A 56,511-nucleotide genomic window follows, 5' to 3' on the forward strand; every position below is an offset into this window, starting at 1 on the left:
AACGTCGCACCACAGTTGTGTAGATACCTATGCCCTGCGCGGGCAAGCGGAGCGCCGCCCGGCCCGCTCCCACAAGGTGGATGGTGCAGAAACAACAAAGCCGCCCGAAGGCGGCTTTGTCAGGTGCAGCTTCGAAGCTTAGTGCTTCTCGCCCGCCAGCTTGTGCTCGAGGTAGTGAATGTTCACGCCCCCTTTGCAGAAGCCTTCATCGCGGACCAGGTCGCGGTGCAGCGGGATGTTGGTCTTGATCCCGTCAACCACGATTTCGTCCAGCGCATTGCGCATGCGCGCCATGGCTTCGTCACGGGTTGCCCCGTAAGTGATCAGCTTGCCAATCAGCGAGTCGTAGTTCGGCGGAACGGCATAACCACTGTACAGGTGCGAATCGACGCGAACGCCGTTGCCGCCTGGCGCGTGGAAATGCTTGACCGTGCCCGGGCTCGGCATGAAGGTTTTCGGGTCTTCGGCGTTGATCCGGCACTCCAGCGCGTGACCGCGGATGACCACGTCATCCTGGGTGAACGACAGCTTGTTGCCAGCGGCGATGCTCAGCATCTCCTTGACGATGTCGATACCGGTGACCATTTCCGAAACCGGGTGCTCAACCTGAACGCGGGTGTTCATTTCGATGAAATAGAACGCGCCATTCTCGTACAGGAACTCGAAGGTGCCGGCGCCACGGTAGCCGATGTCGATGCACGCCTTGACGCAGCGGGCGAAGACTTCCTGGCGAGCCTTCTCGTCGATGCCCGGTGCCGGCGCTTCTTCGAGAACTTTCTGGTGGCGACGTTGCAGCGAGCAATCGCGGTCACCCAGGTGGATGGCGTGGCCCTGGCCATCGGAAAGCACCTGGACTTCCACGTGACGTGGGTTGGTCAGGAATTTTTCCAGATAGACCATCGGGTTGCCGAACGCCGCGCCTGCTTCGGAGCGGGTCAGTTGTGCCGAGGAGATCAGGTCTTCTTCTTTATGCACCACGCGCATGCCGCGACCACCGCCGCCGCCAGCGGCCTTGATGATCACCGGGTAGCCCACTTCGCGACCGATGCGCAGAGCGGTTTCTTCGTCTTCGGGCAGCGGGCCGTCGGAGCCTGGAACGGTGGGTACGCCGGCAGCGATCATGGCGTGCTTGGCCGAAACCTTGTCGCCCATCAGGCGGATGGTTTCAGCTTTCGGGCCGATGAAGGCAAAACCGGAGTTCTCCACCTGTTCGGCGAAGTCGGCGTTTTCCGCGAGGAACCCGTAGCCTGGGTGAATGGCGGTAGCGCCGGTCACTTCGGCTGCGGCGATGATTGCCGGGATGTGCAGGTAAGAGTGCGCGGCCGATGCCGGACCGATGCAAACGGATTCGTCTGCCAGGCCCAGGTGCATCAGCTCCTTGTCGGCCTTGGAGTAAACGGCGACGGTCTTGATACCCATCTCTTTGCAGGCGCGCAGGATCCGCAGGGCAATTTCACCGCGGTTGGCGATCAGGACTTTTTCCAACTTCGCAGTCATCAAAGGCACTCCGCGGTTCAAACGATGGTGAACAGCGGTTGGTCGTACTCAACCGGCTGGCCGTCTTCAACGAGGATGGATTCGATCACACCGCTGGTTTCAGCTTCGATGTGGTTCATCATCTTCATGGCTTCGACGATGCACAGGGTGTCGCCTTTCTTCACGCTTTGGCCTACTTCAACGAAGGACGGCGAAGTCGGCGAAGACTTGCGATAGAAGGTACCTACCATTGGCGAGCGGGCCACGGTGCCGTTGAGCACGGGTGCGGCCGGAGCGGCAGGTGCAGCGGCAGCAGCAGGCGCTGCAGCAACCGGGGCGGCAACAGGTGCAGCCATTGGCGCCGGAGCGTAGTACTGCTGGGCTGGAGTCTTGCTGTGGCGGCTGATACGTACGGACTCTTCGCCTTCCTTGATCTCGAGCTCGTCGATGCCGGACTCTTCCAGCAGTTCGATCAGTTTCTTAACTTTACGGATATCCATGAATCATCAACTCCCAAGGGTCGGTCAGGGGCGTTTAACGCTTGTTGTTCAAGCCGTTGCCGGTCTTTCAAGCTGTTCCAGGGCGGCCTCCAGGGCCAGTCGATAACCGCTGGCGCCAAGGCCGCAGATCACTCCCACCGCTACGTCGGAGAAGTAAGAGTGATGGCGGAAAGGTTCGCGTTTGTGCACGTTAGACAAATGCACTTCGATGAATGGGATGCTCACCGCCAGCAGCGCGTCACGTAATGCGACACTTGTATGCGTAAAAGCTGCTGGATTGATCAGGATGAAGTCCACGCCCTCGACACGAGCTGCGTGAATACGATCGATCAATTCATACTCGGCGTTGCTTTGCAGGTAGAGCAAATGATGGCCGGCGTTACGTGCCCGCTGTTCCAGGTCCTGATTGATCTGGGCCAGGGTCACAGCCCCGTAGACGCCCGGTTCACGGGTGCCGAGCAGGTTCAGGTTGGGGCCGTGCAGCACCAGTAGGGTCGCCATCTGCTGTTCCTTGTGATCTATGCGTAGTTATCAGAACCCGGCGACTATGCCGCAAAGCAAATATGACTGTCCAGTTCTCTGCAATAGCCAGCACGATTACCGATGATTGCGCGAAGTATATGACCAACTGATTAAATCTGGTCATTCAAGTTGGCTGCACGTTCGGCGAAGTCCCGGCGACAGGCGAAGCGCCTGCAACAGGTCGCTCAAACACGAAAGGCCTGCACTGCCGTATGCAGTTGCCCACCCAGCACCAACAGGTTCTCGCCCTGGCTGCGCCCTTGGCCAATGCGCAGCAGATTGTCCCCGCCCAGTTGATGAATGCGTTCGCTGTGATCACGGATTTCGCTGACCGCGCCACTTTGCTGGGCCGTGACATCGGCGATGCGCACGGCGGTATCGGCGATGGTCTGGATCGCATCGACGATTTTATCCAGGGCGCCGTCAGCCGCCTGCGCCTGGCTGGCGGTGGCCTCGGCGTGCTCGACCTGGGCGCGCATGCCGTCCACCGACAAGCGCGCCGCCTGTTGCAAGCCGGCAATCAGGGTCTGGATTTCGGCGGTGGCGCCGGCGGTGCGTTGGGCCAGGGAGCGAACTTCCTCGGCGACCACTGCAAAACCACGGCCCATTTCCCCGGCGCGGGCGGCTTCGATGGCGGCGTTCAGGGCCAGCAGGTTGGTCTGGTCGGCAATCGAGCGAATCACTGTCAGCACGCCGCCGATGGTCGCTGACTCCTCGGCCAGGTGCTCGATCATCTGGGCATTGCCCTGGACCTCGTCGACCAACGCGTGCAGCCCGGTCAGGCTCATGCCGATCACCTGCTGCCCGTGGGCGACTGCCAGGCCCGCATGGCGACTGGCGTCGGCCGCCTGGCTGGCATCGCCGGCCACTTGCACGATAGTGGCTTCCAGCTCGCCCAGGGAGTCGCGGATCAGCGCGGTGTCGCCAGCCTGATGCTCGGCACCGCTGTGCAGTTCGTTGCTCAGTTCGGCCAGCACACGGCTGCTGCCGGCGACTTGTTCGGCGTTGCGCCGGATGGTGCCCACCAGATCCACCAGGTAGGCGCGCAGGCGATTGAGCGATGCCTCGATGTCGTGCAGTTCACGGTTGGTCGCCCCCAAGTGGATGTCGGCGCTGAAATCCCCTTCGGCCCAGGTCGACAAGGCCGGTGCCAGGTTGCTCAGGACTCGTGCCAGGCGTCTTTGCAGAGTGTCGATCAGCAGGGCGATCAACAGAATCAGGCCGATCATCGCGCCCTGGAGCAAGCGCACTTCGCCTTGAATCTGCCCATGCTGAGCGCGCACCACGGGCTCCAGCCCGGCGATGGCCTGCTGCACGGCGTCGATTTTCAGGTGGGTGGCGGCGCTCAGTTCGCTGCGTTGGCGGATCTGTTCGCGGGTTCGGGCCAGTTCAGCCGGGTAGCGGGCGAGCAGGCTGGCCAATTCGCGCTTGTAGCCGGTGCCGGCATCTTCGGCGACCGTTTGTTCGTTGCCTTGCAGGCCCATCATCGCGGCGAAGTCGTCGCTGTTCGACGCCTGGCTGCTCGCCACGCCGAGCAATGGCAAGGCGTCGATCAGCTCGGCCTGGCTGCGGATGTTGGTCACTTCACGCTCGACATCGACCGCCAACTCACTGCGGCCACTGCTCACCAATTTGTCCCGGGCCAGGGACAGCTTGCTCAGGTGTTGGGCCGCCGCCAGCAACGCCGGCAAGTAAGCGGCGGATTCCGGGCCGGGGCTGGCGGTGGCGTACTGGCCGAGTTGCTCCAGGCTGGCCCCCAGTTCGCGTTCCGCTTGCAGCAGCAGCGCTTGTGGATCGCCAGCCAGCTTGCCCGCCGCCAGCAGCTCGGTGTTGCTGAACACCTCGAGGCTGGCCAGGCTTGGGCGCAGGCTTTGCGCCAGCTCGGGGGGCATTTCATCCAGGCCTTGTTGCAGCGCGGCAATCGCCTGGGTGGCGCTGCTCAGGCGCAAGGCGTCGCCGCTTTGCAGGTAGTCTTCGATCTTGCGTGCCACTTGGTTCTGGAACTGCTGGGAGAGTCCCAGGTAACGCTCCATCAACAGATAAGGACGTTCCAGGGCTTTTTGCGACCACCACAAAGTGGTGCCGAGTGCGAGGCACACCGCCACTAACAGCAGGGTATTGAGATTGGTCAGCCACTTCAGGCGCATCAGGTTTCTACCGACGACAGAATGGTAAGCGCCCGAAGTTATTGCGTTCGTATTACAGCGTTATGACCAAATCGGTGGTTTCCGTGGAAAAAGTGGCACTTTGCCTTGATTGCTGCGCAGCCTGCACCCGATTGCGACCTGCCGCCTTGGCGCGATACAGGGCTTCGTCCGCCTGGCTGGCCATCATCAGGCTGTCGCTGTCTTCACTTAGGTCGACCACGCCGGCGCTAAAGGTGCACCACAGGTCTTGCGGTTGGGCTGGGTAGTGAATCTCGGCAAAGCGTCGACGGATCTGCTCGAGTACTTTGTAGGCCGATTCGATATCGGTGTCGGGCATGACGATGGCGAACTCTTCGCCGCCATAACGACCAATGAAGTCGGTCTTGCGCAGGCGTTGCTTGAGAAACAGCGCCAGGCTCTTGATCACCCGGTCGCCCATGGGGTGGCCGTGGCTGTCGTTGACCCGCTTGAAGTGGTCGATGTCGAGCATGGCAAAACTCAAGGGCTTGTTCTCGCGGCGGGCGCGGAAGCTGCAGTCTTCGAGCAGTTGCAGGATATGGGTGTGGTTATACAGGCCAGTCAGGCTGTCGCGGACCATGCGCGCCTTGAGGTTGCGGGCCCGGGCCGCGCGATTGCGCACGGTGGTGATCAGGTGGCGCGGCTTGATCGGCTTGGTCAGGAAGTCGTCGCCCCCTTCGCTCATGGCGTCCAGTTGCTTGTCCAGGTCATCCTCGGCCGACAGGTAGATGATCGGCACGCTGACATAACGGTCGTTGTGTCGGATCACCTTGGCCAGTTCGGTACCGGTGCAGGCCGGCATGTACATGTCGAGAATGATCAGGTCGGGCTGGAAGTCCGCCAACTCGGCCATGGCCTGGATCGGCTCGATCAAGGTGCGGGTAATGATCCCGGCACTGTTGAGCAGGCGCTCGGTGTACATGGCCTGGGCGCGGGAGTCGTCGATGATCAGCACTTTGTAGGGTTCGTACTGGGCGATGCAGGTCAGCACTTCGATCTTTTCCAGCAGGCTCGAGGCCTCGAGGGTGCCGGTGAGGAACTCCTGGCCGCCGGCCCGGACCGCGGCCAGGCGCGTCGGCGTGTCGGTTTCCAGCAGGCTGAAAAACAGCAGCGGCAGCTTGTGCTCCAGGCCTTCCTGGGCTTGGGCCGCCAGTTGCAGGCCCAAGCCCGGGCCCTCGAAATCGACGTCCATGACAATCGCACTCGGCAGGCGCTCGACCATCGCCGCGCGAAACGCCGCCACGCTGTCCAGGGACTGGGCACTCAGGCCAAAAAACTCCAGCTGCTTGGCCAGGCGTTCGGCACGGTCGTGATCCTGCAGCAATACGTACACCGGCTTGCGCAAGGGTGGCAGATAGGTTTGCTCGAGCTGGTCGCCCTGGCGCAGGCCGGTGCGCGACAAGCGTTGCATCAAGCGGTTGAGGTCGCTGATCAGGCCACTGCTCAAGCGTCCACGATTGGCGTCGACGGCCTGCAGGGACTGGTTGATACCGTGCGCCAACTGGGTATGTTCGGGCTGTTCGAAGCGCTCGGCGAAACGTAGCAGGCGCAGGTTGGCTTCGCTGAGCTCCGCCAGGTCGGTTGTCGACCACTCACTGCCTTGCAGGCGCTGCCAAATCTCAAGAATCTGACGTGCCTGATGAATTACCCGCTGGGCAAAGTGCTGCTTGAGGCGCTCACGGCTGGGGTCTTCTGGCTCGGTCATATCCTGACTACTAGTGAGGGTGCATGCTGAGGTCGAGTGGTGGCTCTATGCTAGCACCACTTTCCAGTTGCATGAGTGTCGCCAGTCAATATTGTGCAAAGCGACTCCATTCAGTTTATGACCGACTAGTCTCGTAGGCTCGTGGCTCTGCTTCATCTATAGTGCTCGCTCGACCGCCAGACATGCGGCGCCGTGCCAGGGCAGGATTAATCCGCTGCTGGCGAGGCACGATGGAGTAGGGTTGTGGTCGAACCGATGAACTCAAGTGATTGAAAGGATATCGCCATGCTGGACTGGAAGAACCGTGCAGGCAGCGCGCCCGAGCGCGCCGCCGAACCCAAGTCGGACACCCGCAGCTATTTGGGTGGCCTGCTGTTCAGCCGTGCGCTGGCTACGCTGATCGGTCTGTATCTGCTGGTGACCATCGGCCTGGGCTGGTACTGGAGCGAGGAGCCTGCGCTGTTCCCGGTCCAGCAGAACGCCCAGATCGCCGCTGAGAAAGACGGCAAGCAGATGGTCGTCGGCTACACCACGGTGGAAACCCTGAAGTCGGTGGCCGGTACCTTGCTGAACAAGCCAGGCGGCTACATTTCCAACGACCGGTTCCCGCCGGGCCTGTGGATGGACAACATGCCGAGCTGGGAATACGGAGTGCTGGTACAGGTCCGCGACCTGACCCGGGCCCTGCGCAAAGACTTTGCCCGCTCGCAATCGCAGTCGGCTGAAGACGCCGACCTGGCCAAGGCCGAGCCGCGCTTCAACTTCGACAACAAGAGCTGGGTGCTGCCTTCCAGTGAGTCGGAATACCAGGAAGGCATCAACTCCCTGACCCGCTATCAGGCGCGCCTGTCGGACCCTTCGCAAAAGAACGCGCTGTTCTATGCCCGCGCCGACAACCTGAACAACTGGCTGGGCGATGTCGGCACCCGCCTGGGTTCGCTGTCGCAACGCCTGTCGGCCAGTGTCGGCCGGGTCAAGCTGAACACCTCGCTGAAAACCGAAGTCGTGGCCCCAGGCCAGGTGCTGCAGGTCGACGAGGAAGTGGTGGAAACCCCGTGGATGCAGATCGACAACGTGTTCTATGAGGCGCGCGGCCAGGCGTGGGCCCTGTCGCACTTGCTGCGGGCGATCGAAGTCGACTTTGCCGATGTCCTGGCCAAGAAGAACGCCACCGTCAGCGTGCGCCAGATCATTCGTGAGCTGGAAGCCTCGCAGGAGCCAGTCTGGAGCCCGATGATCCTCAATGGCAGCGGTTTTGGTCCATTGGCCAACCACTCGCTGGTCATGGCCAACTACATTTCGCGGGCCAACGCAGCGGTGATCGACCTGCGTCAGCTGCTCAACCAGGGCTGAGTCATGGTTGATCAAGCCCGGGAGGCCGCGCACCGTGCGGCCTCGGATGCCGAGCAGATCGCCTGGGTTGACGAGCAGGACCACCTGCTCGGCTCACTGGTGCGCTCAGAGTTGCGCGAGCGCGGGCTGATCGGGCGCGGCACCTACATCATGCTGTTCAACTCCAGCGGTGAGTTGTGCGTGCATCAGCGCACCTTCAGCAAGGCGCTCTATCCCGGATTCTGGGATGTGGCGGCCGGCGGCATGGTCGGTGCCGATGAAAGCTACGCCGAGTCGGCGGCCCGGGAGCTTGCGGAGGAATTGGGGGTGAGCGGGGTGGAACTGACCGCCCACGACCATTTTTTCTTCGAGGACACCGACAGCCGCCTGTGGTGTGCGGCGTTTTCGGCGGTCTGGGACGGGCCCTTGATACTGCAGCCGGAAGAGGTGCTGCAGGCGCGTTTTATCCCCCTTGCCCAGGTCATGCAGGAAATCAGCGAAAAGCCTTACTGCCCGGACTCTTTGGCGGCCTTGAAACGCTATCTGCGGGCGCGCGGCATCGACGTCGCAAAAGATGCATAAATTGGCGCCGATTGGCTCTTAGCAAGTGAGCTTTTTGTCGTTACACTGCGCGACCTTTTGTAGGAGCGAGTGCCCGCTCCTACAGTGAAATGCTTGTTGTACCGTTCCAGTAGCGCTGCCCCTGCCTGAGTGGGGCTTCGCGGTCGATAGCCCGTGCCAACGTGGCTGCGACCAGTCTTTGTCCTCCTAAGAGGATTGCCGGTGGCCAAAAAAGCCGCATCCTTCGCCGCCCTTGGTGGCCTGGTATTTTCCACCGACGCAGGTCGACATTGCCCGGACTGTAGCCAGCCCGTGGCAGCCTGTATCTGCCAACAAACCGTTATCCCGGCCGGTGATGGCATCGCGCGCGTGCGCCGCGAAAGCAAGGGCCGTGGCGGCAAGACGGTGACCACCATCAGCGGCGTACCGCTGGCCGAAGACGCGCTCAAGGACCTGGCCACGACGTTGAAGAAACGCTGTGGCACCGGCGGTGCGTTGAAGGACGGGGTCATCGAAATCCAGGGTGATCATGTCGAGCTACTCTTGGCAGAGCTGATCAAACACGGTTTCAAAGCGAAGAAATCCGGCGGCTAGCAGCCTCTGTGAAGACCACCCGACTTGACGCAGGCCTGATCCCGATCAGCGTCGGCGGCGTCTCCATGGTTTTCACAGAGCCTGTTCTGACCGGTTTCTAAACTCAGGGCTGCATTCGAGGTCTATCCCCTCGTTGCAGGCTAATCGTCATTTTCATTCTTTAAGCTGCGCCAGCCCTCAACCCGGGTGGCGCTCTTTGACTTCATTTATAGGGGACTTCGATGTCCGTACGACGCACACGCAAAGACGATGGCAGCCAATGGACAGTTGCGGACAGCCGCAGTGTTTACGGGATTCGCCATTGGGGGGCCGGGTATTTCGCGATCAATGACGCCGGTCGCGTCGAAGTTCGTCCGAACGGTCCGAGCAGCTCGCCTATCGACCTGTTCGAGCAAGTCGACCAGTTGCGCAAAAGTGGCCTGTCCTTGCCGTTGCTGGTCCGTTTCCCGGACATTCTGCAAGACCGCGTGCGTCAGTTGACTGGCGCCTTCGATGCGAACATCGAGCGCCTGGAATACCAGAGCAAATACACCGCCCTGTACCCGATCAAGGTTAACCAGCAAGAAGCGGTGATCGAGAACATCATCGCTACCCAGGATGTGTCCATCGGCCTTGAAGCCGGTTCCAAGCCTGAGCTGCTGGCCGTGCTGGCCCTGGCGCCGAAGGGCGGCACCATCGTCTGCAACGGTTACAAGGACCGTGAGTTCATCCGCCTGGCGCTGATGGGCCAGAAGCTCGGTCACAACGTATTCATCGTGATCGAGAAAGAATCCGAAGTCGGCCTGGTGATCGAAGAAGCCGCCTCGCTCAAGGTCAAGCCACAGGTCGGCCTGCGGGTACGCCTGTCGTCCCTGGCTTCGTCCAAGTGGGCGGACACCGGTGGTGAGAAATCCAAGTTCGGCCTGTCGGCGGCGCAACTGCTGTCGGTGGTCGAGCGCTTCCGCGCCGCTGGCCTGGACCAGGGCATCCGCCTGCTGCACTTCCACATGGGTTCGCAGATCGCCAACCTGGCGGACTACCAGCACGGTTTCAAGGAAGCAATCCGTTACTACGGCGAGTTGCGCAACCTCGGCCTGCCGGTCGACCACATCGACGTCGGCGGCGGCCTGGGTGTGGACTACGACGGTACGCACTCGCGTAACGCCAGTTCGATCAACTACGACATGGACGATTACGCCGGTGTCGTGGTCGGGATGCTCAAGGAATTCTGCGACGCGCAGAGCCTGCCACACCCGAACATCTTCTCCGAAAGCGGCCGCTCCCTGACCGCCCACCACGCCATGCTGGTGGTGCAGGTGACCGACGTCGAGAAACACAACGACGACGTACCGCAGATCGAGAACAAGGAAGCGCTGCCGGAAACCGTGCAATGGCTGGTGGACCTGCTGGGTCCGACCGACATCGAGATGGTCACCGAAACCTACTGGCGCGCCACTCACTACATGAGCGACGTGGCGGCCCAGTACGCCGATGGCAAGCTGACCCTGGCCGAGAAAGCCCTGGCCGAGCAATGCTACTTCGCCGTCTGCCGTCGCCTGCACAACTCGTTGAAGGCCCGTCAGCGCTCGCACCGCCAGGTGCTCGACGAACTCAACGACAAGCTGGCCGACAAGTACATCTGCAACTTCTCGGTATTCCAGAGCCTGCCGGACACCTGGGCCATCGGCCAGGTCCTGCCGATCCTGCCGCTGCACCGTCTCGACGAAGAGCCGCTGCGCCGCGCCGTGCTGCAAGACCTGACCTGCGACTCCGACGGCAAGATCAAGCAGTACGTCGACGAGCAGAGCATCGAGACCAGCCTGCCGGTGCATGCCCTCAAGGACGGTGAAGACTACCTGCTGGGGATCTTCCTGGTGGGCGCCTACCAGGAAATCCTCGGCGATATGCACAACCTGTTTGGTGACACCGACTCGGTGAACATCTACCAGAATGCCGACGGCAGTGTTTATCACGCTGGGATCGAGACCCACGACACCATCGAGGACATGCTGCGCTACGTGCACTTGTCGCCGGAAGAGCTGATGACTCACTACCGCGACAAAGTCGCCAGCGCGCGGATCACCGCTGCCGAGCGTACCCAGTTCCTCGACGCACTGCGCCTGGGCCTGACTCGTTCTTCGTACCTGTCTTCCTGAGGTAACGAACCGCTGAAACCAGGCTGTCTGAAAATGTTCCGCGTCTTGCGGAAAATTCGGATGGTCTGGTAAGGCGATTCCTAGTTTTTTCAGCGATTTTTAATGGTGTAGCACTATCAACGATGGTGCTTCCTCATTTCATGTAGTCCATTTCCCAAGTTGTATTTCGGCACTCTACTCGGCCATGTCTCTCAGCGAGAATCCCCGGCCGCCCCTCCTGTAGAGAAAAGCCGATGTTCGATCCCCTTTACGAGCCGTCATTTCGTCTGGAGATAGCGGGTCAACCCCAGCCCCTGGTCGTGGTCGCGTTAAGCGGCAGCGAAGCCATCAGCCAACCCTTTGAGTTCCTGCTGGACTTGCACCTGGACGAGCGCCAGTTGGACCTGTCCAGCCTGATGTTTCGCGCGGCCTATCTGTGCTTCGGCACGGCGGTCAGCGGCATTCATGGACAGATCCAGGGCCTGGTGCCGCTTCACGATGAAGCACAACCTGGCCTCTGGCGTGTGACCCTGGGCCCGCGACTGGCCTGTCTGGCACGTCGCTTCACCCAGCGTGTATTCAGCGGATTGTCGGTGCCGCAGATCCTCGCCCAGGTATTGAGTGAGCACGGCATTGACGGGCAGGCTTGCCGATTCGAATTGCGCGGTGAGTATCCGGCACTGGAGTTCTGCACTCAGTACCGTGAATCCGACCTGGCGTTTGTCCAGCGCCTGTGTGGCCAGCAGTCGATTGACTACCACTTCCGGCACCGCCGAGCAGGTCATTGCCTGGTGTTTAGCGATTGCGGGCAGCACCACTGCGTGGCCGAGACGCTTAGCTTCGGGGTTGAAGGTGCCGCCGGTGTCAGGCGATTTGCAGTGCATGCGCAAGCGGACGGCATCCATGTGCAGGCAGCAACCGAGCGGCCCACAGTGCGCGCGGGGCGGCTTTTATCCTGCTCCGGACACCCCAGCACCGAGGGCACTGGCCAGTGGTTGATCACCCGGGTCGAACATTGCGCGAGCCAGCACGACGTGCCGCACTATCACAATCGACTGCGGGCCATTCCGTGGGGCGTGCCGTGCGTGCCAGCCGAATCGCCGGCGAAACCGCGCATGAGCAGCCTGCAACTCGGCTGGGTGGTGAGCGTGGACGGCCAACACCGTGATGCGCAGCAGCGGATCGCGGTGCAACTGGAGTGGCTGTACCAGGGCGAGGGCGGTCGTCCCAGTCATTGCTGGTTGCCGGTGTCTGCGCATTTATCTGTCCAGGCGATAAACGCTCTCAGGGCAGGTGTGGAGGTGTACGTCAGCTATACCGAGGGTGATCCGGATCAGCCCTTGATCTGTGGCGTGCTCGTCACGCCACTGCAGACCGGGGATAACCTGGCTGCTACCGGCTCGCCTGCGGCACGCTTGCAACTGCAGATCAGTGCGGCAGCATTCATGGGGAGCGAGCAACAGTTGCAAGTGTCGCCCGGGCCGGCACAGGCCGTTGGCCCCAGCGTTGAACGGCAATTCAAGGTCGGTTGCAGCGAAGTGAGTTTCGACGGTGAAACCTTGCGCCTGTCCAGCCCGAACATTCATCTCAAGGCCATGCAACCGCCCACGGTCGAGACCCCGAGTGCAACCATGGAGGAAGTGCCCGCGATCGCGGCCCAGGACTTGCTGACCCTGCTGCGCACCAGTCAGCCGCTGGTGTTGCTGTGCCTGCTGCCCGGTGGTGGCAGCTACAGCCATTGCCGCCAGTTCATCTGCGTGTGTCGCACGGCGACAGGTGATGGCCTGAGTGGTGCAGCATGAGCCTGACCCGCACAGCGCAATGGCTGTTGCTCGACATACCCGCCGCACCGCAGGCCTGCAGCCGGTTGCAGCACGGCTTTGCCGGCGCGGTGCGGCACGCGTTGTTTGCCAACACCGACCTGCATGGGTTGCGCGAGCAGGGGCCGCAGGTGATCGAATTGGCGAGCCACGCGAGGCTGGCCGATTGCGTCCATGATCAGCCGGAAGACTGGCCTGGGCTCCTGTTGCAGACCTCGGTGTCGGCAGGTCCGTTGCTCGAGCACTTGCGGCGCATGCTCACGGTGACCTTCGGCCTGCATCACAAGGGCCTGTTGAGCTATTACAACCCCTGGACCGCCAGCTACTTCTTCGATGCCCGCGACGCCAGTGAGTTAAGCCGCTGGTTGGGGCCGATCGACCGGTTGTACTGGTACGGCGGCACCTGGGCGGATCGGGCCATGGGCAGCCTGGGGTGGCAGCAGATGGTCAATCCGCGCCGGGCTGTAAGTGAGCTGGCGATCGAAGACAACCTCAGCCAGCACCAGCAGGATAAGTTGCAGACGTGTTTGCTGGAGCGCCATGCCTGGTCGTGGTGCCGGGCCACTGGGCATGATTATGGGGTGATCTGGTGCTGCCTCGAGGAAGGCTTGGAACAGGGCTTCACCGAGCACGCGGTGCTGGACGGCTGGTTGCGCCTGCGCCTGCAATACCCATCCGCCACGTTGCAGGTGGTTCTGCCGGGAGGCACTCAGCAGGAGCGCCTGGACAGCCTGCGTCAGCACTGGCGCAACGATCCGACTTGAAGCCGGCGTCTGCGCCAGGACGGTGGTTCACTGCGTGTGGCCGGTGAACCATTGGTCCTTGTTGCGCAGGTGCCAGGCGAATACACCCAGGGTCAGGCTGCGCAGCAACATGAACAGCAGGAATGTCAGCCACAGGCCATGGTTGCCCAGGCCTTGCAGGGCCCAGGCGAACGGCAGGACGATGACCACGGTCAACAGCATGCCGTTGCGCATTTCCCGCGCGCGGGTGGCGCCGATGAACAGGCCGTCGAGCAGGTAGCTCCAGACCGCAATCAGGGGCAGGGCGGCCAGGTAAGGCAAGTAGCAGAAAGCGGTGTCGCGCACGCTCTGGATATCCGTCTGCATTTCAATGAACAGGTGCCCGGCACACAGAAACAACAGGGCGAAGCCGGTGCTGGCGATCAACGACCAACCGCAAGCCACCACCAGCGAGCGGCGCAGGGCCTGGCGATCACGGGCGCCGATGGCGTGGCCGCACAGCGCCTCCACGGCATGCGCCAGGCCATCGAGGGCGTGGGCCGTCAACAGCAGGCCGTTGAGCAACAGGGCATTGGCTGCCACCGTCGCATCACCGAGTCGGGCGCCCTGCACCGTGATCATGAAAAATACCGACTGCAGCGCCAGGCTGCGGATGAAGATATCCCGGTTGACCGCCAGCAGCGGCCGCCAGCTCTGCCAGATCGCCAGGGCCGCCCAGGCCATATGCCCGGGAAAAGCGCGCAGGGCGCTGCGGGTCATGGCCAGGCCGAGCAGGGCGCCAGTCCATTCGGCGATCACCGACGCCCGGGCCGAGCCGACCACGCCCCACTCCAGGCCAATGACGAACCACAGGTTGAGGGCAATGTTCACCAGGTTGGTGGTCAGCAGGATCGCCAGTGGCGCGCGGGCGTTCTGGGTGCCGAGGAACCAGCCGACCAGCGCATAGCTGGCCAGGGCCGCAGGCAAGCCAAACAGCCGGGTGTGGAAAAACTCCCGAGTCAGGTGTTCGAGCTCCGCCGACGGCTGCATGAAGTGCAGCGCCACGCCACTCAGTGGCACGCCCAGGCTGCCCAGCAGCACGGCCAGCCCCAGCGCCAGCAGCAGGCCCTGCAGCAAGATCTGGCGCAAGGCCGCGCCGTCCCCGCGTCCGGCGGCCTGGGCCGCGAACCCGGTGGAGCCCATGCGCAGGAAACCCATGGCCCAGGCCAGGAAGGTGTACAGGCTGGCACCGACCGCCACGGCGCCCAGTTGGTGGGCGTGGGGCAGGTGGCCGATCACGGTACTGTCGACCAGCGCCACCAGCGGCACCGAGAGGTTGGAGAGAATCATCGGCGCGGCGAGCGCCCAGACACGGCGGTGGGTCGGGCGGTCGCGCCAGTCGTTGATCAGGGTGGACATGCAGGCTCCTTGGGCGAGCGGCATTGTAGCGGCAGATCCGCAGGGGCGGTGGTTCGGGATCAGCGGCGATCTGCTCCCGGGCGCAGAACCAAACACCCAACCGTCGGTCAATCACTCCAGCCCGGCAAGCGCTTGGGCTATAGTTCAACCCTTCGATACTCCTGCCCACGAGTGCCCCATGCTTAACAAAGGATTGTTTCTGGCCGCTGCGCTGACCTTGCTCAGTGCCTGCGATTCATCGACGCCCGGCCAACCCCCGGCCAGCTCCGCACCGGCGGCCACGGTCAGCGCCGCCAAGACGCACGCCGGGCAAGACCTGGCGGCGCTGAAGCAGCGCTACGCCGGCCGTGAGTTGAGCGTGGTGGATGTCTCGGAAATCCAGCTCGACGGTGCCAGCACCCTGTCGGTGAGCTTTTCGGTGCCGCTGGACCCCCAGCAGAAATTCGCCGACAAGCTGCACCTGGTCGACAGCAAAAGCGGCAAGGTCGATGGTGCCTGGGAGCTTTCCGACAACCTGATGGAGCTGCGCCTGCGTCACCTTGAGCCGCAGCGCAAGCTGGTGCTGACGGTGGATGCCGGATTGCTGGCGGTCAACGACGCCAAGCTGACCGGCGAATATGTCAGCCGCCTGGAAACCCGCGACCTGCAACCGACCGTAGGGTTTGCCAGCCGTGGCAGTCTGCTGCCGACGCGCCTGGCCGAAGGCCTGCCGGTGATTGCCCTGAATGTCGACAAGGTCGACGTCGAATTTTTCCGGATCAAATCCGAGTCGCTGCCAGCGTTCCTCGCCCAATGGGGTCGCAACAACAGCCTGCAAAGCTATGAGTCCCGTGAACTGCTGCCCATGGCCGAGTTGGTGTATGGCGGCCGCTTTGACCTGAACCCGGCGCGCAACACCCGTGAAACCCTGCTGTTGCCGATCGCCGGCCTCAAGCCGCTGCAGCAACCGGGCGTCTACCTGGCGGTCATGCGCGCCTCGGGCACGTACAACTATTCGCAACCGGCGACCCTGTTTACCCTCAGTGACATTGGGCTTTCGGTGCACCGCTACCAGAACCGCCTGGACGTGTTCACCCAAGCCCTGGAGGGCGGCAAGGCGCTGGACGATGTCAGCCTGGAACTGCTCGACAGCGACGGTCGCGTGGTCGGCCAGGGCAAGACCGGGCAGGGCGGCCACGCTCAGTTGCCGCTGCCGAAAAAAGCCGAAGTACTCCTCGCCCACCAGGGCCAGCAGACCAGCCTGCTGCGACTCAACAGTGCAGCGTTGGACCTGGCCGAATTCAACATCGGCGGCCCCCAGTCCCATCCATTGCAGTTCTTCGTGTTCGGCCCGCGTGACCTCTACCGCCCCGGCGAAACCGTGCTGCTCAACGCCCTGCTGCGCGATACCGACGGCAACGCGGTCAAGCCGCAGCCGGTGAGTGTCGAAGTGCGGCGCCCGGACGAGCAGGTCAGTCGCAAGTTCGTCTGGGACGCCGATGCCTCCGGCCTGTATCAGTATCAGTTGCAGTTGGCCGGCGAAGCGCCGACCGGGCGTTGGCAGTTGGTGTTCGACCTGGGCGACGGCAAGCCACAACTCTACGAGTTTCTCGTCGAAGACTTCCTGCCCGAACGCCTGGCCCTCGAACTCAAGGGCAGCGAGCAACCGATCAAACCGGGCGACACCGCGCAAATCAGCGTCAATGGTCGTTATCTCTACGGCGCGCCGGCCGCCGGCAATCGCTTGAGTGGCCAGGTGTACGTGCGACCGCTGCGTGAGGCGGTCAAGAGCCTGCCGGGTTATCAATTCGGCTCGGTGACCGAAGAGGAGCTGAGCCAGGACCTGGAGCTGGAGGAAACCGCGCTGGACGAAGACGGCGAAGTGCTGATCTCCCTGGACAGCAAATGGGCCGAAGCCAAGTCACCGCTGCAACTGATCGTCCAGGCCAGCCTGCAGGAGTCCGGTGGCCGGCCGATTACCCGGCGCGTGGTGCAACCGGTGTGGCCGGCCGAGCGCATGCCGGGGCTGCGCGCCTTGTTCGATGGCGAGGAAACCGACGGCGATGGTCCGGTCGAGTTCGAACTGTTGATGGCCAACAACCAGGGCCAGAAGCTGGCCGCCGACAACCTCAAGGTGCGCTTGATTCGCGAGCGCCGCGACTACTACTGGAACTACTCGGACAACGATGGCTGGAGCTATCACTTCAACGAGAAGTTCCTCAACCTTGCCGAAGAGACCCTGAGCATCAAGGCCGGTGACACGGCCAAGGTCAGCTTCCCGGTGGAGTGGGGCCCTTATCGGGTGGAAGTCGAAGACCCACAGACCGGGGTGACCAGCAGCCTGCGCTTCTGGGCCGGCTACCGCGCCCAGGACAACGCCGAAGGCGGAGCAGTGCGTCCGGACCAAGTGAAACTGGCGCTGGATAAACCGGCCTATGCCGATGGCGACACGGCCACGGTCACGGTAACGCCACCGGCGGCCGGAAAAGGCTACCTGCTGGTGGAGTCGGCCGATGGCCCGCTGTGGTGGCAGGAAATCGAAGTGCCGGCCGAGGGCAAGAGCTTTGCCGTGAAGCTCGATCCGAAATGGTCGCGGCACGATCTGTATGTCAGCGCGCTGGTGATTCGTCCCGGTGAGCGCAAGGCCAACGTCACCCCCAAGCGTGCGGTCGGCGTGCTGCACCTGCCGCTGGATCGGACCCAGCGCAAGCTTGGCCTGAGCCTGAGTGCACCGGAAAAAATGCGCCCCAAACAGCCGCTGAGCGTGAAGATCCAGGTCAGGAATGCCGACGGCAGCGTGCCAAAACAGGTGCACGTGCTGTTGGCTGCGGTCGATGTCGGCATCCTCAATATCACCGAGTACCCGACCCCGGATCCCTACTCCAGCCTGTTTGGACGCAAGGCCTACGGCGCTGACCAATTGGACGTCTACGGGCAATTGATCGAAGCCGGCCAAGGCCGTCTGGCCAGCCTGGCCTTTGGTGGTGATGCGGCGCTGGCCAAGGGCGGCAAACGCCCGGACACCAGCGTGACCATCGTCGCCCTGCAGAGTGCGCCGGTTACCCTCAACGAGCAGGGTGAAGGTCAGGTCAGTGTCGATATTCCGGACTTCAACGGTGAACTGCGCTTGATGGCCCAGGCCTGGACCGACGATCGCTACGGTATGGCCGAAGCCAAGACGGTGATCGCCGCGCCCTTGATCGCCGAACTCTCGGCGCCACGCTTCCTCGCTGGCGGCGACCAGACCAGCCTGGCGCTGGACCTGTCGAACCTCTCGGGCAAGGCGCAGACGCTGCAGGTGCAACTGAGCACCGAGGGCCAACTGGCCCTAGTGGACACGGCGGCCCACAGTGTGGCGTTGACCCCGGGCCAGCGCACCACCTTGCGCATTCCCCTGCGCGCCCTCGGTGGTTTTGGCCAGGGCAAGGTCAAGGTGCTGGTCAACGGCCTCGACTTACCGGGCGAGAGCCTGCCGCCGTTTACCCGGGAGTGGACCCTGGGCGTGCGGCCGGCCTATCCGGCGCTGCTCAAGCACTATCGCGCGGTACTCAAGGAGCAACCCTGGAGCCTGCCTGACAGTGAACTGGCACTGTTCGAACCGGCCGGGCGCGAAGCCTTGCTCAGCCTGTCGAGCCGGCCACCGCTGAACCTGGGCGAGCAGATCCGTGCACTCAAGGCCTACCCCTATGGTTGTTCCGAACAAACCACCAGCGGCCTGTACCCGTCGCTGTATGCCGACGCGGCGAGCCTGAAACGCCTGGGCCTGGAAGGCGAGCCGGAAGCTGCGCGCAAGCGCAAGATCGAACTGGGCATCGAACGTTTGCTGGGCATGCAGCGCTACAACGGCAGCTTCGGCCTGTGGGGCGCCGACGGGGAGGAGGAGTACTGGCTGACAGCCTACGTCACCGACTTCCTGCTGCGCGCCCGCGACCAGGGTTTCGGCGTGCCGGCCGATGCCCTGAAAAAAGCCAACGAGCGCCTGCTGCGTTACCTGCAGGAGCGCAACCTGATCGAAGTCGACTACAGCGAAAACGCCGAGCACACGCGGTTTGCGGTGCAGGCCTATGCCGGCCTGGTATTGGCCCGCAGCCAACAGGCACCTTTGGGCGCGCTGCGCAGTCTGTTCGAGCGGCGCAGCGATGCCCGTTCCGGGTTGCCACTGGTGCAATTGTCGGTGGCCCTGCAGCTCATGGGCGATCAACCACGCGCCGCGCAGGCGCTGGTCGCGGGGCTTGCGGCGACACGCAAGGCCAACGACTGGCTGGCCGACTACGGCAGCCCGCTGCGGGACCAGGCGCTGATTCTGGCGTTGCTGCAGGAATACGACCTGGACAAGGGCAAGCGCGAAGAGCGCTTGTTCGAGCTGTCCGACCAGTTGGCTGCCAGCCCGTACCTGTCGACCCAGGAGCGCAACTCGCTGTTCCTCGCCGGCCGTAGTTTGCTGGGCAAGCCTGAAGCCAACTGGACTGCGCAGTTGAGCAGTGGCACGCAAACCCGTGAGCTGAACAACGCCCAGCCCGGGCTCAAGCTGCAAGGGCCGTTGCTGGCCTCGCCGCTGACGCTGAGCAATGCCGGCAGCGAGCCGGTCTATCAACAGCTGACCATCTCCGGTTATCCACTGCAGGCGCCAGCGCCGGGTGGCGAGAACCTGAACATCCGCCGTGAGTACCTGGGCATGAACGGCCAGCCGCTGGACCTCAAGGCGTTGGCCAGCGGCGACCTGGTACTGGTGCATATCGCCGTCAGCGCCAAGCAGCGCGTGCCGGATGCCCTGGTGGTGGACTTGTTGCCGGCCGGCCTGGAACTGGAAAACCAGAACCTGGCCCAAAGCGCTGCGAGCCTGGAAAACGCCAGCAGCAAGGTCAAGGAGTGGCGTGAGTCGATGCAGAACGCCAGCCTCAAGCACCAGGAGTTCCGTGACGATCGTTACGTCGCAGCGTTGAACCTCGACGGCTATGGCACCACGCACCTGCTGTATCTGGCGCGGGCGGTCACGCCCGGCACCTATCGTGTACCGCCGCCGCAAGTGGAGTCGATGTACCGGCCGAACTGGCAGGCGGTGGGTGAGACGGTGCCAGAGATGGTAATCAAGGGCCGTTGAATGCTGCGGCTTTATCTACGAGGGGTTGGGTGGTTCAGTGAATCACCCAACTCAACACCCATAACCCCAATACCAGCCAGATGATCCCGCCGATGATCGAGGCGCGCATGAAGGCGCGGATGGCCGAGTACAGCAGCAACAGGCCGACCACCAGCGCAAGGATGCTGACGATCGACGTGTCCATGCCCAGCGCCTGTGACAGCCCTTCGACAAAGTTGCCGCCAGCGTGGCTCAAGGTGTTGAACAACCCGCTGAGTATGTCGACGATGAAGCGGATGACCGACCCCAGCGCCTGGCCGAGCCATTCGAAAAAGCTTTCTACCTGCATGTGTGCATCCTGATGAAAGAGTGGGCGTGGGTGCCAGAACTGAGTCTTTGGCTGTTGAATCTGTGGGTGAGTTCCCTTGAAGCATAGAGGTTTGCGGGTTTGATTTTTCCAATACTAACGCGGCGCCTGGGTTCGTGGTGCAAGCGGGCGTGGCGTTGGCTGCTGGGCAGCGTGGTGCTGCTGGTGGTCCTGGTGTGGCTGGCCGACCGGCTCTGGCCGTTGCCCCTGCCCAAGGACGATCTGGCGCGGGTGGTGCTGGCCGAAGACGGCACGCCGCTGTGGCGCTTCGCCGATGCCAACGGCGTGTGGCGCTACCCGGTGCAGACGAGCGAAGTCTCGCCCTATTACCTCCAGGCACTGCTGACTTACGAAGACCGTTGGTTTTACCAGCATCCCGGGGTCAACCCGCTGGCGCTGGGCCGGGCGGCGTGGCAGAACCTGAGCGGCGGTCGGGTGTTGTCCGGCGGTAGCACGCTGTCGATGCAGGTGGCGCGTCTGCTCGATCCCCATCCGCGGACGCTGTTGGGCAAGTCGCGGCAACTGTGGCGCACGGCCCAGCTGGAATGGCATTTGTCCAAGGAGCAGATTCTCAACCTGTACCTCAATCGCGCGCCGTTCGGCGGCACCTTGCAAGGCGTGGCCGCCGCCAGTTGGGCGTATCTGGGCAAGTCTCCGCAGCACCTGACCCACGCCGAAGCGGCGTTGCTTGCGGTGTTGCCACAAGCGCCCAGTCGCTTGCGCCCTGACCGCCATCCGGCCCGCGCACAAGTAGCGCGGGACAAGGTGCTGCGCCGGCTCGGTGAATTTGCCGTGTGGCCGCAGTCGGCGGTCGACGAGGCCCTGGAGGAACCCTTGCTGCTGGCGCCCCGCCTGGAGCCCAGCCTGGCGCCCTTGTTGGCGCGCCGCTTGAACCGCCCGCACAGCCCGCCGCTGATTCGCACCACCCTCGACGCCAATTTGCAGCGGCGTCTCGAGGACCTGTTGCTGGGCTGGCGCGCGCGCTTGCCTGAGCACACCTCGGCGGCGATTCTGGTGGTCGAGGCACAAAGCATGGCAGTGCGTGCCTACCTGGGCTCGGTGGACATCAACGACCCCCGGCGCTTCGGCCATGTCGACATGATCAGCGCCCTGCGCTCGCCGGGGTCGACGCTCAAGCCGTTCCTCTATGGCATGGCCATGGACGCCGGGCTGATCCATTCCGAGTCGCTGCTGCAGGACGTGCCCCGGCGTTATGGCGATTACCGCCCGGGCAACTTCTCCATGGGCTTCAGCGGCCCGGTGCCGGCCAGCAGTGCGCTGTCGACTTCCCTGAACCTGCCGGCGGTGCAGTTGCTCGAAGCCTACGGTCCGAAACGCTTTGCCGCCGAAATGCGCATCGGCGGCATGCCATTGGCCTTGCCGCCCCTGGCCGAGCCCAACCTGTCGCTGATCCTCGGCGGTGCCGGGAGCCGGCTGGAGGACTTGGTCAGCGGCTACAGCGCCTTTGCCCGTGGCGGCAAGAGCGCCACTATCCGCTTGCAGCCCGACGACGAACTGTGCGAACGGCCGCTGCTGTCGCCGGGTTCGGCGTGGATCGTGCGGCGCATTCTCAGTGGGCAGGCGCGCCCCGACCGTGACCCGCGAGCCGAGTTGGTGCAGCGCCCGGTGCTGGCCTGGAAAACCGGCACCAGCTATGGTTTTCGTGATGCCTGGGCGATTGGCGTCGGCCCGCGTTACCTGATCGGCATCTGGATCGGCCGCCCGGACGGCACCCCGGTGCCCGGGCAGTTTGGCCTGGCCTCGGCGGCACCGCTGATGCTGCAGGTACACGATGTGCTGATCAACCGTGACAGTCAGCGTGGCATCAGCGCCCCGGTGCAGCCGGTGCCCTTGAACGTCGGGGTGGCTGCGATCTGCTGGCCCCTGGGACAGCCCATGAGCCGTACCGACCCCAACTGCCGCCGCCAGCGCTTCGCCTGGACCCTGGACGGCACCACGCCGCCGACCTTGCAAGCCATGGACCAGCCCCTGGGCGTGGGCCTGGTGGAAAAAATCTGGGTTAACGAGCGTGGGCTGCGAGTCGACGCCAAGTGTCCGGGGGCGGTGGCCCGGGATATCGCCTTGTGGCCGGCACCGCTGGAGCCTTGGTTGCCGCGGGTCGAACGGCGCGAAGCGCGCTTGCCGGCCAACGATCCGGATTGCCCGGGTCCGCTGCTGGCGGCATCCTCACCGTTGTCGATCGTCGGCGTGCGCGAGGGTGATCAACTACGACGCCCGGCCGCCAGCCAGGAGTTGCTGCGCCTGAAGTTGTCGGCATTGGGGGGCAGCGGTCGGCGCTGGTGGTTCGTCAATGGCGGACCGCTGGGTGACAGCGCTAACCAGGACAGCATCAACGCGACTTTCGAACAGCTTGGCCGGGTTGAATTGAGCGTGCTGGATGAGGGCGGGCAGACGGCGCGGGTCGAGTTCAATGTCGTCGATTAGAGCGCCAGCGTGAGCAGACGGAGCTGTGCTGAATACGGTGGAGCCTGTGGGAGCGGGCTTGCCCGCGATCTGTCGCTTAGCGACAGCTTGCTTCCTGCGGTCATCCGCCCGAAGCTATACGCCTTCAGGAGAGCCCGATGAACCTTGTTGAACTGACCGAACGCCTGCACAGCATCCGCGACCGCAATGACTGGCGGCAATTTCACAGCCCGAAAAACCTCGCCATGGCCGCCAGTGTGGAAATGGCCGAGCTGGTGGAAATATTCCAGTGGCTGAGCGAAGACCAGTCGCGCCAGTTGCCGCCCGACACCCTGGCCCACGCCGGGCAGGAAGTGGGGGACATCGTGCTTTATCTGCTGCTGCTGTGCAGCGAGCTGGGGTTGGATATGGAGCAGGTGGTGCGCAGCAAGCTGGCCGACAGCGAACGGCGGTTCAGCTGATGAGCGACCGTCATTTCGATCAATTGGCGACCCGTTTCGCGGAAAAAATCTACGGCGGTGCCAAAGGCGCGATCCGCCTCGCGGTGTTGCAGGCGGACCTGGCGGAAACCTTGCCGGACCGCCCGCTGCGGGTGCTGGACATCGGCGCGGGCCTGGGCCACATGTCGCTGTGGCTGGCCGAGCGCGGCCACCAGGTGACCCTGGCCGAGCCGGCCGCACCGATGCTCGAAGGGGCGCGCCAGCGTTTCGCCGAGGCCGGACAAACTGCGACCTTCATCCAGGCGCCCTGGCAGGAACTGCTCGGCCAACTCACCGAGCCCTATGACCTGGTGCTGTGCCATGCGGTGCTGGAGTGGCTGGCCGAACCCCATGCGATTCTGCCGGTGCTGCATCAACTGACCGCGCAGGGCGGTTGGTTGTCGCTGGCGTTCTACAACCGCGACGCACTGATTTACCGCAATCTGCTCAAGGGTCACTTCCGCAAAATGCGCAAGAACGACATGGCGGGCGAGAAGCAGAGCCTGACCCCACAGATGCCTCTGGATCCGCGTGAACTGGCGACGCAACTGCAGGGCCTGTGGACGGTCGAAACCCAGAGTGGAGTGCGGGTTTTCCATGACTACATGCCCGTGGAATTCCAGGCCCGTGCCGAACTGCTCGACTTGCTGGAGATGGAACTGGCGCACCGTCGGCACCCGACATTTGCCGGGCTGGGACGTTACCTGCACTGGATCTGCCGCCCGGCCTGACCCCAATACCCGTGGAGGGCATCATGAACCGCCGCCTTGGATTGATCGCCTTGTGCCTGGGGCTTGGCGCCTGCCAGGGCAGCAACCCGTATGTCGCCAGCTCCAGGCCCTTGCCACCGGCGCCGCCGCAAGCGGCCCAGACGTTTGATCGCAGCGCCTACCCTGCGGCTCCGCGAGACTTCAGTCGCTACCGCAGTTGGGCCTGGCTCGACGGCCAGATGCCCAATGGCTCGGCCTGGGCGGACTCGGCTCAGATCGCCGAAACCGTGAGCAACGCCCTCGACCAGCGAGGCCTGCGCCCCTTGCATGACCAGCGCACGGCAGACCTGCTGGTGAGTGCCGACCTGCACCAGGAAACCCGCTTGCAGCAAGTGCAGGACGATTATGGCTATGGCGCCTACGGTGGTTACAACCGTTATGGCAACGGCTATGGCAGTGGCGTCGGCATGTACAACACGGTGCCCGTTGTGCGCACCTACCAGATCCAGGTGCTGGTGGTGCGGGTCGATCTGTACGACGCGGGCACCGGCCAACCGGTGTGGAGTGCCAGTGCTGAAACCAGCGTCGATGGAACGCAACGCGAACGCGGTGACGCATTAAGAGAAGCTGTTCAAAAGGCCGTAGCGGCGTATCCTCCTTCTTAATGACTCGCATTCGTGTGCGGGCCTGCACCGGAGAAAAACCATGTTCCGCCGTCTCGCATTTGTGGCATGTGCTGTGTTGCTCAGTGCTTGCCAGTCCAACCAGATCAATCACGACTTTGACGCCAGCCGCGACTTCGCCGCCTACCACAGTTGGACCTGGAAGGAGCCCGCCCTGCAATATCGCCCGGATGATCCACGGATCCAGAGCGACCTCACCGAGCAACGTATTCGCCAGTCGGTGGCCGATCAGCTCGACCAGCGCGGCTTGCGCCCGGCAGCCGGGAGCAGCAAGGGTGACCTTAATGTGCAGACCTACCTGATCATCGAAGAGCGCCAGCAACAGGTCACCACCAACTACGGCGGCGCCTGGGGCAACCCCTGGAACGGTTACTGGGGCGCACCGATGTACAACGAAACCCGCAATGTCAGCTACAAGGTCGCGACCATCCAGATCGACCTGCTGGACGGCAAGGACGGCAAGTTGGTATGGCGCGGCAGTGACGAACAGATGCTCAGCAGCTCCCCCAATCCCAGCGATCGCAGCAATGCGATTCGTGAGACCGTGACGCGGATCCTGAGTAACTATCCGCCAAGATAAGCACGCCTGACGGACTATCTGGCAGCGGCACTGGCAACTTGCCAGCGCTGCGCGCGTGCGTTGACTACACTGCGAGCACTACTGGAGGTAGCAAGGAGTGCTCGATGTCTCCTCGTTCATGCTTTCGCGGTCGAAGTCGCCAGCGTGGGGCCATCGGCTTGGTTGCGGCGATGACCCTGGGCCTGGCGCTATTGTTTGCGCTGTTGGTGGTCGACAGCGGTCGGCTGTATCTGGAACAGCGCAAGTTGCAGCGGGTGGCGGACAGCGCTGCGCTGGAAGCTGTCAGCCGCCGCGGAAATTGTCTGCCCGGCCTCACAGCAGCTACGTTTGCTGGACAAAACGCGGTTCGTAATGCCTTTGTTGTCGGTCCCTCCAGCACGCTGACCACCACCTGCGGGGTGCTGGTCACAGCCGCCAGTAACCTGCGTACATTTGCCGTTGATGCCAGCCAGTCCGCGGCCATCCGCGTGGTTGCCACTCAGGTCGTACCGACCTCTGCGGTGAGCGCGCTACAAGGGTTGTTTGGCGGGACTGCGGTGAGCATCAACACCCCCCTGACGGCGACTGCCGTGGCGGCGAGCCCCAAGCCGACACTGGCGCAGTTAAGCATTCGCAGTACGCTGCTTAGCGTCGATACGGCCAGGTCGAACATTCTCAATCCGTTGTTTTCCTCGCTGTTGGGCGGCAACGTGAACCTGACGGCGGTGGGCTGGGATGGCCTGGTCAAGACGGACATCAATCTGCTGAAATTCATGGATCAGTTGGCGATCGAACTGGGCGTCACGGCGGGCGACTATACGGCGTTGCTCCAACAGCAAGGCTCGGTCACCCAATTCATCCAGGCGGCGGTCAAGGTAGCACCTATCAATGGCGCCACGGCCGATGTCAAAGCGGCACTGGCCAGTCTGCAGGTCGGGGCAATCAATGCGCCACCGATCAAGCTGGGTGACATTCTGCAATTGCAAACCGGAACTACCGCCGCCGGGCTGGATGCGACGGTGCAATTGTTCCAGTTGGTGCAAGCCTTCGTGCAGTTGGCTAACAAAAATTCGGCGGTGACTGCCGTTTTGCCGGTCAATGTGCTGGGCCTGCTGGGCATGACCACCAGGGTCAAAGTGATCCAGCCGCCGCAGTTTTCGGCCGTGGGCGATCCTGAGCTGGCCAAGGTCTCGCCCGAGTTCGGGGTGAACCGGATCTATGTCAAAACCGCGCAAGTGCGGGCACTGGTCGCGGTGGATCTGTCGCTGATCAACGCGGTGCTGCAGCTCGTCAACTCGCTGTTGAGCGCGGTGGTGGTCACGATCAACACGTTGCTGGCCCCCGGCTGTTTGCTGGGCGGAAGTTGTACGCAGACGGACCTGCAAATATTGCCGGCAGGTCTCAATCTGGATGTCGGGCTGGAGGCTGGCGTGGGCTCCAGTTATGTCACTGACTACGCCTGTAACCTGCCCACCCGCAAAAGCCTGACCGCGACCACGGAAGTCACCGCGCTCAAGCTCAAGGTCGGTCGTATCGACCCGGCAACCTGGTTTTCCTCCTTGTCGTCACCGGCACCGACTCCGATCACCCTCTACGACATTGGCAGTTTGGCCTGCCAGGGACACTTGCTGGCCCCCATGACCTGTGGTGCGCGCACCCCCTTTGCTGGTGGCGGCGCTGAAATCATGATCGATTCATCGGTGGTGGGCAGCAAAGAGTCCAACTATGTCTATGACAATCCCAAGGACGTCAACGTAGCGCCCATACCGCTGCACTCGGTTGCCGTTTCCGATGTCGTGGGTAGCTTGAGCGGGACGCTGGGTGGGGTGAAGCTCAAATCCTATCCGGTGACGCTCAGCTCCGGTCTGCTTGGCCTGGTGCTGGGTACGCTGCTCTCGACGCTGACCCAGGTCTTCGATTTGCTGACCGTTGCGATCAATGGCCTGCTGGCGCCCTTGGTCGACCCGCTGCTGAACAGCCTGTTGTTCAATCTGGGGATTGATGTCAACAAGGTCGATGTGGGATTCAACCTGACCTGTGGGCAAAAAGGCAAAGCCTATCTGGTGATCTAGGCCGGCGGCACAATCGGCAACTCAATGCAGAAACAAGCACCCAGCTCGGCATTGAGCACGCTCAACTGGCCGCCCATGTTCTGCACGATGCCATAGCTCACCGACAACCCCAGGCCGGTGCCGACACCCACCGGCTTGGTGGTGAAGAACGGTTCGAAGATGCGCTCCAGCAGGCGCGGGTCGATGCCGCCGCCGTTGTCTTCGACCCACAGGCGCACCACGCGCGCATCGGCTTCGGCGCGCAGGCTGATCCAGGGTTCGAATTCGCGCTGCACTTCACGCTTGCTCAACAGGGCATCGCGGGCATTGACCAGCAGGTTGATCAACACTTGCTCGAGTTGATCGACATGGCCGCGGACCTGTACCTCGAAGTCGAGGGAGGGGATGCGCAACTCCACGCCTTTGCCGCGCATGCCTTCGGCCAGCAGGGCCAAGGTGCCTTCCACTGCCTGGGCCGGATTGAACGGCTGCTGCTCGATCTCCGAACGCCGGCCAAACACCCGCATGTGATCGACCACCCGCGCCGCGCGCTGGACCTGGGTGTCGATCCGGCTGAGCTTGTCTTGCAGGTAGTCGACCGGTACCTCGCCGTTGCTCAAGCGCTTGAGCACATTGACGATGGCCATGCGCATGACGTTGAGTGGCTGGTTGATTTCATGAGCCAGGCCCGTGGCCATTTCCCCAAGGGTGGCCATCTTGGCGCTTTGCATCAGCTGTTGCTGGGAGCGCCGCACTTCAGTGTTGTCGCGGCCCACCGCCTGGACTTCCAGCAGTTGCCCCTGTTCATCGAACACGCCGCGGTCCGACCACACCCACCAGGCGTGTTCGCGACCCGGCAGTTGCAGGCTGATTTCTGCGGTGCTGACCGGGAACTCCGGCGTCAGTTGCTGGATGCGCAGCAGGAAGGCAACGCGCTGCTCGGCTGACAACCAACTGCCCAGGTCGACCCCCGGCAATTGCTCCGGCGGGCATTCCAGGTACTTGGCCAGCGGACGGTTGGCGAAGGTCAGCGTCAAGTCGGGACGATAACGGCAGATCATCGCCGGCGAATCCTCCACCAGGATCCGGTAGCGCTCCTCGCTCTGGCGGACCTGCTCGGTGGCCAGGGTGGCTTCGGTATCGTCCAGCCACAGGCCGACCGCCTCGACTGGCAAACCCAGGTCATTGCGCAGCAACCGGGCCTCATCCAACAGCCAGTGGTAATCGCCGGCCCGGTCACGCATGCGGTAGCGTGCACGCACATTGCCTTCGCGCAACAGCTGGCGCGTGCGGGCGAAATACAGGTCGCGATCGTCAGGGTGAATCCGCTCGATCAGGCTGGTTTCCGTCAGTTCGCTCAGTTGCCAGCCGAGCAGCGGCAGCAGGCTGTCACTGAAAAAGCATGGTTGCAGGGCACCTTCCTCATACCGCTGTACGTAGATCACCGCGGGCGAACTGGCGATCAGATTGTCCAGCCGGGCATGGGCGGCGGCGGCCTGTTGCTGCTGGTTCTTGATGTCGCTGATGTCGAGCATGACCCCCACTGGCCGACGTTGCTCGCCCAACTGCAACAGCTGGCCTTGCAGGCGATACCAGATCGGCGCCTGGAACTCGTCGCGAGCTTGCAGGCGCACACTGAGTAGCAGCGGTCGGTCGCCCTGCAGCAGGTCCTGCAGGCGGCTCTGCAGCTCGGCACGGTCGACCGGATGGAACACCGCCAGCCATTCGCCGAGGGACAATCGCGCGTGTTCCAGGTGCAGGTTGCGGGCCAGTTGCGGGGCCAGTTGCACCCCCTCGTGCAGTTCCCACCAGCCGCTGCCGAGCAGCCCTTGCAGGGCATCGAGGCGTTGCAGTTGCTGCTGTTGTTGCTGCTCACGCAAGCGCCCCAGTAGCGGCGCGGCCAGGGCGGCGAGCAGCAGCAACCAGTCACGCTCACCGAGGGCTGGCGCAGGCTGCACTGCCGGATAAAAACCACAGAGCAGCCAGGCACCGATCCCGTGGGCGTCGCGATACGGCACCAGTAAGCCTTCGGCATCGGCAAAAATGTCCCGCAGACGCGGCGCAAGACTGACACCTGCAGCATCATGCAACGCGTGGGGACGACTGCCGTCCAGGCTGTCCAGGGCGCTGCCCAGCGACTGATCGGTGTGCCAGAGCCGGGGAGCATCGTGGGCGTGGTAATGGCTGTGGATCCGCCAGTCCTGTTGCGCCTCATCGAGCAGGACAATCGCCACACAGGGGATTCGCCACTGCTGGGCCAGGTCCTGCAATTGCTCACGCAGAACCTGTGGCAAGCGCGACAGGCTGCACAGGCGCAGGTGTTCACTGCAGCGTGCGGCCAGCGCCTGGCAGGTGTCCCGGGCCTGGGCCTGTTGCCGCTCTTGCAGCAAATCATCGATATCGAGCAATTGCAGGAGCCAGCCATCCTCAGCCGGTTGTGCCCAGCCGCGCAGGTGCAGGGTGGTTGCACCAAGACCTGTGAAGTCCAGGTCCAGGCTGTGTCCGTGCCATTCGCTGGGCGGGCCTTCGACGGCCAGCCGGCTGCCGGGCAGGAGGTAGTCGCTCAGGTGCAGGGCGGTGCTGCCCGATAATCGATGGGCGAGCAAATCGCGCATGGGGCCGCTGATCTGTAGCACCCGGCCTTGCGAGTCCAGGTGCAATTGCAGCCCCACGCTGGGCACCACCGGGCGCGCAAGGGTGTCGAGTGGCAGGGTAGGGGAACGCTGCAACAGTCGCCCGAACAGCTTGCCGGCAGGACTCAAAATTGAATGCTCGACTGCGCACTCAGGCTGGTTGGCAGGCTGGGAACCGTGCCCAATCCCGGCAACACCAAAAACGGAATCACCTGGTTGAGCTTGCTGGTGGGGTAGCTCACGCTAGCGGTCAACTGACCGGCGCTGTAGACCGCCTTGGCATCGCCGCCAGTGCCGTAGGTGAGGTTGAAGGCCTTGGGCACCCAGGACAGTTGTTGCTGCAGGACGGAGTTGGCGAGATTGACCACCGCGGTTGGGTAGTCGCTGGTATTGGGGTCCATGGCGACGCTGCGCCGCACCGCCTCGGCCGTGGCTTCATTGAAGGACTGCATCAGCAACAGCGGCACGCTGTAACTGACGATGGCGTAGAACACCGCAAAAAAAATCACGAACACCAAGGCGAACTCAATGGCGACAGCGCCTTTTTGTGTGTGTGGCAGGTCTGTTTTCATGAGTGCGTCTACCCTGACTACTACGACGTGCCTTGAGCATAGAATCATTCCGCCAACATGGACGATTATTCCCTGATGCACAGTCTTGTCCTGATGATCTGGCTGGCGCTGTGCGCGGTCCAGGATGTCCAGCAACGCCACATTGGCAATCGCCTGACCTTGGGAGCGGGGGCTGCGGCATTGGCCTATCTGCTCTGGAGCGGCACTACCTGGCTGGGCGCACCGGCCGAGCAGGGTGGCTGGGCTTTCCTTCTGGCAGTGGCGTTCACTTTGCCGGGTTATGCGCTGGGACGGATGGGCGCCGGCGACGTGAAGATGATGGCGACGATCGGCTTGGCCACCGAGCCGGTCCATTTGCTGGGCAGTTTTATCGGTGCCGGGGTCCTGAGTGCCCTCTGGCTGTTATTGGCGCCAACGGTCTGGCCACTTATGGCTCAAGGACTTAGGAAGCGTGTTGTGTTTCTTGCACCTGAGCTGTCAAAAAACCCACCTTTTGCCCCGTTCGTTTTCCTCGGCATGTTTCTGACGATGGCCTGGATTCAATAGGCTCCGTGCAGCTATATCGCTATGTACATAGTCAGGAAGTACGTCTATTTTCAGATCACAAGTTGTACAGTTCCCGGCTGTAGGTACAGCAATCATCAACCTTCGGCCTGAGCATGGAGTGGCGCGTGAACAAGTCCCCATCGGCAGTAAAAGTATTAGTGGTCGACGATGAACCGTTGATTGTTGAAGAGCTCTGCGAACTCCTCGAAAACAGCGGTTACTCCTGCATTCCCTGTGAGTCCGGCCAACAGGCCATCGAGCTCTTTTGCCAGGACACCGATATCGGCCTGGTGCTCTGTGACTTGCGCATGCCAGACCTCGATGGCATCGAGTTGGTGCATGCGCTACAGCGTGTGGCGGGCAAGCACCGAGCGTTCGAAGCGATCATGCTCACTGGGCGAGCCGACAAGCAGGATGTGATCAAGGCGCTGCGGGCCGGGATTGCGGACTACTACCAGAAACCGATCAACCTCAATGAACTGCTGGAGGGTCTGCAGCGCCAGGAGGCAGCCCTGCAGGAGCGGCAGAAGGAGTTGCAGCTGGGGCATTTGAACCAGAAGCTGCAGCACCTTTCCGAAACCATCAACGACCTCTACCAGGACATCGACAAAGCCCGCCGGGCACCGTCGGCCGACGCCTCGCATACCCTCGCAGCCGACGCCGCAAGTGCCGCAGGGCAAGCTCAGATCCCGGCCCTGTTCAACCAGCTTTCACCCCGTCAGCTGGACGTCGCGCGCCTGGTCGGCAAGGGCCAGACCAACTATCAGATCGCCTGCGAGCTGGGCATCACCGAGAACACGGTGAAGCTGTATGTGTCCCAGGTCCTGCGCTTGACCCACATGCATAACCGCACGCAGTTGGCGTTGGCGTTGTCGCCGAGCAATTCGGGAATGCGCCGGCAAGTGACCGCGCATTAAGCGCTGGGCACTCGCCTGCGGCGCTAGTCGCTGCTCTGCAAGTGGCCTTCCTTGCCCTGCTCGAACAGGTCTGGAATATCGTAGGTGAATTTTTTCAGCCAGCGTTGCATCGCCAGCTCACGCTCCATCGCGGTGGCTGTCTGCGGGATGGGCGAGGCAACCTGGTTGCTGCTTTGCAGCGTCAGCCAGCCCTCGGTCTCCTGTTGTTGCACCGAGGAGGGGCCCGGGTCGATGGCCATGGCGCTCAGAGGCAGGCACAACACAAGCAGGCCGCCAGCAATGTTCAGTGTGGACATGAGCCTTCTCCGGTAAATCACTTGAGGCTAGCAGGTTGGGTGTCGGTTATCGCCGCGACTTGCGCGCCGGCCACTGGCCTGGCCTTCGCGGGGGCCTTGAGGCGTTCGGCGTGGGCCTGGGCGGCGGTGAACTGCTGCGGGCTCAAGCCTGATTTACTGACCACTTCGGCGGCCTGTTGCCAATTGTCCTGGTAGATCAGCAGGGTCACCAGATTGACCGAGGCCAGTTGATCGCTTTGCTTGAGCTCAATGGCCGTCAGGAACTCGAAGCGCGCCTCTTCCAGGCGCAACTGGTTGAGGTACACCACTCCCAGGTCATTGCGGATTTTTTCGTTGGTCGGCGCCAGGCGGGCAGCCCGCTGCAGGTGCGCCTGGGCCTGGTCGTTATCACCGCGGGCGGCATACAGCTGGCCCAAGCCGTGCTCGGCTTCGGCTGACACACAGCTACCGATCAGGCTGCGATACAACGGTTCGGCCTCGCTGCGCCCCAGCAGGCGATAGACCCTGGCCTTGCGCAAACGCACCTCGTTGAGGTTGTCCGGCAGCTTTTCCAGATTGGCCAGGCTGGCGTGCAGCTTGCCGTCGCTGCCCATGTCGTCGGCCAGGTTCATCGCCAGTTCCTGGTCCGAGGTCAACTTGGCGCAACTGCCAGCGCCGGTCATGGCGGTCCAGGGTGTTGCGCCGTTACTGGCGCAGCCGCTGAGCAGTAGCGCGCCCAATACAGCAATCGTTGCTTTCATCAGATTCCCTCTAGGAAGCGAACGCCCGGGCGATGGCGGTGAAGCCAGGGCCGGCCAGGACAATCAGTAATGCCGGAAACAGAAACAGCATCATCACTACCGACATCTTCGCGGACATTTTCGAAATGTATTCCTGCAGGCGTGTCAGGCGCCGGTCGTCGAGCAATTGCTTGAGCGCCAGCAGCGACTTCATCGCGCCGCCGCCTTGCACCAGCAGTTGCTGGAGAATCACGCAGGTATCGGTGAATTCATCTACCGCCAGCAAGCCGGCGGACTTGTTCAGTTCCTGGCCCAGGTCCAGGCCCGAGTCGACTCGGCTTAGAATCAGGCGTAACTCGCTTGTCAGTTCCGGCAGCAGTTTTTGCCCATCGCTGCCGAGCACTCGTAGCGACTGCTCCACGGCCATGCCCGACTCGAACAGAATCCGCAGCAAGGGAATGAATGTCGAGATTTCGTGTGCGATCTGCTGTTGTCGGCGTTTGACGGCATACGCCAGCACGCGCTTGGGCAGCAGGTATCCCATGCCCAGGCCCAGCAGCGGCGCGAGCCAGAGGTTTTGCGCGTCGGGGTAAAACACTTCCTCCAGGAACAGCACCAGGCCCAGCAGCAGGATCGGGGTGCCCACCTGGCAGGCGGCGAACAGCGAGCGTTCACTGGTGGTGCGCCAGCCCAGGCGGGCCAGCAGGGTCTGGGTTTCGCCATCGATGCTGACCGAGCGCTGGCCGAACTTGCTGTCTCCGAGTAAACGCAGCCAACCACCGAGCTTGTTGTCGCGCAGCATCTGGCCTTGCAGGCGCTGGGTAATCTGGCGCTGGCGGCGCTGCTGTTCCAGCAGGTTGAGCAGCACCAGCAACAGGGCCCCGAAAAGCAGCAACAGACTGGCCAGGATCGCCATCTCAGATACTCCGCAACATGCGCGACAGCGCCAGGCAGCCGAAGACTTCCAGGCCTACTGCGGCGAACAGCATGTGTTGCCCGGACGAGTCGTTCCACATGCCCAGCAAGTAGCCGGGATTGGTCAGCATGAAGTATCCGGCGATCAGCACCGGCAGGGCCGCCAGCACCCAGGATGTCATCCGGGTTTCACCCGTCATGGCCCGCAGTTGCCGGGCGCCTTGCTCGCGCTCGCGGATCAGCTTGATCAGGTTTTCCAGCAGTTCGCTGGCATTGCCGCCGTAGCGGTGATTGACCTTCAGCCCCAGGGCCAGCATGCGCAGTTCATCCTGGTCATACAGTTCGGCAAAGTCATGCACCGCATCCGGCAGGCTGACACCCAGTTGCACGTTGCGCTGGACCCGCCCCATGGCGCTTTTCAAAGGCTCGGCGCTGGTGTCGATGGCGCCCATGACGGCATCGGCCAGGGTGCGTCCGGACTTGAGGCTGCGGATGGTGTGATCGAGCATGGGCGGCAACTGTTCGATCATTCGTTTGAGGCGCAATCGATAGCGCAAGGAGATGTACATCCGCAACACCAGGGGTGGTAGCAGCAATACGATGAGCATTCCTGGCCAGTCGGCGAGCAGCAGGCCCAGGAGCGTGGCGCCGGCCCACAACAGCAGCCACAAGCTCAGGCGTTCGGTGGGGCGGCCCAGGCCGGCGCGCAGGAATGCACGCTCAAGGCCGGCCCACACCGGCTTTTCGACGATCAGTTGCGGTTGGCCGTAAGCCAGGCGATTGAGCACCCGCTCGGTATTGGTTTTACGCAGGCCCTGGAAAAACAAGCGGATCGACAACCCCAGTAACAGCAGGCAGATCAGGCTCAATACTAGCGGTCCGATCATCAGGTGCGCCTCGCCAGATCAGTGAGTGGGGAGCAGGCCGCTGAGGCGGCGCAGCTTGTCGCCGGCGGGATTGAGCGCCTCGCGCAGGAAGCCGAAGCCGGTGCGGCGGTCGAGGCGAAACAGGGTGTTGGTGACGTAGATGTCGTCGCGAATGCCCACCACTTCCACCACCTCGCTGACACAGCGTCGACCGTCGGGCATGCGCGTCAACTGGATCACCACATCGAGCGCGGCGCAGATCATCTGGCGCAGCGTGCGCTCGGCGATCTGGCGACCGGTCAGCCCCACCAGGGTCTCCAGGCGTAACAAAGCGTCCTGGGCGTTGTTGGCGTGCACGGTGCTCATCGAACCGTCGTGGCCGGTGTTCATCGCGGTCAGCACGTCGAGCACTTCGACGCCGCGAATCTCCCCGAGGATGATGCGGTCCGGGCGCATCCGCAGGGCGTTGCGGATCAGGTCGCTGGCCTTGACCTCACCATGGCCCTCGGCATTCGGCGGGCGGGTTTCCAGGCGCACCACATGGGGATGGCCCAGTTGCAGTTCGGCGATGTCTTCAATGGTGACCAGGCGTTCGTGGGGGTTGATCAACTGGCTGAGAATGTTCAGCAAGGTAGTCTTGCCGGTGCCGGTACCACCACTGATGAGGATGTTGCAGCGGCGGCCGACGGCTTCCTGGATGAATTCGAAGATAGCCTGGTCGATGGTTTGCATGGCCATCAGGTCGCTGCTCTTGAGCATGTCCTTGCGGAATTTGCGAATCGACAGGCAGGGGCCGTCCAGGGCAATCGGCGGGATGATCGCATTGACCCGGCTGCCGTCGGGCATGCGCGCATCGACCATCGGCGAGGACTCGTCCAGGCGCCGGCCGAGGGGCGCGAGGATGCGTTGCATGACCCGTTCGACATGGTGTGCGTCGATGAAACGCAGGTCGCTCTGGTGCAGCACCCCGTCGCGCTCGATGAACACCCGGTGCGGGCCGTTGACCAGGATCTCGGTCACGGCGGGGTCGCGCAGTAGCACTTCGAGGGGGCCGAAACCGGTCAGCTCATCGACGATTTCCTCGGCCAGGCGCTCCATTTCATAGCGGGAAACGGCCAGGTGCAGGCGGGCGATGTAGTCGGCGACCTTGTCGATGACAAACTGCGCCAGCAGTTGGCGCGAGCCTTCCAGGAGGTTTTTCCCGGACTCCTCGATGGCGTCGATGATGTAGCGGTGCAGGGCCAGTTTCAGGCCTTCGTGGTCACTGTTGCCGACCGTTGGCCGGGCCGTGGCGCCAAACAGTTTTTCGCCGCTCATTTGCTGCCTCGCAGACGGTTCAGCCAACTGGCCTTGGGTTTGTCCGGGTGTTCGGAGCGCCGGGCGAGCCGTTCTCCCAGGCTGCGCAGGGCTTGAGTCAGGCCTTCGCGGGGGGCCAGTTCGAACAGGGTTACCCCCTGGTTTTTCGCATTGAGGCGTACCTCTGGGCTGTAGGCCAGCGTGGCCATGACTTCCAGGCCAAAGCTTTTACCCAGGGTTTGCGAGTCGGGGGCAACGTTGCGCAGGTAGCGATCCACCAGCAGTTGGGCATGTTCGAGCTTCATGCCTTTTTCACGCCACAGGTTGAGCACGGCCAGGTTGCGTCGACAGTCGAGCACGCTTTGGTCGGTGTACCACAGCAACTTGTCGCAGTGGCTGACGAAGGTGCGCACCGCTTCGCTGTCGGGCTGGCCGGTGAGGTTCACCACGATGTGCTGGAAGTGTTGGCGCAAGGCGCTGAGCAACATGTACAGCTCGGCGGCGCTGGTGTGCTCCAGCGGTTCGTCGTTGCTGGCGTAGGCGAGGATGCGCATGCCGCTGGGTGTGCAGGTAAAGGCGCTGTCGATCAAGGTTGCATCGATACGCCGCAGGTGGCGTAGCGCGTCACCGAAGTGGAACGAGCTTTCCAGACCGAGCAAGGCCAGGCTGTCGCCGCGGGGTAAGCCCAGGTCCAGCAGCAGGGTCTGCTGGCCACTCTTTTGCACGACCAGCGCCAGGTGACTGGATAACAGCGCACCGTCGGCGTCGCTTTGGGTGCCGAACAACACGCTCAACCCTCCCAGTTGGGTGTTTGGCACCACCGGCGGCAGTCGCTTGCTCAAGCGCCGAACCAGCCCGGCGACTTCGCTGGAGCGTGAGCCGTAGGCGACAAAATCCCGTGCTCCGGCGCGCATCGCGTTGAGCACCAGTTGATTGTCCATGCCGTCGCCCAGGGCGACGATCGCCAGCATCGGCTTGGCCTCCAGGGCGCCTTCGATCAGGGCGCTCTGGGCCACCACGTGTTCGCGATCCAGGCCGATGAACACCAGGCTGGCGAAGGTCACGTCGACCAGTGCCAGCAACTCGTCAAGGCTGCCGACGCCAGCGCTGACTACCTGGCCCAGGGGCGCCAGTGCTCCTTGCAGCCACTCAAGGTCGGTGCTGTTGCGCGTGATGGCGACAAAGGTCTGGCTCAGGCTCTGGCTCATTGCGATAACCCGCTGCGGTTGTCGAAGTTGCCGTTTTCCAGGAAGAACATGCGGTAGAAATTCGGGTCGTAGTTGCGCAGCTTTTCACCCGGCAGGGACGGCAACTGGGCATCGGCCGCCAGCGGCTGAACCAGGTGCGGGGTGACGATCATCAGCAGTTCGCGTTCCTCGCGGTTGATGTTGGTCTCGCGAAAGAACGCGCCGAGGATCGGGATGTCCCCCAGCCCCGGAAACTTGTTGACCTGGGAGCTGTTGCGGGTGCTGATCAGGCCGCTGATGACGAAGCTCTCACCATCGGCCAGGGAGATGCTGGTGTCGGTACGCCGGATGGTCAGCGCCGGAACGGTGGTGCCGGCGATTTCCACGGCATTGCTGAAATCCAGTTCGCTGACTTCCGGCGCCACCTTGAGGGAAATCCGGTTGCGCCCGACGATGGTCGGGGTCAGGGTCAGGCGGATCCCGAACTCCTTGTACTCGATGGACACGTTGTCACTACCGGAGCTGGGAACCGGAATCGGTACTTCGCCGCCGGCCAGGAAACTCGCGCTCTGGCCACTGAGTGCCACCAGGCTGGGGCGGGCCAGGGTGTAGGCAAACCCGCTGCCTTCCAGGGCATTGATCATCACCATGGTCTTGCCGCCGATCCAGGAGAAGTTGAACTGGTCGTTGTTCACCGGCAAGCGTCCCTGGACCACGCCGTCGATGGTGGGCAGGGTTCTGGGTGAGCCGAACAGAAAGTTGCCACGGGTGCCGAAGATCGAGGCCGACGCTTCCTTGAGCTTGGTGCGGCTGACTTCCACAAAACGAATGTCGGTCTGTACCTGGCTGGGCAGCAGCGGGTCTTCGGTGGGCAGTTCGGCAGCGCTGGTCATGGCCGCCGTGGCCTTGCCCTGGACGAACACCATGCTTTGGCGCGGAGCGCTCGAACAGGCGGTCCAGACCATCAGGCTGGTAGCCCCCGGTGCCATCCCGGTGAGCAGAAATGCGTTGCTGCCATTGGGGTGGACATCGGCGATCTTCGGGTCGCCGATGGCCAGACGAGTAATCGCCACTGGCGACTGCAGGACCTGTTGCAATCCTTCCCCCACTTCCAGTACCGCAGGCATTTGCCCCAGCGCGCTGCAATTGCCAGTCGTTGCCAGGGCGACATCGACCGGCATGCCCGCCAGGAGCAAGGCACAGATCACGCGGTTGTAACGCAGCATGGAACGACTATGCATAGATATGCATCCTTGCTCGATCAGGGAGTTTGTTGGGCGGTCTGGTTACCGCGAATGACCTCAATGCCGCGTCGTGGCGTCGGCGCTGGTTGGGCGCTGAATGCAGTTGGATTTTTTCCAGGGTTGCTGAAGGCCAGTTGATTGAACTGCAGCAACTGGTTGCTGACTGCATCCAGCCGGGCAGGGGACTGGCTTTCGCCGGCCCAGTACTTGGCCAGGCGCTGTTCGTCGCTGCTGCGCACGGCCAGGCGCAAGGTCCCGGCTTGAGCGGCCAACATCAAGCGACTCAGCAGTTGTTCCGGGACTGCCAGCACGACCGTGCGAGCGGCAACGCGGCGTTGCTCCTGCTTGAGTTTTTCTTCGGGGCTCACGGCCGGGTTGGCCGGTCTGCCGTCATTGGTCAGGCCGAGTTGCTCGCCCACGCCCAGCACGCGCATTGCCGGTATGACGATCTGTGCCGACTGCTGCGGGTTGCTGCTGTCCTGGCGCAGAAAGAGCAGGATGTCGACGTAATCGCCAGGCATCAGTTGTCCACCGGCACTGACGACTTCGTCCACGGCTACCGCCAGTGCTCGTTCATCGCTGCGGATCATGCGGGCCAGCGGGCCGCCAGCATTGAAGCTCTCATCGCTCAGCCAGGTGCCCGCGCTCAGGGGGCGCCAAGGCGTGCGGCCAATGGCCTGGTCCAAGTTGTTGAGGCTACCGGCAGGTGCGTTGCGCAGTTTTTCCAGCGTCACGTCAGCAGCGGTCAGGGGGGTATAGGGCGGGACGTCATGGACCAGCACCACCACGGCTTGACGGGTTTGGTCCTCGGCGCGGGTTACGGTTTTTTCCACCGACGCCATGACCGGTGTCGCCACCGGCGCAACGACCGGTTCCGCCAAGGGTTGGGGTTGGCGACTTAGCACCAGGCCCCAATACCCGAACAGCAAGGCTGCCACTAACATCAGCCCAGCCAGGCCCATAGTGATACGACTGTTCATGACGGCTCTCCCTTTCCTGCTGCATTACTGGCTCATAAATACTAATGAGCACATTTCGCAATCAGGCAGCTATGAACATGCAACTCTTTCGCTATTTGCAAGGTAGCGCAGCTAAGCCAAAACGCCATTACTGCGCAGAGAAATAACTCGGGAAATTCAGGTAAGCACTTATTTTTATCCGCTTTTTGCTCATCCGGTGGGGGCTTAATACTTTCTGATTAACTCGTTCTTACAGTTGTTGGAGTGGGGTTTGTTGACAATGCTCCGATGGCACAGAGCAATCATGTTGTCGCCCCGCTACAACTGCGTCCCTGACGCAAAGGAGAAGTCGTATGTTCCTTAACTTCGTGCGCTACCTATACGTTCGTTACCAACTGTTCATGACAAGGACCGAGGGCGCTTCAGCCATTGAATACGCGTTGATCATTGCAATGGTGGCATTGGTAGTCATTACGTTTGTCGGCCCCCTGGGCAACTCGGTCAAGGGCACTTTCAATAAAGTCATCACGGCACTGGGCGGGACCGTTGTGACGTAAGAAAAGGGAATGAGAACCCTTGGATCAGTCAGTGACGGGAGTTGTCCATGAAGCCTTCTTCAGCCCAGCGCCAACCACTGCTTCTGGTGGACGATGAAGAGGATGCCTTGCTGGAACTTGCCGAGTTGCTGGAGGGCGAAGGTTTTACCTGCTTTACGGCAACCTCGGTCAAGCTCGCCCTGCAGCACCTGACCCGTCACCCCGACATTGCGCTGGTCATCACCGACCTGCGCATGCCGGAAGAAAGTGGTTTGTCGTTGATTCGGCGCTTGCGCGAACACACTTCCCGCCAGCACTTGCCGGTGATCGTGATCTCCGGTCACGCGGACATGAACGACGTCAGCGACCTGCTGCGCATGCAGGTCCTGGACCTGTTTCGCAAACCTATCTATCACGTGCGCCTGCTGGAAACCCTGAACAACCTGTTCCCTCAACCGAAGATATCTGAAGTCGCCCCCTAGAGCTTTTTTTGCAGGCTCTGCACTTGGCAGGAGAAGTCGTATGTTGGTTCATTTTGCGCGCTACCTATCCATCCGTATCCGGCTGTTCATGCAGCGAAGCGAAGGTGCATCGGCTATTGAATATGCCCTGATCATTGCCATGGTCGGCCTGGTCGTCATTGCCTTCGTCACCCCGTTGGGCGGCTCGGTCAAAGACACCTTCAACAAGGTGGTCGGCGCACTGGGGGGAACCCAAGTGTGATGACCCACCGCTGACGTGACGTGGAGCGAGTGCGCTCGCTCCTGTCTAAGATGGGGCGTGCAGCCACATCCCAGATGCTATCAATCCCTTCAATACAAGGCCTCTCCAGTTCGAGACTTAAGTTTGGGGCGCTATACTGCGCACCTATTCGAGTCCTTGGAGATCTACATGCCGGCCCCCGTCTGGTGGTTACTTTGTCTGCCGTTAGTGGCAGGCGCCTTCCTGCCGCTGCAAGCCGGGATCAACGGCCAGTTGGCCAAGCAGGTTTCCAGTGTGCTGTCTGCCGCGTTGATTTCGTTTTTTGTCGGCACCATGGCGCTGTTGATGCTGGTGCTGATCCAGCGTGAAACCCCGACCCTGGCAGCGCTCAAGAGCCTGACCTGGTGGCATTGGAGCGGTGGTTTGCTGGGTGCGTTCTTCATTACTACTGCCGCGTTTGCCGGGCCGCGCATCGGCGCGATGCTGTTCATGGCGCTGGTCCTGGCCGGGCAACTGGGCATGGCGCTGGCGCTGGATCATTTTGGTTGGGCAGGATTTCGCGAAGCCCCCATCAGCGCCGGCAAGATTGCCGGGCTGGTGTTGATTTTGGCGGGGGTGTTCCTGATTCGGCGCGGTTGAGCGCTCAGGCCAGCGGCTGCCAATGGCCGTGCATATGCTGCAGCGCGCCATGGCCGTTCAGTTGCAAGGCGCCACTTGAGCCCGCCGCGCTGGCCAGCAGGATCACCTCGCTGGGCAGGCGCACTGGTTTGTTGAACTGCACCGCGATCTCCAGGTTCGAGCTGGGCAGATGCCCACTGAGTGCCGCCAAGGTACGAGCCTTGATCCACAGCCCGTGGGCGATCGCCTGGGGGAAGCCGAAGAGCCGGGCACTCAGTGCGCTCAGGTGAATCGGGTTGTAGTCACCCGAGACCTTGGCGTACTGCCGGCCAATTTCGGCCGGCGCCCACCAGCGGCTGACCTCGTCGATATCCTGGGTGTCCTGCGCGATGGGTTCCGGCAACTCGCCCGCAAGCTTCACGCCTTTGCACAGCATCCGGCTTTCGGCTTCCCACAGCGGCCCCAGGGCATCGTCCAGGCGGGTGATCAGGTCGAACGTCGCGCCCTTGGCGTGGGGTTGCAGGTTCTGCACGTGGACGCTGGCCCGGACTCGACTGAGCCCGCCCAGGGGTCGCAGCAGGCGAATGCGGTTGGCCAGGTGGACCAGTCCCAATAGCGGGAAGGGGAAGGCCTGGGCGGTGAGCAACTGCAATTGCAGACCGAACGCCAGCACATGGGGATAGGTCGGCGGCAGCAAGCCGTTCTCGGTAAATCCACAGACCTTGCGGTAGGCCGCCACTGCCTGGGGGTCGACGTTGAGCCAGGCGCGCAGACCGTCATCGGGCAGGACGCTGCCGGTGATCTTGCGTCGCGTCGCGGCCCGCCAATACAGCTCGGGCAACTTCGGTGCGCCCGCTACAACCCGCCAGTTCGTCGTCATGCTCAGGCTCCCAGGACACTTTGGCCACAAACCCGCAGCGCTTGCCCGCTGACCGCGCCACTGCCGGGCTGGGCCAGCCAGGCCACGGCTTCAGCGACGTCCTGGGGCAGGCCACCCTGGCCCAGGGAACTCATGCGCCGCCCGGCTTCGCGCAGGGCGAAGGGGATGTGTGCGGTCATCTGGGTTTCGATGAACCCCGGCGCTACGGCGTTGATGCTGATCCCGCGCTCGCCGAGCAGCGGCGCCCAGGCCTGCGCCAGGCCGATCAGCCCGGCTTTGCTGGCGGCGTAGTTGGTTTGGCCACGGTTACCGGCGATGCCACTGATCGAGGCCAGCAGGATCACCCGGCCGTGGTCCTGCAGGGTGCCGCTGTCGAGCAGGGCCTGGGTCAGCACTTGCGGGGCATTGAGGTTGACAGCCAGCACCGCATCCCAGAATTCCGGGGTCATGTTGGCCAGGGTCTTGTCACGGGTGATGCCTGCGTTGTGCACCACGATGTCGATGCCCTGGGGCAACTGTTCGATCAGGCGTGCGGCGGCATCTTCGGCACAGATGTCCAGGGTGATGCTGTTGCCTCCCAGGCGGGCGGCGAGGGCTTCGAGATCGCTCTTGGCTGGGGGCACGTCGAGCAGCACGACTTCGGCGCCATCGCGGGCCAGGGTTTCGGCAATCGCCGCGCCGATGCCGCGCGCGGCACCGGTGACCAGGGCCTGGCGTCCCGCCAGTGGCCGGGTCCAGTCCTGGACTTGGCTGGCGCAGGCGTTGAGCCGCACTACCTGGCCGCTGACGTAGGCACTTTTCGGCGAGAGGAAAAACCGCAGCGCGCCTTCGAGTTGTTCTTCGGCACCGCTGTCGACATAGAGCAATTGCAAGGTGCCGCCGCTGCGCAACTCCTTGGCCAGTGAGCGGCTGAAACCTTCCAGGGCCCGTTGCGCACTGGCGGCGAAGGGGTCGCTGAGGCTTTCCGGCGCACGCCCGAGGATCACCAGGTGGGCGCTGTGGTCGAGGTTTTTCAGCAGTGGCTGGAAGAACTCGCGCAACTGCTTGAGCTGGCCGGTTTGCAGCAGGTCGCTGGCATCGAACAGCACGGCCTTGAGCTTGGGCCCATGCCCGGGAATCCATGCCTGGGCCACCAGCGGTTCGGCGCCGTAGCTGTAGATCTGCTCGGTCAGTTTGTTGGCGAAGGCCTGGACCTTACTGGCCAGCGGGCCGCCGCCGATCAGCAGTGCGCCGTCCACCGGCCGCAGCCGACCGGCTTCCCAGCGTTCCAGGCGGACCGGCGACGGCAGGCCAAGGGCGCCGACCACGCGGTGGCCGAGGGACGAGTTGGCGAAGTCGATATAGCGGTCTGACATGGAACGCGCTCCAGCGGTTGGGGTTCAAAGTGTGGACCACGAATCGTCATCAGTCGTTCGATCCGCGAGATAAGGCCTACGCTTGTGGGTCATGGCTTTCACAGAATAGGAGCTTTTCATGACTCAGCTGCGCCGCGTCGCGATCATCGGTGGCAATCGCATCCCCTTCGCCCGCTCCAATGGCCCCTATGCCACCGCCAGCAACCAGGCGATGCTGACGGCCGCGCTCGAGGGTCTGATCGAGCGCTACAACCTGCACGGCCTGCGCCTGGGCGAAGTGGCGGCGGGGGCGGTGCTCAAGCATTCCCGGGACTTCAACCTGACCCGCGAGTGCGTACTCGGCTCACGGCTGTCGCCGACCACCCCGGCCTACGACATTCAGCAGGCCTGCGGCACGGGGCTGGAAGCGGCGTTGCTGGTGGCGAACAAGATCGCCCTGGGGCAGATCGACTGCGGTATTGCCGGCGGCGTCGACACTACGTCGGACGCGCCGATCGGGGTCAACGAAGGCCTGCGCAAGATTCTGCTGCAAGCCAATCGCGCCAAGACCACTGCCGATAAACTCAAGACCTTCCTGCAGTTGCGTCCCCGGCACTTGCTGCCTGAGCTGCCGCGCAACGGTGAACCGCGCACCGGCTTGTCCATGGGCCAGCACTGCGAGTTGATGGCGCAGACCTGGAATATTCCCCGGGCCGAACAGGATCAACTGGCGCTGGAAAGTCATCAGAAAATGGCCGCCGCCTATGCCGAAGGTTGGCACAACGACCTGATGACACCTTTCCTCGGCCTGACCCGTGACAACAACCTGCGTGGGGACCTGACCCTGGAAAAACTGGCGGCGCTCAAACCGGCTTTCGACAAGACTGGCAAGGGCACACTCACGGCGGGTAACTCGACGCCACTGACCGATGGCGCCTCCCTGGTGCTGCTGGGCAGTGAAGCCTGGGCGCAAGAGCGTGGCCTGCCAGTCCTGGCGTATCTGCGCGATGGCGAAGCGGCGGCGGTGGACTTCGTCAACGGCGCGGAGGGGTTGTTGATGGCCCCTGTGTATGCCGTACCGCGTCTGCTGGCACGCAACGGCCTGACTCTGCAGGACTTCGACTACTACGAAATCCACGAAGCCTTCGCCGCGCAAGTGCTGTGCACCTTGAAGGCCTGGGAAGACGAGGACTACTGCAAGAGCCGCCTGGGAATTGACGGGGCATTGGGCTCGATCGACCGCAGCCGCCTCAACGTCAAAGGCAGCTCCCTGGCCGCCGGCCATCCGTTTGCGGCGACGGGTGGGCGCATCGTCGCCAGCCTGGCCAAGCTGCTGCAAGTGGCGGGGCAGGGCCGCGGACTGATCTCGATCTGCGCCGCCGGGGGGCAGGGAGTGACGGCAATTATCGAGCGTTAGGCACCCCCAGCCCTTTGATCAGGTGCGGAACCTTCGCACCAAGCCATCCAGCTCATTGGACAACCCGGCCAGGCTCTGGGAGTCCAGGCGTGCCGAGTTCGCCAGTTCCGCCACCAGTTGCGCATCGCCATGGATCTGGCTGATGTGCCGGTTGATGTCTTCGGCGACCTGGTGTTGTTCCTCGGCGGCGGTGGCGATCTGGGTGTTCATGTCGCGGATCACGTCCACCGATTCGCGGATCTGCCCGAAGCTGTTGCGTGCCTCACCAATGCGGCTTACCGACTGTTGCGAGACTTGCAGGCTGGCGTGCATTTGCTGGGTCACCTGGCTGGTGCGTTTGGCCAGGTTGCCCAGCAGGCCGTCGATTTCCGCCGTGGAGTCGGCGGTGCGTTTGGCCAGGGCGCGGACTTCGTCGGCCACCACGGCAAAGCCGCGACCCTGTTCACCGGCGCGTGCCGCTTCGATGGCCGCGTTCAGGGCCAGCAGGTTGGTCTGCTCGGCGATGGAGCGAATGGTGCCGAGAATCGACTGGATGTCATTGCTGTCGCGTTCCAGCTGTTGCATCGATAACGCCGACTGCTCGATTTCCTGGCTCAAACGGTCGACGCTGCTCACGGCGGCGTCGATCTGTTGCTGGCCTTCGTGGGCCTGGCGTTGACCGTTGTCCGCCGAATCGGCGGCCTGGCTGCACGAGCGGGCGACTTCGTTGGCGGTGGCGACCATTTCATGGAACGCCGTGGACACCATGTCCACCGCTTCGCGCTGGCGCCCAGCGGCTTCGGCCATCTCGCCGGACACTTGGGTGGCGTTGTGGGAGTTGGCGAGGATCTTGGTCGCGGCGCCGCCGATGTGCTGGATCAGGCTGCGAATCGCTGCCAGGAACTGGTTGAACCAACTGGCCAGTTGCGCGGTTTCGTCGCTGCCACGGACCTGCAGGTTCTGGGTCAGGTCGCCTTCGCCTTGCGCGATGCCTTCCAGGCCACTGGCGACACTGCGGATCGGCCGTACGATCAGGCTGGCGAAACTGGCCCCGACCACGGCGAAGATCGCCGCCAGGACTGCGGCGATGATCGCGATCAGCCAGGTCAACTGGGTGGCCTCGCTCATGACGTCGGCTTGCTTGATCAGGCCGATGAACGTCCAGCCCAGTTGCTCCGACGGCCAGACGTTGGCCATGTAGCGCTCGCCGTTCAGTTCGACTTCCACCAGGCCCTTGCCGGCCTTGGCCAGCTGCGCGTAACCCTCGCCCAGGGAGTTCAACGGCTTGAAGTTGTGTTCGGGCCGTTGCGGGTCGACCAGCACGGTGCCGTTGTTTTCCATCAGCATCAGGTAGCCGGTTTCGCCGAGCTTGATCTGTTTGACCAGTTCGGTGAGCTGGGTCAGCGTCACGTCGATACTGACCACGCCACCGTTAGGCCCCAACTGGTTATCGAGGGTGCGCACGGTGCTGACGTAGGTGGTGTTGTTATCGGTCCAGTAATAGGCCGCGGTGCGCAGCGGTTTGCCCGGGTTGGCCTGGGCGGCCTTGTACCAGGGACGCTGGCGCGGGTCGTAGTTGGTCAGTTGGGCGTCATCGGGCCAGGACACGTAGCCGCCGGCGCTGGTACCGACGATGGCATAGGCGTAGGCCGGGTGACTGTTGCCCAGGTTCTGCAGGAGGGCGAACACTTGCTTGTCCATCTCGCCCTGCGGGATGTCCGCCGCGTTGGCAGCCATGTAGGTCTTGAGGCTGGCGTCGGTGTTCTTGATCAGCGGCAGCGAGGCCAGGTAGTCGACGTTCTGGCTGATGCCGTCGAAGAACATTTGCATGGCGTTGCTGACCTGGCGGATCTCGCGACCGCTGCTGTCGACAAAGCTGTCCTTGGCATCACTGCGCAGGTTCATCACCACCAGTGTGGCAACCAGGACCACGGGCAAGCAGGCAATGATTGCAAATGCCCAGGTCAGTTTTTGTTTGATGTTCATCCGCGCTCCAGAATTGTTCTTATTGGCCGATTGTCAGACAAATCCTTTTGTCATGGATGACTTCGGCCGCTGGAGGGGGAAATTGAGGTTTTATTGGAAAAAAACCTACATGGTGCTGGCTTTTGGATTGCGCACTCTGTCGCAAATGCCTGCTAATCCGGCTGCTAACCTGAGTCAGAGTCTGGGCTATGATCTGCCCCGGTCCTCAGGATTGAGTGGATAAATCTGGCACATTGAGTGCATCCACAGGGTTCATAGGTCGGCAACCCCTCCCCGCCGTGAGTGGATTGCCGTATAACGAATGACTTTCGCGTGTTTGGTAATAAAGGACCCACAATAAAAGCTGATGAAGACTCCAAAACGCATTGAACCCCTGATCGAGGACGGTCTGGTCGACGAGGTGCTGCGCCCACTCATGAGTGGTAAAGAAGCAGCTGTTTATGTGGTGCGCTGCGGCAACGAATTACGTTGCGCCAAGGTTTACAAGGAGGCGAATAAACGCAGTTTCCGCCAGGCCGCCGAATACCAGGAAGGCCGCAAGGTGCGCAACAGCCGACAGGCCCGGGCCATGGCCAAGGGCTCCAAGTTCGGTAAAAAAGAAACCGAGGATGCCTGGCAGAACGCCGAAGTGGCGGCGTTGTTCCGCCTGGCCGGTGCCGGGGTACGGGTGCCCAAGCCGTTCGACTTCCTGGAAGGCGTGCTGCTGATGGAGCTGGTGGCCGACGAGTTCGGCGATGCCGCTCCGCGCCTGAACGACGTGGTACTGGATGCCGATCAGGCGCGTGAATATCACGCCTTCCTGATTTCCCAGATCGTACTGATGTTGTGTACCGGTCTGGTGCACGGTGACCTGTCGGAGTTCAACGTGCTGCTGACGCCGGACGGTCCGGTGATCATCGACCTGCCGCAAGCGGTGGATGCGGCGGGCAACAACCACGCCTTCAGCATGCTCGAGCGGGATGTGGGCAACATGGCCTCGTACTTCGGGCGCTTTGCCCCGGAGCTCAAGCGCACCCGCTACGCCAAGGAGATGTGGGCCCTGTACGAAGCCGGGACCTTGCACCCGGCCAGTATCCTGACCGGCGAGTTCGACGAGCCGGAAGAACTGGCGGACGTCGGCGGCATCATGCGTGAGATCGAAGCCGCGCGCCTGGACGAGGAGCGCCGCCAGGCGATCCGCGCCGCAGACGACGCGCCACCGAGCAAAGCCGAAGAGCCGCCTCCGCCCTGGATGCAGTAATCGCGAGCAGGAAAAACCCGGCCTCGGCCGGGTTTTTTGTGGGTGCCTACAGGGTCAGCTATGAGCGGGTTTGGCGCAGCAGCCCGACGCCAGTTCCTTGAGGATCGGGCAGTCCGGGCGGTGATCGCCCTGGCAGTGCTCCACCAGGTCCTGCAGGGTGTCGCGCAACTGGCCCAGCTCAAGGATTTTCTGGTTCAGTTCGTCGATGTGCTGGCGGGCCAGGGCCTTGACGTCGGCGCTGGCCCGTTGGCGATCCTGCCACAAGGCCAACAGCTTGCCGACTTCCTCCAGCGAGAAGCCCAGGTCACGGGAGCGCTTGATGAAGGCCAGGCTGTGCAGGTCCTGCTCGCCATACAGACGGTAGCCACTGTCGGTGCGGTGCGCCGGCTTGAGCAGGCCGATCGACTCGTAGTAACGAATCATCTTGGCGCTCAGGCCACTTTGCCGGGCGGCTTGGCCAATGTTCATTCCAGATCCTCCAGTTTTTTCGGCTTCCAGGTCTTGAGCAGCAGGGCGTTGCTGACCACGCTGACGCTGGACAGGGCCATCGCCGCACCGGCCATGACCGGGTTGAGCAAGCCGAATGCGGCCAGCGGGATCCCGATCAGGTTATAGACGAAGGCCCAGAACAGGTTCTGGCGGATCTTCGCATAGGTCTTGCGGCTGATCTCCAGCGCTGCCGGCACCAGCCGAGGGTCGCCGCGCATCAGGGTGATGCCGGCCGCGTGCATGGCCACGTCGGTGCCGCCGCCCATGGCTATGCCGATGTCTGCCGCCGCCAGTGCCGGAGCGTCGTTGATGCCGTCGCCGACCATCGCCACCACCCCGGTTTTCTTCAGTTCGGTGACGGTCGAGGCTTTTTCCGCGGGGAGCACTTCGGCGTGCACGTTGCTGATGCCCAGGGCTTGGGCGACCACCTTGGCGCTACCCCGGTTGTCGCCCGTCAGCAGGTGGCTGCCGATGTGCTGGCTGTTCAGTTCCTCAATGGCTTGCAGGGCGCCGGGCTTGAGGGTGTCGCCAAAGGCGAACAGGCCCAGTACCCGCAACTCGGGGCTTTGTTCGATCAGCCAGGACAGGGTCCGGCCTTCTGCTTCCCAGGCCGTGGCCGAGTCTGCCAGGGCCCCGGCGTTCAAGCCGCTTTCCTCGAGCATGCGGCGATTACCCAGGGCCAATTGCCGGCCGTCCAGGATGCCGGCAATGCCGCGACCGGTCAGAGACTGGCTGGCAGTGACGTCGGCCACGGCCAGCTCACGTTCGGCGCAGGCGTCCAGCACGGCCTTGGCCAGCGGGTGTTCACTGCCGCGCTGCAGGGCGCCGGCTTGTTGCAACAGCGTCGCTTCGTTGCCGTCGACGGCGCTGAAGTGGGCGATGCGCGGGGTGCCGGAGGTCAGTGTGCCGGTCTTGTCGAATACCACCACACTGACTTCGTGGGCGCGCTCCAGGGCTTCGGCGTCCTTGATCAGAATGCCGTGGCGGGCAGCGACGCCGGTACCGGCCATGATCGCGGTAGGTGTGGCCAGGCCCAGTGCACAAGGACAGGCGATCACCAGCACGGCCACTGCGTTGATGACTGCGGTTTCCAGAGGTGCACCGTACAACCACCAACCGATCAGGGTGGCCAGGGCCAGCAGCAGCACCACCGGCACGAACACCTGGCTGACCTTGTCCACCAGCTTTTGAATGGGCGCCTTGCCAGCCTGGGCGTCTTCGACCAGGCGGATGATCCGCGCCAGCACGGTTTCCGCCCCGAGGGCCAGGGTCCGTACCAGCAGGCGGCCTTCGCCGTTGATGGCGCCGCCGGTGACGCTGTCGCCGGGCTGCTTGGGCACCGGCAGGCTTTCACCGCTGATCAGGGCTTCGTCGGCGTGGCTCTGGCCTTCGACCACCTCACCGTCCACCGGGAACCGTTCGCCGGGCTTGACCAGCACCAGGTCACCGAGGCGCAAGGCACTGATGGCAACGTCCTGTTCGCGGCCGTCGATCACCTGGATCGCCCGCTCCGGACGCAAGGCTTCAAGGGCCCGAATGGCGCTGGCGGTCTGGCGTTTGGCGCGGCTTTCCAGGTACTTGCCGAGCAGGACCAGGGCGATCACTACGGCCGAGGCCTCGAAGTACAGGTGCGGTTCGGTGCCCGCGCTGGCGGTCGCCCACAGGTAGATGCTCAAACCATACCCGGCGCTGGTGCCCAGGGCGACCAGCAAGTCCATGTTGCCGGCACCGGCGCGCACGGCTTTCCAGGCGGCGACATAAAAACGCGCACCGAAGATGAACTGCACCGGAGTGGCCAGGATGAACTGCACCCAGGCCGGGAGCATCCAGTGCAGGCCGAAGGGTTGCACCAGCATCGGCAGCACCAGTGGCAACGCCAGGAGCACGGCCAGCAGGACGCTCCAGCGCTCACGTTGCAGGCGCTGTTGCTGGTCGTCATTGGAGCGTTGCTCGGCTTGCCAGACGCTGGCGCTGTAACCGGCCTTGGTCACCGCATTGATCAGCACCTGCGGGTCGATCTGGCCGAGCAACTCCAGGTGTGCCCGCTCGCTGGCCAGGTTGACGCTGACGCTCTTGACCCCGGCCACCTTGTTCAACGCGCGCTCGACGCGACCGGCGCAAGAGGCGCACGTCATGCCGCCGATGCTCAGTTCCAGGCTCTGGGCGGGAACGCTATAGCCGGCTTGCTGCACGGCCTGCATCAAGGCCGGCAAGCTGTCGCGCGGGGCCTGGACACGCGCCTGTTCGGTCGCCAGGTTGACGCTGACAGAGGTGGCGCCCACGACTTTACTGAGCGCCCGCTCGACACGCCCGGCGCAACTGGCGCAGGTCATGCCGGCAATCGGCAGATCGAAGGTGGTGGAATCGGACATCGGTCTTACTCCCTGTAGAAATGACCTACAGGTTCAACCTTGCCATGCTGGCAAGGTCAAGCGCCATGTGCAAAACGCCACACCCCACAGGTCGGCGGGTAGCGGGAGTCAATAACCCAATGTCGCCGGCTTCAGGTACATGCCCTGGGCGTTCATGGCGACGCGGTACTTGTGGATATCTCCGGCGCGCAGGGTGATGTTCTGCGAACCGGGCGCGAGCATCCCGGGGTTGCAGCCGGGCACTTGGCCAGGCAGCAGTTTCAGGCGCAGGGAGAAGGTCCCGGGCGGCAGGTTGAACGACGTGCTTTGCTCCTGGAACAGCCGCGCGGACAGCTGGTCCTGGATGTACACACCGATTTCGCACGAGGTCGCGACTTCCAGGCGCTCGCGCGAAATGATCAGTACCCCGTAGTCTTGCGCACTGGCCGGCGAGGCGGTGGCGCAAAGACTGAGCATGCCCAGTAGGCTGAAAGCGTGCCAGCGCATGGCTGAGTCTCCTGCTTGTATGTCATGGATGGCCAAGCTTGACCGAGCATGCGGTGCAATGCCAGCCCGGCCGTTCATCGCGGAACTTGACCTTGCCACGGTGGCAAGCTCAAGACTGCTGCCAACCCCATCAAAGGAGATGCCCCATGCAAGTATTCAACGTTCAAGGTATGTCGTGCGGTCACTGTGTCCGCACGATTACCCAGGCCCTGCAGGCCAAGGATCCGGCGGCCAGTGTGCGGGTCGACCTGGCGGCGAAGGAAGTGGGTGTGGAAAGCGGCTTGTCGGCCGAGCAGGTGATCAGTGCGATCAGCGAGGAAGGGTACGCGGTCAAACTGGCAGGATGAAAAATATTAGTTAGCGACCTATCGGAATGTTCAAGGCGTCCAAGCGCGGCTAGACTGTCGGGCTGCCGACTGATGTGAGCTGGACGCCTGATGAATTTCCGTACCATTCTGATTCTTGGCGCCTTGAGCGCTTTTGGGCCGCTGGCCATCGATTTCTACCTGCCCGCCTTTCCGGCCATGGCCGCCGCGTTCGGCACCGACGAAAAACACGTGCAGATGACTCTGGCCGCGTACTTCCTCGGCTTGTCGCTGGGACAGTTGGCCTATGGGCCGGTGGCCGATCGTTTCGGTCGACGTATTCCGCTGCTGGTGGGCGTGACCCTGTTCACCCTGGCTTCGCTGGCGTGTGCCTTCGCGCCGAGCCTGGATTGGTTGATCGCCGCACGTTTCGTGCAGGCCCTCGGCGGTTGCGCCGGGATGGTGATTTCCCGTGCGGTGGTCAGTGACAAGTGTGATGCGGTGGGCTCGGCGAAAGTCTTTTCGCAATTGATGCTGGTGATGGGCCTGGCCCCGATCCTCGCGCCGATGCTCGGGGGGCTGCTGGTCAACCTGCATGGCTGGCAGTCGATCTTCATCGCCTTGACCGCGTTCAGTGCCCTGTCAGCCCTGGCGGTGGCAATGGGCCTGCCGGAAAGTCTGCCGGCCAACCAGCCACGCCAGCCATTGTCCGGCGCGCTGCGCCAGTACGGTCTGTTGCTCGCGGACAAGGTCTTCCTTGGGCACGCCCTGACCGGGGGCGTTGCGATCGCCGGGATGTTTGCCTACATCGCCGGCTCACCCTTCGTGTTCATCAAGCTGTACGGCGTACCGCCGGAGCATTTCGGCTGGCTGTTCGGCCTCAACGCGGCGGGTTTCATCCTGGTGGCGCAACTCAATGCACGCTTGCTGTCCAAGCGTGGGCCGGCGTTCCTGCTGGCGCGCGCGGTGTGGGTCTATCTGGCGGCGGGCCTGACCCTGCTGGCGGTCAGCACGCTGCACACCGAGCAGCTCTGGCCCTTGCTGATTCCGCTGTTCATTTGTATTGCCAGCCTTGGCTGCATCATTCCCAACGCCGCGGCCTGCGCCATGAACGGGCAGGGTGCGCGCGCCGGCAGTGCCTCGGCCATGCTCGGCTGCCTGCAGTTCAGTGTCGCCGCCGGGGCAGCGGCGTTGGTGGGGGTGTTGCACGACGGCACGGCCATGCCGATGGCGATGGTCATCAGCCTGTGCGGGATACTGGTGGTGAGCGTCGCGATGCTCACCCGTCGCCTGCAAGTCGTCCGGGCGGCGCAGGCCCAGGCTTGAGTCAGCCGGCCGCTCGTTGCTGGGGTTCAGGGAGGTAATGGGGGGCGTGCAAGCGGGCCTCGAGGGTCGAGGTAAAAGCCCGGGCTTCGGCTTCGGAGCGGAAGTTCACGGTCTGATTGTCCAGGCGTACTTGCCAGCGGGATTTTGCCAGTTCTTTTATCAGGATCTTCATTGCTGACCTCCGTGCGTAAAAGAGAGCATTGCGTGAGCTGTCGATTGTAGTCTCGAACTCACGCAAAATTGTGACACGGATCAACTCTCTGACTGACGGCGCCCCGCGCGCAAATTCTCGCGCGCGCGGGGCCCAGTCCTTCACATTCAGAAACCTTCGAGGACAATCTTGCCCTTGGCCGTGCCGCTCTCCAGCAACTCATGGGCCCGGCGCAGGTTGGTCGCATTGATGGTGCCGAAGTGCTCGCCGACGGTGGTTTGCAAGGTGCCGTCGTCGATCAACGCGGCGACCCGGTTGAGCAGCTTATGCTGCTCCAGCATGTCGGCGGTCTCGAACAGCGACCGGGTGTACATGAACTCCCAATGCAGCGACAGGCTCTTGCGCTTGAGCTGGGTGATGTCCAGCGCCTTGGGATCGTCGATCAGCGCGAGCTTGCCTTGGGGCGCCAGGGCCTCCACCAGTTGGGCGAAGTGCTGGTCGGTCTGGGTCAGGCTGGCCACATGCGTGACCTGGGGCTGGCCGACGCGCTTGAGTTCCTCGCTCAGCGGCAGGCGGTGATCGATGACCAGGTCAGCGCCCAGGCTTTCTACCCAGGCGTGGGTTTGTGGGCGTGAGGCGGTGCCAATCACCTTCAGGGCCGTGAGTCGGCTGGCGAGTTGGGTAAGGATCGAACCCACGCCACCGGCAGCCCCGACGATCAGCAGGCTTTGCCCTTCAGCCGTGTTGCCCTCGCGCACCTGCAGGCGTTCGAACAGCAGTTCCCAGGCGGTAATCGCAGTCAGCGGCAGCGCCGCAGCTTGGGCAAAACCCAGGGACTTGGGCATGTGCCCGACAATCCGTTCGTCGACCACGTGCAACTCGCTGTTGCCCCCGGCGCGGGCAATGGAGCCGGCGTAGTAGACCTTGTCACCGGGCTTGAACAGGCTCACGTCAGTGCCGACTGCCTTGACCACGCCGGCCACATCCCAGCCCAGGACTTTGGCGGCGCCACCTTCAGGTGCGACGTTCTGGCGGACCTTGGTGTCCACTGGGTTGACGGAAATGGCTTTGACTTCCACCAGCAAGTCACGGGGACCGGCGACGGGTGCCGGCAGCTCGATGTCCTGCAGGGCGTTCGGGTCGCTGATGGGCAGGCTGTGGTAGTAGGCAATGGCTTTCATGGGCGGTTGGGCTCGGTGGTCTTGGGATGCAGCAGATGATTGGCTATTTATCTGCAAGATAAAACCCGCTAAAAGCACAGTCTCTTTCAATAGTTTTTTGATAATGCGAGGGCGCCGATGCTGCGTTTCGATGACTTGCTGCTGTTTGTACGGGCGGCTGACCTGGGCAGCCTGTCGGCGGCGGCGCGGGGTATGGACATGTCGCCGGCGGTGGCCAGCGCGGCGTTGAAGCGGATCGAGCAGCAACTGGGTGCGCGGCTGTTGGCGCGCTCCACCCGCAGCCTGCGCCTGACGGCAGAGGGCGAGGGGTTCCTGGTGTATGCCCGTGCGGCGTTGGGCCAGTTGGATGAAGGGCGGCGTTTGCTGGCGCGCGGCCAGGACCAGGTCAGCGGGGTCCTGCAACTGTCGGCCCCCTCGGACTTTGGACGCAATCTGTTGTTGCCGTGGCTGGACGAGTTCCAGCGTGAGCATCCCCTGCTCACGGTGCGCCTGCTGCTGGGCGACCGGATCGCCGACCTGTTCCGCCAGCCAGTGGACATCGCCCTGCGTTATGGCGAGCCGGAAGACTCCAGCCTGGTGGCGCTGCCCATTGCCCCGGACAATCGCCGGGTGTTGTGTGCCGCCCCGCAATACCTGGCGAGGTGCGGCGTACCGCGCCAGTTGGAGCAACTGGCCCAGCATAATTGCCTGCTGTACATGCTGGGCAGCCGGGTACACGACCACTGGAGCTTTCACGATGGCAAACGGGACGTGAGCCTGACGGTCAGCGGCGATCGTTTCAGTGATGACGCCGATGTGGTGCGCCTGTGGGCGGTGGCGGGGGCCGGGATTGCCTACAAGTCCTGGCTGGACGTGGCCGCCGATGTGCTGGCCGGACGCTTGACGGTGTTGCTGCCGGAGCTGCAGGGAGAACGTGCACCGCTGAATTTGTTGTGCGCTCATCGCGCCCAATTGAGTAAGCCGGTGAACCTGCTAAAAGAAATGCTCAAGCGTCGGTGTGAGCATTTGAGTGGTCAATTTTCGACAAGATTTGTCGTGAGCCATTAATCGCACTCACATAGCGAAATTTCACTCAGCAGCTATCAGCTTTGGCGGTTTCCCCGGGGCAGGAACCGTCGTTCATCACGCTTATACTAGCGCCCGCCTGGGGTCGCGAACCCAGGCAGCCTTGCTCGATCCCCCGGTTTGCGCAGCAGAAAATCACTGGGATGGCTTGAGGATTTCGAAGAAGTTTGTCGCGTTAACTGATTTTTTAGCCCGGTTTTTGGCGGTTATCACGCCTTGGCCGGCATTCTATTACTGATCAAGATGTCCCCCGAGCAGTAGACAAATGATTCAACAGGGAGTGAATACATGGAACATGCACCTTGCATCAGTCAGATCGCCACACTACTGGCTGACCCGAAGCGTAGCGCGATGATGTGGGCCTTGATGGATGGGATTGCCCGGCAATCGGAGGAACTGGCATTGCTGGCCGGTTTGTCGCCGTCCTCGGCCAACGCCCATCTCGGGCGTTTGTTCAGCGGTGGACTGTTGAAGATCGAGGAGCGTGGACGCAAGCGGTTCTACCGACTGGCCGCGCCCGAAGTCGGGGCGGCGGTCGAGGCATTGGCCAGTGCCACCCTCGCCAGTTCGCCGGGCAACATTGCCCAGGTATTCAAGCGTACCAGCGCGCTGGCCAAGATCCAGGCAGCCCCGTCGTCGCTGCTGCGGGCCCGCCTCTGCGAGGAGCACTTGGGCGGTACCCTGGCGGCTGATCTGTTTCAGCGCCTGCTGGATGCGGGATGGATCGAGCAATTGGACAAACGCATCATGGTGACCCACAAGGGCGCCATTCAACTGGCCAGCCATGGGGTCTTCGTCCAGGCATTGGCCCATAGCAACTCGCAAGTGGCCTGTGCCTGCCCCGACTGGAGCGAGCGTCGACCGCACCTGGGGGGCACATTGGGGGCCGCGTTGTTGCAGTTGTTCATCCAGTCTGGCTGGCTGAGTGTGTCCGGCGATTCACGGGCCTTGCAGGTGTCCCCGACCGGTGTCCGGGAACTGGAACTGTTCGGCAAAGTGCCTGAGCTGGAAATGGCCCTTTAATCGCCGTTG

Annotated in this window: 50 protein-coding genes and 1 pseudogene; 25 read left to right on the plus strand and 26 right to left on the minus strand. The window is 63.0% G+C overall.

Annotation, left to right across the window (positions count from 1 at the left end; genetic code table 11):
- Window positions 1–138: 138 nt before the first annotated feature.
- The 5 genes from accC to PspS04_RS02965 form a co-directional block, all read right to left on the minus strand.
- A complete protein-coding gene (gene accC, locus PspS04_RS02945; protein WP_095170173.1) occupies window positions 139–1,497 on the minus strand; it encodes an acetyl-CoA carboxylase biotin carboxylase subunit in 1,359 nt (452 codons plus the stop codon).
- 17 nt (window positions 1,498–1,514) lie between these two features.
- Window positions 1,515–1,976 (minus strand): acetyl-CoA carboxylase biotin carboxyl carrier protein, encoded by a 462-nt coding sequence (gene accB / locus PspS04_RS02950; protein WP_095170174.1) that lies wholly within the window; start codon window positions 1,974–1,976, stop codon window positions 1,515–1,517.
- Window positions 1,977–2,024: 48 nt separating this feature from the next.
- A complete protein-coding gene (gene aroQ, locus PspS04_RS02955; protein WP_159993541.1) occupies window positions 2,025–2,477 on the minus strand; it encodes a type II 3-dehydroquinate dehydratase in 453 nt (150 codons plus the stop codon).
- 206 nt (window positions 2,478–2,683) lie between these two features.
- Window positions 2,684–3,232 (minus strand): methyl-accepting chemotaxis protein, encoded by a 549-nt coding sequence (locus tag PspS04_RS28020; protein ID WP_371917604.1) that lies wholly within the window; start codon window positions 3,230–3,232, stop codon window positions 2,684–2,686.
- 1,465 nt (window positions 3,233–4,697) lie between these two features.
- On the minus strand, window positions 4,698–6,368 hold the full coding sequence (locus PspS04_RS02965; protein ID WP_095170177.1) for a response regulator: 1,671 nt from the start codon (window positions 6,366–6,368) through the stop codon (window positions 4,698–4,700).
- A gap of 285 nt (window positions 6,369–6,653) precedes the next feature.
- On the opposite strand from PspS04_RS02965, the gene PspS04_RS02970 reads away from it, so the two are divergent.
- From PspS04_RS02970 to PspS04_RS03000, 6 genes are all read left to right on the plus strand, one after another.
- On the plus strand, window positions 6,654–7,721 hold the full coding sequence (locus PspS04_RS02970) for a DUF2333 family protein (protein WP_159993545.1): 1,068 nt from the start codon (window positions 6,654–6,656) through the stop codon (window positions 7,719–7,721).
- 3 nt (window positions 7,722–7,724) lie between these two features.
- A complete protein-coding gene (locus PspS04_RS02975; protein ID WP_159993547.1) occupies window positions 7,725–8,282 on the plus strand; it encodes an NUDIX hydrolase in 558 nt (185 codons plus the stop codon).
- 201 nt (window positions 8,283–8,483) lie between these two features.
- On the plus strand, window positions 8,484–8,855 hold the full coding sequence (locus PspS04_RS02980; protein WP_095170180.1) for a translation initiation factor Sui1: 372 nt from the start codon (window positions 8,484–8,486) through the stop codon (window positions 8,853–8,855).
- A gap of 221 nt (window positions 8,856–9,076) precedes the next feature.
- Window positions 9,077–10,990 (plus strand): arginine decarboxylase, encoded by a 1,914-nt coding sequence (gene speA / locus PspS04_RS02985; protein WP_159993549.1) that lies wholly within the window; start codon window positions 9,077–9,079, stop codon window positions 10,988–10,990.
- 233 nt (window positions 10,991–11,223) lie between these two features.
- Complete coding sequence (locus tag PspS04_RS02990) at window positions 11,224–12,771, plus strand: type VI secretion system Vgr family protein (RefSeq protein ID WP_237234961.1); 1,548 nt, start codon at window positions 11,224–11,226, stop codon at window positions 12,769–12,771.
- A complete protein-coding gene (locus tag PspS04_RS03000) occupies window positions 12,768–13,553 on the plus strand; it encodes a DUF4123 domain-containing protein (protein ID WP_095170183.1) in 786 nt (261 codons plus the stop codon). Before PspS04_RS02990 ends, PspS04_RS03000 begins: the two co-directional genes overlap by 4 nt.
- A gap of 27 nt (window positions 13,554–13,580) precedes the next feature.
- On the opposite strand, the gene PspS04_RS03005 is transcribed toward PspS04_RS03000, so the two are convergent.
- The gene (locus tag PspS04_RS03005; RefSeq protein ID WP_159993551.1) at window positions 13,581–14,930 is read right to left on the minus strand and encodes an MATE family efflux transporter; all 1,350 of its coding nucleotides are present in this window, start codon (window positions 14,928–14,930) and stop codon (window positions 13,581–13,583) included.
- A gap of 178 nt (window positions 14,931–15,108) precedes the next feature.
- Here PspS04_RS03005 and PspS04_RS03010 point away from each other — a divergent pair, with 178 nt between their 5' ends.
- Window positions 15,109–20,010, plus strand: coding sequence for an alpha-2-macroglobulin family protein (locus PspS04_RS03010; RefSeq protein WP_159993553.1), 4,902 nt, complete (start codon window positions 15,109–15,111; stop codon window positions 20,008–20,010).
- Window positions 20,011–20,044: 34 nt separating this feature from the next.
- Here PspS04_RS03010 and PspS04_RS03015 read toward each other — a convergent pair whose 3' ends face one another.
- A complete protein-coding gene (locus tag PspS04_RS03015; RefSeq protein WP_095170186.1) occupies window positions 20,045–20,338 on the minus strand; it encodes a hypothetical protein in 294 nt (97 codons plus the stop codon).
- Window positions 20,339–20,464: 126 nt separating this feature from the next.
- Between PspS04_RS03015 and pbpC the strand changes: the two genes are divergently transcribed.
- The 6 genes from pbpC (at window position 20,465) to PspS04_RS03045 (ending at window position 27,283) form a co-directional block, all read left to right on the plus strand.
- The gene (pbpC, locus tag PspS04_RS03020) at window positions 20,465–22,801 is read left to right on the plus strand and encodes a peptidoglycan glycosyltransferase PbpC (RefSeq protein ID WP_159998726.1); all 2,337 of its coding nucleotides are present in this window, start codon (window positions 20,465–20,467) and stop codon (window positions 22,799–22,801) included.
- Between the two features lie 137 nt (window positions 22,802–22,938).
- Window positions 22,939–23,241, plus strand: a complete 303-nt coding sequence (locus PspS04_RS03025; RefSeq protein ID WP_095170187.1) for a MazG-like family protein — start codon at window positions 22,939–22,941, stop codon at window positions 23,239–23,241.
- Window positions 23,241–23,990 carry a methyltransferase gene (locus tag PspS04_RS03030; RefSeq protein WP_095170188.1) on the plus strand — a complete coding sequence of 250 codons (750 nt, stop codon included), beginning with the start codon at window positions 23,241–23,243 and terminating at the stop codon, window positions 23,988–23,990. The genes PspS04_RS03025 and PspS04_RS03030 overlap by 1 nt, the downstream gene beginning before the upstream one ends.
- Before the next feature lie 23 nt (window positions 23,991–24,013).
- Window positions 24,014–24,634, plus strand: a complete 621-nt coding sequence (locus PspS04_RS03035; protein ID WP_159993555.1) for a DUF4136 domain-containing protein — start codon at window positions 24,014–24,016, stop codon at window positions 24,632–24,634.
- 40 nt (window positions 24,635–24,674) lie between these two features.
- Entirely contained in the window at window positions 24,675–25,232 is a 558-nt protein-coding gene (locus PspS04_RS03040; protein ID WP_095170190.1) for a DUF4136 domain-containing protein, read from the plus strand.
- Between the two features lie 104 nt (window positions 25,233–25,336).
- The gene (locus PspS04_RS03045) at window positions 25,337–27,283 is read left to right on the plus strand and encodes a pilus assembly protein TadG-related protein (RefSeq protein WP_159993557.1); all 1,947 of its coding nucleotides are present in this window, start codon (window positions 25,337–25,339) and stop codon (window positions 27,281–27,283) included.
- Here the strand turns inward: PspS04_RS03045 and PspS04_RS03050 are convergent.
- Together PspS04_RS03050 and PspS04_RS03055 are read right to left on the minus strand one after the other, a co-directional pair.
- Entirely contained in the window at window positions 27,280–30,024 is a 2,745-nt protein-coding gene (locus PspS04_RS03050; RefSeq protein ID WP_442966614.1) for a PAS domain-containing sensor histidine kinase, read from the minus strand. The two genes, PspS04_RS03045 and PspS04_RS03050, sit on opposite strands and share 4 nt — an antisense overlap.
- The gene (locus PspS04_RS03055) at window positions 30,021–30,467 is read right to left on the minus strand and encodes a TadE/TadG family type IV pilus assembly protein (protein WP_159993559.1); all 447 of its coding nucleotides are present in this window, start codon (window positions 30,465–30,467) and stop codon (window positions 30,021–30,023) included. Before PspS04_RS03055 ends, PspS04_RS03050 begins: the two co-directional genes overlap by 4 nt.
- A 75-nt stretch (window positions 30,468–30,542) precedes the next feature.
- Between PspS04_RS03055 and PspS04_RS03060 the strand changes: the two genes are divergently transcribed.
- Both PspS04_RS03060 and PspS04_RS03065 read left to right on the plus strand, forming a co-directional pair.
- Window positions 30,543–31,013, plus strand: a complete 471-nt coding sequence (locus PspS04_RS03060) for a prepilin peptidase (RefSeq protein WP_159993561.1) — start codon at window positions 30,543–30,545, stop codon at window positions 31,011–31,013.
- A gap of 125 nt (window positions 31,014–31,138) precedes the next feature.
- The gene (locus PspS04_RS03065; RefSeq protein WP_159993563.1) at window positions 31,139–31,930 is read left to right on the plus strand and encodes a response regulator transcription factor; all 792 of its coding nucleotides are present in this window, start codon (window positions 31,139–31,141) and stop codon (window positions 31,928–31,930) included.
- Window positions 31,931–31,953: 23 nt separating this feature from the next.
- Here PspS04_RS03065 and PspS04_RS03070 read toward each other — a convergent pair whose 3' ends face one another.
- The 8 genes from PspS04_RS03070 to cpaB are packed head-to-tail and all read right to left on the minus strand — an operon-like array spanning window position 31,954 to window position 39,433.
- Window positions 31,954–32,226, minus strand: a complete 273-nt coding sequence (locus PspS04_RS03070; protein ID WP_159993565.1) for a DUF3613 domain-containing protein — start codon at window positions 32,224–32,226, stop codon at window positions 31,954–31,956.
- Between the two features lie 17 nt (window positions 32,227–32,243).
- On the minus strand, window positions 32,244–32,966 hold the full coding sequence (locus PspS04_RS03075; protein WP_159993567.1) for a tetratricopeptide repeat protein: 723 nt from the start codon (window positions 32,964–32,966) through the stop codon (window positions 32,244–32,246).
- A gap of 10 nt (window positions 32,967–32,976) precedes the next feature.
- Window positions 32,977–33,861, minus strand: a complete 885-nt coding sequence (locus PspS04_RS03080) for a type II secretion system F family protein (protein ID WP_159993569.1) — start codon at window positions 33,859–33,861, stop codon at window positions 32,977–32,979.
- A 1-nt stretch (window position 33,862) separates the two neighbouring features.
- Complete coding sequence (locus tag PspS04_RS03085; protein ID WP_159993571.1) at window positions 33,863–34,747, minus strand: type II secretion system F family protein; 885 nt, start codon at window positions 34,745–34,747, stop codon at window positions 33,863–33,865.
- Window positions 34,748–34,765: 18 nt separating this feature from the next.
- A complete protein-coding gene (locus tag PspS04_RS03090) occupies window positions 34,766–36,043 on the minus strand; it encodes a CpaF family protein (protein WP_159993573.1) in 1,278 nt (425 codons plus the stop codon).
- Window positions 36,040–37,230 carry an AAA family ATPase gene (locus tag PspS04_RS03095; protein ID WP_159993575.1) on the minus strand — a complete coding sequence of 397 codons (1,191 nt, stop codon included), beginning with the start codon at window positions 37,228–37,230 and terminating at the stop codon, window positions 36,040–36,042. Before PspS04_RS03095 ends, PspS04_RS03090 begins: the two co-directional genes overlap by 4 nt.
- On the minus strand, window positions 37,227–38,450 hold the full coding sequence (locus PspS04_RS03100; RefSeq protein WP_159993577.1) for a type II and III secretion system protein family protein: 1,224 nt from the start codon (window positions 38,448–38,450) through the stop codon (window positions 37,227–37,229). The genes PspS04_RS03095 and PspS04_RS03100 overlap by 4 nt, the downstream gene beginning before the upstream one ends.
- Window positions 38,451–38,470: 20 nt before the next feature.
- Window positions 38,471–39,433, minus strand: coding sequence for a Flp pilus assembly protein CpaB (cpaB, locus tag PspS04_RS03105; protein WP_159993579.1), 963 nt, complete (start codon window positions 39,431–39,433; stop codon window positions 38,471–38,473).
- 332 nt (window positions 39,434–39,765) lie between these two features.
- Between cpaB and PspS04_RS03110 the strand changes: the two genes are divergently transcribed.
- The 4 genes from PspS04_RS03110 (at window position 39,766) to PspS04_RS03125 (ending at window position 41,289) form a co-directional block, all read left to right on the plus strand.
- Window positions 39,766–39,969, plus strand: a complete 204-nt coding sequence (locus PspS04_RS03110; protein ID WP_159993581.1) for a Flp family type IVb pilin — start codon at window positions 39,766–39,768, stop codon at window positions 39,967–39,969.
- 47 nt (window positions 39,970–40,016) lie between these two features.
- On the plus strand, window positions 40,017–40,430 hold the full coding sequence (locus PspS04_RS03115) for a response regulator (RefSeq protein WP_159993583.1): 414 nt from the start codon (window positions 40,017–40,019) through the stop codon (window positions 40,428–40,430).
- A 40-nt stretch (window positions 40,431–40,470) separates the two neighbouring features.
- A complete protein-coding gene (locus PspS04_RS03120) occupies window positions 40,471–40,671 on the plus strand; it encodes a Flp family type IVb pilin (RefSeq protein ID WP_159993585.1) in 201 nt (66 codons plus the stop codon).
- Between the two features lie 168 nt (window positions 40,672–40,839).
- Window positions 40,840–41,289, plus strand: a complete 450-nt coding sequence (locus PspS04_RS03125) for a DMT family transporter (RefSeq protein WP_095170204.1) — start codon at window positions 40,840–40,842, stop codon at window positions 41,287–41,289.
- 4 nt (window positions 41,290–41,293) lie between these two features.
- Here PspS04_RS03125 and PspS04_RS03130 read toward each other — a convergent pair whose 3' ends face one another.
- Both PspS04_RS03130 and PspS04_RS03135 read right to left on the minus strand, forming a co-directional pair.
- A complete protein-coding gene (locus PspS04_RS03130) occupies window positions 41,294–42,148 on the minus strand; it encodes a MaoC/PaaZ C-terminal domain-containing protein (RefSeq protein WP_159993587.1) in 855 nt (284 codons plus the stop codon).
- 2 nt (window positions 42,149–42,150) lie between these two features.
- Window positions 42,151–43,503, minus strand: a complete 1,353-nt coding sequence (locus PspS04_RS03135) for a 3-oxoacyl-ACP reductase (protein WP_159993589.1) — start codon at window positions 43,501–43,503, stop codon at window positions 42,151–42,153.
- 118 nt (window positions 43,504–43,621) lie between these two features.
- Here PspS04_RS03135 and PspS04_RS03140 point away from each other — a divergent pair, with 118 nt between their 5' ends.
- A complete protein-coding gene (locus tag PspS04_RS03140) occupies window positions 43,622–44,899 on the plus strand; it encodes an acetyl-CoA C-acetyltransferase (RefSeq protein ID WP_159993591.1) in 1,278 nt (425 codons plus the stop codon).
- A gap of 18 nt (window positions 44,900–44,917) precedes the next feature.
- Here PspS04_RS03140 and PspS04_RS28025 read toward each other — a convergent pair whose 3' ends face one another.
- Both PspS04_RS28025 and PspS04_RS28030 read right to left on the minus strand, forming a co-directional pair.
- Window positions 44,918–45,685 carry a methyl-accepting chemotaxis protein gene (locus PspS04_RS28025; RefSeq protein WP_371917605.1) on the minus strand — a complete coding sequence of 256 codons (768 nt, stop codon included), beginning with the start codon at window positions 45,683–45,685 and terminating at the stop codon, window positions 44,918–44,920.
- 90 nt (window positions 45,686–45,775) lie between these two features.
- Window positions 45,776–46,864, minus strand: a pseudogene (locus tag PspS04_RS28030) (HAMP domain-containing protein); the annotation flags it as partial.
- A gap of 346 nt (window positions 46,865–47,210) precedes the next feature.
- Here PspS04_RS28030 and PspS04_RS03150 point away from each other — a divergent pair.
- Window positions 47,211–48,104 (plus strand): PA4780 family RIO1-like protein kinase, encoded by an 894-nt coding sequence (locus PspS04_RS03150; RefSeq protein ID WP_095170209.1) that lies wholly within the window; start codon window positions 47,211–47,213, stop codon window positions 48,102–48,104.
- A 54-nt stretch (window positions 48,105–48,158) separates the two neighbouring features.
- Here PspS04_RS03150 and cueR read toward each other — a convergent pair whose 3' ends face one another.
- The 3 genes from cueR to PspS04_RS03165 all read right to left on the minus strand — a co-directional run bounded on the left by cueR (window position 48,159) and on the right by PspS04_RS03165 (window position 51,451).
- The gene (cueR, locus tag PspS04_RS03155) at window positions 48,159–48,572 is read right to left on the minus strand and encodes a Cu(I)-responsive transcriptional regulator (RefSeq protein WP_095170210.1); all 414 of its coding nucleotides are present in this window, start codon (window positions 48,570–48,572) and stop codon (window positions 48,159–48,161) included.
- Window positions 48,569–50,965, minus strand: coding sequence for a heavy metal translocating P-type ATPase (locus PspS04_RS03160; RefSeq protein WP_159993595.1), 2,397 nt, complete (start codon window positions 50,963–50,965; stop codon window positions 48,569–48,571). The genes cueR and PspS04_RS03160 overlap by 4 nt, the downstream gene beginning before the upstream one ends.
- Before the next feature lie 108 nt (window positions 50,966–51,073).
- Complete coding sequence (locus PspS04_RS03165; protein ID WP_159993597.1) at window positions 51,074–51,451, minus strand: hypothetical protein; 378 nt, start codon at window positions 51,449–51,451, stop codon at window positions 51,074–51,076.
- A 146-nt stretch (window positions 51,452–51,597) separates the two neighbouring features.
- On the opposite strand from PspS04_RS03165, the gene PspS04_RS03170 reads away from it, so the two are divergent.
- Together PspS04_RS03170 and PspS04_RS03175 are read left to right on the plus strand one after the other, a co-directional pair.
- Complete coding sequence (locus tag PspS04_RS03170; RefSeq protein WP_095170213.1) at window positions 51,598–51,798, plus strand: heavy-metal-associated domain-containing protein; 201 nt, start codon at window positions 51,598–51,600, stop codon at window positions 51,796–51,798.
- A gap of 90 nt (window positions 51,799–51,888) precedes the next feature.
- On the plus strand, window positions 51,889–53,082 hold the full coding sequence (locus PspS04_RS03175; RefSeq protein ID WP_159993599.1) for a multidrug effflux MFS transporter: 1,194 nt from the start codon (window positions 51,889–51,891) through the stop codon (window positions 53,080–53,082).
- A gap of 1 nt (window position 53,083) precedes the next feature.
- On the opposite strand, the gene PspS04_RS27485 is transcribed toward PspS04_RS03175, so the two are convergent.
- Both PspS04_RS27485 and PspS04_RS03180 read right to left on the minus strand, forming a co-directional pair.
- Window positions 53,084–53,254 (minus strand): hypothetical protein, encoded by a 171-nt coding sequence (locus tag PspS04_RS27485; protein WP_174244562.1) that lies wholly within the window; start codon window positions 53,252–53,254, stop codon window positions 53,084–53,086.
- Between the two features lie 146 nt (window positions 53,255–53,400).
- Window positions 53,401–54,414: a zinc-binding alcohol dehydrogenase family protein gene (locus tag PspS04_RS03180; protein WP_159993601.1), complete on the minus strand. Its 1,014-nt coding sequence runs from the start codon at window positions 54,412–54,414 to the stop codon at window positions 53,401–53,403.
- A 117-nt stretch (window positions 54,415–54,531) separates the two neighbouring features.
- Between PspS04_RS03180 and PspS04_RS03185 the strand changes: the two genes are divergently transcribed.
- Entirely contained in the window at window positions 54,532–55,461 is a 930-nt protein-coding gene (locus tag PspS04_RS03185; protein WP_159993603.1) for a LysR family transcriptional regulator, read from the plus strand.
- 306 nt (window positions 55,462–55,767) lie between these two features.
- Window positions 55,768–56,502: an ArsR/SmtB family transcription factor gene (locus PspS04_RS03190; protein WP_095170217.1), complete on the plus strand. Its 735-nt coding sequence runs from the start codon at window positions 55,768–55,770 to the stop codon at window positions 56,500–56,502.
- Window positions 56,503–56,511: the final 9 nt, after the last annotated feature.

Origin of the sequence: Pseudomonas sp. S04 (assembly GCF_009834545.1) — a bacterium.
Lineage (GTDB): Bacteria > Pseudomonadota > Gammaproteobacteria > Pseudomonadales > Pseudomonadaceae > Aquipseudomonas.

Excerpts from the sequence above, each read along its gene's own strand:
- PspS04_RS03190 (WP_095170217.1), top strand. The coding sequence starts at position 55,768 with ATGGAACATGCACCTTGCATCAGTCAGATCGCCACACTACTGGCTGAC.
- PspS04_RS03025 (WP_095170187.1), top strand. The coding sequence starts at position 22,939 with ATGAACCTTGTTGAACTGACCGAACGCCTGCACAGCATCCGCGACCGC.
- PspS04_RS03030 (WP_095170188.1), top strand. The coding sequence starts at position 23,241 with ATGAGCGACCGTCATTTCGATCAATTGGCGACCCGTTTCGCGGAAAAA.
- PspS04_RS28020 (WP_371917604.1), bottom strand. The coding sequence starts at position 3,232 with ATGATCGAGCACCTGGCCGAGGAGTCAGCGACCATCGGCGGCGTGCTG.
- PspS04_RS03080 (WP_159993569.1), bottom strand. The coding sequence starts at position 33,861 with ATGGCGATCCTGGCCAGTCTGTTGCTGCTTTTCGGGGCCCTGTTGCTG.
- PspS04_RS03125 (WP_095170204.1), top strand. The coding sequence starts at position 40,840 with ATGCCGGCCCCCGTCTGGTGGTTACTTTGTCTGCCGTTAGTGGCAGGC.
- PspS04_RS03100 (WP_159993577.1), bottom strand. The coding sequence starts at position 38,450 with ATGCATAGTCGTTCCATGCTGCGTTACAACCGCGTGATCTGTGCCTTG.
- PspS04_RS03160 (WP_159993595.1), bottom strand. The coding sequence starts at position 50,965 with ATGTCCGATTCCACCACCTTCGATCTGCCGATTGCCGGCATGACCTGC.
- accB (WP_095170174.1), bottom strand. The coding sequence starts at position 1,976 with ATGGATATCCGTAAAGTTAAGAAACTGATCGAACTGCTGGAAGAGTCC.
- PspS04_RS03135 (WP_159993589.1), bottom strand. The coding sequence starts at position 43,503 with ATGTCAGACCGCTATATCGACTTCGCCAACTCGTCCCTCGGCCACCGC.
- PspS04_RS03010 (WP_159993553.1), top strand. The coding sequence starts at position 15,109 with ATGCTTAACAAAGGATTGTTTCTGGCCGCTGCGCTGACCTTGCTCAGT.
- PspS04_RS03035 (WP_159993555.1), top strand. The coding sequence starts at position 24,014 with ATGAACCGCCGCCTTGGATTGATCGCCTTGTGCCTGGGGCTTGGCGCC.
- PspS04_RS03180 (WP_159993601.1), bottom strand. The coding sequence starts at position 54,414 with ATGAAAGCCATTGCCTACTACCACAGCCTGCCCATCAGCGACCCGAAC.
- PspS04_RS03115 (WP_159993583.1), top strand. The coding sequence starts at position 40,017 with ATGAAGCCTTCTTCAGCCCAGCGCCAACCACTGCTTCTGGTGGACGAT.
- PspS04_RS03170 (WP_095170213.1), top strand. The coding sequence starts at position 51,598 with ATGCAAGTATTCAACGTTCAAGGTATGTCGTGCGGTCACTGTGTCCGC.
- PspS04_RS03175 (WP_159993599.1), top strand. The coding sequence starts at position 51,889 with ATGAATTTCCGTACCATTCTGATTCTTGGCGCCTTGAGCGCTTTTGGG.
- PspS04_RS03130 (WP_159993587.1), bottom strand. The coding sequence starts at position 42,148 with ATGACGACGAACTGGCGGGTTGTAGCGGGCGCACCGAAGTTGCCCGAG.
- speA (WP_159993549.1), top strand. The coding sequence starts at position 9,077 with ATGTCCGTACGACGCACACGCAAAGACGATGGCAGCCAATGGACAGTT.
- PspS04_RS03090 (WP_159993573.1), bottom strand. The coding sequence starts at position 36,043 with ATGAGCGGCGAAAAACTGTTTGGCGCCACGGCCCGGCCAACGGTCGGC.
- PspS04_RS03110 (WP_159993581.1), top strand. The coding sequence starts at position 39,766 with ATGTTCCTTAACTTCGTGCGCTACCTATACGTTCGTTACCAACTGTTC.
- PspS04_RS03185 (WP_159993603.1), top strand. The coding sequence starts at position 54,532 with ATGCTGCGTTTCGATGACTTGCTGCTGTTTGTACGGGCGGCTGACCTG.
- PspS04_RS03120 (WP_159993585.1), top strand. The coding sequence starts at position 40,471 with ATGTTGGTTCATTTTGCGCGCTACCTATCCATCCGTATCCGGCTGTTC.
- PspS04_RS27485 (WP_174244562.1), bottom strand. The coding sequence starts at position 53,254 with ATGAAGATCCTGATAAAAGAACTGGCAAAATCCCGCTGGCAAGTACGC.
- cueR (WP_095170210.1), bottom strand. The coding sequence starts at position 48,572 with ATGAACATTGGCCAAGCCGCCCGGCAAAGTGGCCTGAGCGCCAAGATG.
- PspS04_RS03085 (WP_159993571.1), bottom strand. The coding sequence starts at position 34,747 with ATGATCGGACCGCTAGTATTGAGCCTGATCTGCCTGCTGTTACTGGGG.
- PspS04_RS03000 (WP_095170183.1), top strand. The coding sequence starts at position 12,768 with ATGAGCCTGACCCGCACAGCGCAATGGCTGTTGCTCGACATACCCGCC.
- PspS04_RS02975 (WP_159993547.1), top strand. The coding sequence starts at position 7,725 with ATGGTTGATCAAGCCCGGGAGGCCGCGCACCGTGCGGCCTCGGATGCC.
- PspS04_RS03055 (WP_159993559.1), bottom strand. The coding sequence starts at position 30,467 with ATGAAAACAGACCTGCCACACACACAAAAAGGCGCTGTCGCCATTGAG.
- PspS04_RS03070 (WP_159993565.1), bottom strand. The coding sequence starts at position 32,226 with ATGTCCACACTGAACATTGCTGGCGGCCTGCTTGTGTTGTGCCTGCCT.
- PspS04_RS03150 (WP_095170209.1), top strand. The coding sequence starts at position 47,211 with ATGAAGACTCCAAAACGCATTGAACCCCTGATCGAGGACGGTCTGGTC.
- PspS04_RS02965 (WP_095170177.1), bottom strand. The coding sequence starts at position 6,368 with ATGACCGAGCCAGAAGACCCCAGCCGTGAGCGCCTCAAGCAGCACTTT.
- PspS04_RS03060 (WP_159993561.1), top strand. The coding sequence starts at position 30,543 with ATGCACAGTCTTGTCCTGATGATCTGGCTGGCGCTGTGCGCGGTCCAG.
- PspS04_RS03095 (WP_159993575.1), bottom strand. The coding sequence starts at position 37,230 with ATGAGCCAGAGCCTGAGCCAGACCTTTGTCGCCATCACGCGCAACAGC.
- cpaB (WP_159993579.1), bottom strand. The coding sequence starts at position 39,433 with ATGAACAGTCGTATCACTATGGGCCTGGCTGGGCTGATGTTAGTGGCA.
- PspS04_RS03140 (WP_159993591.1), top strand. The coding sequence starts at position 43,622 with ATGACTCAGCTGCGCCGCGTCGCGATCATCGGTGGCAATCGCATCCCC.
- PspS04_RS03005 (WP_159993551.1), bottom strand. The coding sequence starts at position 14,930 with ATGTCCACCCTGATCAACGACTGGCGCGACCGCCCGACCCACCGCCGT.
- PspS04_RS03040 (WP_095170190.1), top strand. The coding sequence starts at position 24,675 with ATGTTCCGCCGTCTCGCATTTGTGGCATGTGCTGTGTTGCTCAGTGCT.
- aroQ (WP_159993541.1), bottom strand. The coding sequence starts at position 2,477 with ATGGCGACCCTACTGGTGCTGCACGGCCCCAACCTGAACCTGCTCGGC.
- PspS04_RS02970 (WP_159993545.1), top strand. The coding sequence starts at position 6,654 with ATGCTGGACTGGAAGAACCGTGCAGGCAGCGCGCCCGAGCGCGCCGCC.
- PspS04_RS03075 (WP_159993567.1), bottom strand. The coding sequence starts at position 32,966 with ATGAAAGCAACGATTGCTGTATTGGGCGCGCTACTGCTCAGCGGCTGC.
- PspS04_RS02990 (WP_237234961.1), top strand. The coding sequence starts at position 11,224 with ATGTTCGATCCCCTTTACGAGCCGTCATTTCGTCTGGAGATAGCGGGT.
- PspS04_RS03045 (WP_159993557.1), top strand. The coding sequence starts at position 25,337 with ATGTCTCCTCGTTCATGCTTTCGCGGTCGAAGTCGCCAGCGTGGGGCC.
- PspS04_RS28025 (WP_371917605.1), bottom strand. The coding sequence starts at position 45,685 with ATGGCCGAAGCCGCTGGGCGCCAGCGCGAAGCGGTGGACATGGTGTCC.
- accC (WP_095170173.1), bottom strand. The coding sequence starts at position 1,497 with ATGACTGCGAAGTTGGAAAAAGTCCTGATCGCCAACCGCGGTGAAATT.
- PspS04_RS03165 (WP_159993597.1), bottom strand. The coding sequence starts at position 51,451 with ATGCGCTGGCACGCTTTCAGCCTACTGGGCATGCTCAGTCTTTGCGCC.
- PspS04_RS03015 (WP_095170186.1), bottom strand. The coding sequence starts at position 20,338 with ATGCAGGTAGAAAGCTTTTTCGAATGGCTCGGCCAGGCGCTGGGGTCG.